Annotated in this window: 30 protein-coding genes, 1 rRNA gene and 1 pseudogene (2 of these 32 only partly in view); 20 read left to right on the top strand and 12 right to left on the bottom strand. The window is 60.6% G+C overall.

The window, feature by feature from the left end:
* Nucleotides 1-1,745: ribosomal RNA gene (locus ACVVH8_RS00650) — 23S ribosomal RNA — on the top strand; it begins 1,049 nt to the left of the window's first position.
* 151 nt (nucleotides 1,746-1,896) lie between these two features.
* Here ACVVH8_RS00650 and ACVVH8_RS00655 read toward each other — a convergent pair.
* From ACVVH8_RS00655 to ACVVH8_RS00670, 4 genes are all read right to left on the bottom strand, one after another.
* On the bottom strand, nucleotides 1,897-3,075 hold the full coding sequence (locus tag ACVVH8_RS00655) for a PepSY-associated TM helix domain-containing protein (RefSeq protein WP_103306841.1): 1,179 nt from the start codon (nucleotides 3,073-3,075) through the stop codon (nucleotides 1,897-1,899).
* Nucleotides 3,076-3,152: 77 nt separating this feature from the next.
* On the bottom strand, nucleotides 3,153-5,657 hold the full coding sequence (locus tag ACVVH8_RS00660) for a TonB-dependent siderophore receptor (RefSeq protein ID WP_475227991.1): 2,505 nt from the start codon (nucleotides 5,655-5,657) through the stop codon (nucleotides 3,153-3,155).
* Nucleotides 5,658-5,744: 87 nt separating this feature from the next.
* Nucleotides 5,745-6,746 (bottom strand): FecR domain-containing protein, encoded by a 1,002-nt coding sequence (locus ACVVH8_RS00665; RefSeq protein ID WP_475227994.1) that lies wholly within the window; start codon nucleotides 6,744-6,746, stop codon nucleotides 5,745-5,747.
* Entirely contained in the window at nucleotides 6,746-7,246 is a 501-nt protein-coding gene (locus ACVVH8_RS00670; RefSeq protein ID WP_103306844.1) for a sigma-70 family RNA polymerase sigma factor, read from the bottom strand. Before ACVVH8_RS00670 ends, ACVVH8_RS00665 begins: the two co-directional genes overlap by 1 nt.
* Before the next feature lie 329 nt (nucleotides 7,247-7,575).
* Here ACVVH8_RS00670 and ACVVH8_RS00675 point away from each other — a divergent pair.
* Together ACVVH8_RS00675 and ACVVH8_RS00680 are read left to right on the top strand one after the other, a co-directional pair.
* Nucleotides 7,576-8,601: pseudogene (locus ACVVH8_RS00675) on the top strand (HAMP domain-containing protein); the annotation flags it as partial.
* Between the two features lie 69 nt (nucleotides 8,602-8,670).
* On the top strand, nucleotides 8,671-9,456 hold the full coding sequence (locus ACVVH8_RS00680; protein WP_371857642.1) for a methyl-accepting chemotaxis protein: 786 nt from the start codon (nucleotides 8,671-8,673) through the stop codon (nucleotides 9,454-9,456).
* A 135-nt stretch (nucleotides 9,457-9,591) separates the two neighbouring features.
* On the opposite strand, the gene ACVVH8_RS00685 is transcribed toward ACVVH8_RS00680, so the two are convergent.
* From ACVVH8_RS00685 to ACVVH8_RS00705, 5 genes are all read right to left on the bottom strand, one after another.
* A complete protein-coding gene (locus tag ACVVH8_RS00685; protein WP_475227997.1) occupies nucleotides 9,592-10,059 on the bottom strand; it encodes an SRPBCC family protein in 468 nt (155 codons plus the stop codon).
* Nucleotides 10,060-10,081: 22 nt separating this feature from the next.
* Nucleotides 10,082-13,477, bottom strand: a complete 3,396-nt coding sequence (locus tag ACVVH8_RS00690; RefSeq protein ID WP_475227999.1) for an amino acid adenylation domain-containing protein — start codon at nucleotides 13,475-13,477, stop codon at nucleotides 10,082-10,084.
* 13 nt (nucleotides 13,478-13,490) lie between these two features.
* Entirely contained in the window at nucleotides 13,491-14,420 is a 930-nt protein-coding gene (locus tag ACVVH8_RS00695; protein ID WP_213027157.1) for a diiron oxygenase, read from the bottom strand.
* Nucleotides 14,417-15,193 carry a DUF3050 domain-containing protein gene (locus ACVVH8_RS00700; protein ID WP_475228002.1) on the bottom strand — a complete coding sequence of 259 codons (777 nt, stop codon included), beginning with the start codon at nucleotides 15,191-15,193 and terminating at the stop codon, nucleotides 14,417-14,419. Before ACVVH8_RS00700 ends, ACVVH8_RS00695 begins: the two co-directional genes overlap by 4 nt.
* A 770-nt stretch (nucleotides 15,194-15,963) precedes the next feature.
* Nucleotides 15,964-16,674 carry a GntR family transcriptional regulator gene (locus tag ACVVH8_RS00705; protein WP_103306850.1) on the bottom strand — a complete coding sequence of 237 codons (711 nt, stop codon included), beginning with the start codon at nucleotides 16,672-16,674 and terminating at the stop codon, nucleotides 15,964-15,966.
* A 196-nt stretch (nucleotides 16,675-16,870) separates the two neighbouring features.
* Here ACVVH8_RS00705 and lapG point away from each other — a divergent pair, with 196 nt between their 5' ends.
* Both lapG and lapD read left to right on the top strand, forming a co-directional pair.
* Nucleotides 16,871-17,563 (top strand): cysteine protease LapG, encoded by a 693-nt coding sequence (gene lapG / locus ACVVH8_RS00710; protein ID WP_103306851.1) that lies wholly within the window; start codon nucleotides 16,871-16,873, stop codon nucleotides 17,561-17,563.
* A gap of 14 nt (nucleotides 17,564-17,577) precedes the next feature.
* Nucleotides 17,578-19,524, top strand: coding sequence for a cyclic di-GMP receptor LapD (lapD, locus tag ACVVH8_RS00715; protein ID WP_103306852.1), 1,947 nt, complete (start codon nucleotides 17,578-17,580; stop codon nucleotides 19,522-19,524).
* A gap of 135 nt (nucleotides 19,525-19,659) precedes the next feature.
* Here lapD and ACVVH8_RS00720 read toward each other — a convergent pair whose 3' ends face one another.
* Together ACVVH8_RS00720 and ACVVH8_RS00725 are read right to left on the bottom strand one after the other, a co-directional pair.
* Entirely contained in the window at nucleotides 19,660-19,998 is a 339-nt protein-coding gene (locus tag ACVVH8_RS00720) for a tryptophan synthase subunit beta (protein WP_103306853.1), read from the bottom strand.
* A 147-nt stretch (nucleotides 19,999-20,145) separates the two neighbouring features.
* Entirely contained in the window at nucleotides 20,146-37,281 is a 17,136-nt protein-coding gene (locus ACVVH8_RS00725) for an immunoglobulin-like domain-containing protein (protein ID WP_475228004.1), read from the bottom strand.
* A gap of 355 nt (nucleotides 37,282-37,636) precedes the next feature.
* On the opposite strand from ACVVH8_RS00725, the gene ACVVH8_RS00730 reads away from it, so the two are divergent.
* The 11 genes from ACVVH8_RS00730 to ACVVH8_RS00780 all read left to right on the top strand — a co-directional run bounded on the left by ACVVH8_RS00730 (nucleotide 37,637) and on the right by ACVVH8_RS00780 (nucleotide 52,151).
* Nucleotides 37,637-38,989 (top strand): TolC family outer membrane protein, encoded by a 1,353-nt coding sequence (locus ACVVH8_RS00730; protein ID WP_475228007.1) that lies wholly within the window; start codon nucleotides 37,637-37,639, stop codon nucleotides 38,987-38,989.
* A gap of 34 nt (nucleotides 38,990-39,023) precedes the next feature.
* Nucleotides 39,024-41,180, top strand: a complete 2,157-nt coding sequence (locus ACVVH8_RS00735) for a type I secretion system permease/ATPase (RefSeq protein WP_475228009.1) — start codon at nucleotides 39,024-39,026, stop codon at nucleotides 41,178-41,180.
* Nucleotides 41,170-42,537: an HlyD family type I secretion periplasmic adaptor subunit gene (locus ACVVH8_RS00740; RefSeq protein ID WP_213027164.1), complete on the top strand. Its 1,368-nt coding sequence runs from the start codon at nucleotides 41,170-41,172 to the stop codon at nucleotides 42,535-42,537. The genes ACVVH8_RS00735 and ACVVH8_RS00740 overlap by 11 nt, the downstream gene beginning before the upstream one ends.
* Nucleotides 42,538-42,897: 360 nt before the next feature.
* Nucleotides 42,898-43,794, top strand: a complete 897-nt coding sequence (locus tag ACVVH8_RS00745; RefSeq protein ID WP_475228012.1) for a TauD/TfdA dioxygenase family protein — start codon at nucleotides 42,898-42,900, stop codon at nucleotides 43,792-43,794.
* 18 nt (nucleotides 43,795-43,812) lie between these two features.
* On the top strand, nucleotides 43,813-44,838 hold the full coding sequence (locus tag ACVVH8_RS00750) for an ABC transporter substrate-binding protein (protein WP_475228014.1): 1,026 nt from the start codon (nucleotides 43,813-43,815) through the stop codon (nucleotides 44,836-44,838).
* 5 nt (nucleotides 44,839-44,843) lie between these two features.
* Nucleotides 44,844-45,704 carry an ABC transporter ATP-binding protein gene (locus tag ACVVH8_RS00755; RefSeq protein WP_475228016.1) on the top strand — a complete coding sequence of 287 codons (861 nt, stop codon included), beginning with the start codon at nucleotides 44,844-44,846 and terminating at the stop codon, nucleotides 45,702-45,704.
* A gap of 20 nt (nucleotides 45,705-45,724) precedes the next feature.
* Entirely contained in the window at nucleotides 45,725-46,591 is an 867-nt protein-coding gene (locus tag ACVVH8_RS00760) for an ABC transporter permease (protein WP_103307287.1), read from the top strand.
* Nucleotides 46,592-46,791: 200 nt separating this feature from the next.
* The gene (locus tag ACVVH8_RS00765) at nucleotides 46,792-47,709 is read left to right on the top strand and encodes a LysR family transcriptional regulator (RefSeq protein ID WP_103307288.1); all 918 of its coding nucleotides are present in this window, start codon (nucleotides 46,792-46,794) and stop codon (nucleotides 47,707-47,709) included.
* Between the two features lie 225 nt (nucleotides 47,710-47,934).
* Nucleotides 47,935-49,473, top strand: a complete 1,539-nt coding sequence (locus ACVVH8_RS00770; RefSeq protein ID WP_475228019.1) for an MFS transporter — start codon at nucleotides 47,935-47,937, stop codon at nucleotides 49,471-49,473.
* Nucleotides 49,474-49,500: 27 nt separating this feature from the next.
* Nucleotides 49,501-50,571 (top strand): HlyD family secretion protein, encoded by a 1,071-nt coding sequence (locus ACVVH8_RS00775; RefSeq protein ID WP_401299416.1) that lies wholly within the window; start codon nucleotides 49,501-49,503, stop codon nucleotides 50,569-50,571.
* Nucleotides 50,568-52,151, top strand: coding sequence for an efflux transporter outer membrane subunit (locus ACVVH8_RS00780; RefSeq protein ID WP_475228024.1), 1,584 nt, complete (start codon nucleotides 50,568-50,570; stop codon nucleotides 52,149-52,151). The genes ACVVH8_RS00775 and ACVVH8_RS00780 overlap by 4 nt, the downstream gene beginning before the upstream one ends.
* Here ACVVH8_RS00780 and ACVVH8_RS00785 read toward each other — a convergent pair.
* Nucleotides 52,132-52,821 (bottom strand): NYN domain-containing protein, encoded by a 690-nt coding sequence (locus tag ACVVH8_RS00785; protein WP_475228025.1) that lies wholly within the window; start codon nucleotides 52,819-52,821, stop codon nucleotides 52,132-52,134. The two genes, ACVVH8_RS00780 and ACVVH8_RS00785, sit on opposite strands and share 20 nt — an antisense overlap.
* 487 nt (nucleotides 52,822-53,308) lie before the next feature.
* Here ACVVH8_RS00785 and ACVVH8_RS00790 point away from each other — a divergent pair, with 487 nt between their 5' ends.
* The 4 genes in view from ACVVH8_RS00790 to ACVVH8_RS00805 are tightly spaced (at most 12 nt apart) and all read left to right on the top strand, a layout consistent with a single transcriptional unit that may run on beyond the window.
* Complete coding sequence (locus ACVVH8_RS00790; protein ID WP_475228028.1) at nucleotides 53,309-54,088, top strand: efflux RND transporter periplasmic adaptor subunit; 780 nt, start codon at nucleotides 53,309-53,311, stop codon at nucleotides 54,086-54,088.
* Complete coding sequence (locus ACVVH8_RS00795; protein ID WP_475228030.1) at nucleotides 54,085-55,404, top strand: efflux RND transporter periplasmic adaptor subunit; 1,320 nt, start codon at nucleotides 54,085-54,087, stop codon at nucleotides 55,402-55,404. The genes ACVVH8_RS00790 and ACVVH8_RS00795 overlap by 4 nt, the downstream gene beginning before the upstream one ends.
* The gene (locus ACVVH8_RS00800; protein WP_475228032.1) at nucleotides 55,405-57,501 is read left to right on the top strand and encodes a site-2 protease family protein; all 2,097 of its coding nucleotides are present in this window, start codon (nucleotides 55,405-55,407) and stop codon (nucleotides 57,499-57,501) included. It begins immediately after the preceding gene.
* A 12-nt stretch (nucleotides 57,502-57,513) separates the two neighbouring features.
* A protein-coding gene (locus ACVVH8_RS00805) for a GNAT family N-acetyltransferase (RefSeq protein ID WP_475228034.1) crosses the window boundary here: on the top strand, nucleotides 57,514-57,671 show its 5' portion. Its footprint extends 337 nt past the window's final position; the window shows 158 of its 495 coding nt (coding positions 1-158); the start codon lies at nucleotides 57,514-57,516; its stop codon lies beyond the right edge, outside the window.

A 57,671-nucleotide genomic window follows, 5' to 3' on the forward strand; every position in this document is an offset into this window, starting at 1 on the left:
GTTGGCTTAGAAGCAGCCACCCTTTAAAGAAAGCGTAATAGCTCACTAGTCGAGTCGGCCTGCGCGGAAGATGTAACGGGGCTCAAACCATACACCGAAGCTACGGGTATCATCTTCGGATGATGCGGTAGAGGAGCGTTCTGTAAGCCTGTGAAGGTGAGTTGAGAAGCTTGCTGGAGGTATCAGAAGTGCGAATGCTGACATGAGTAACGACAATGGGTGTGAAAAACACCCACGCCGAAAGACCAAGGTTTCCTGCGCAACGTTAATCGACGCAGGGTTAGTCGGTCCCTAAGGCGAGGCTGAAAAGCGTAGTCGATGGAAAACAGGTTAATATTCCTGTACTTCTGGTTATTGCGATGGAGGGACGGAGAAGGCTAGGCCAGCTTGGCGTTGGTTGTCCAAGTTTAAGGTGGTAGGCTGAGATCTTAGGTAAATCCGGGATCTTAAGGCCGAGAGCTGATGACGAGTTATCTTTTAGATGACGAAGTGGTTGATGCCATGCTTCCAAGAAAAGCTTCTAAGCTTCAGGTAACCAGGAACCGTACCCCAAACCGACACAGGTGGTTGGGTAGAGAATACCAAGGCGCTTGAGAGAACTCGGGTGAAGGAACTAGGCAAAATGGCACCGTAACTTCGGGAGAAGGTGCGCCGGTGAGGGTGAAGGACTTGCTCCGTAAGCTCATGCCGGTCGAAGATACCAGGCCGCTGCGACTGTTTATTAAAAACACAGCACTCTGCAAACACGAAAGTGGACGTATAGGGTGTGACGCCTGCCCGGTGCCGGAAGGTTAATTGATGGGGTTAGCTAACGCGAAGCTCTTGATCGAAGCCCCGGTAAACGGCGGCCGTAACTATAACGGTCCTAAGGTAGCGAAATTCCTTGTCGGGTAAGTTCCGACCTGCACGAATGGCGTAACGATGGCGGCGCTGTCTCCACCCGAGACTCAGTGAAATTGAAATCGCTGTGAAGATGCAGTGTATCCGCGGCTAGACGGAAAGACCCCGTGAACCTTTACTATAGCTTTGCACTGGACTTTGAATTTGCTTGTGTAGGATAGGTGGGAGGCTTTGAAGCGTGGACGCCAGTTCGCGTGGAGCCATCCTTGAAATACCACCCTGGCAACTTTGAGGTTCTAACTCAGGTCCGTTATCCGGATCGAGGACAGTGTATGGTGGGTAGTTTGACTGGGGCGGTCTCCTCCTAAAGAGTAACGGAGGAGTACGAAGGTGCGCTCAGACCGGTCGGAAATCGGTCGTAGAGTATAAAGGCAAAAGCGCGCTTGACTGCGAGACAGACACGTCGAGCAGGTACGAAAGTAGGTCTTAGTGATCCGGTGGTTCTGTATGGAAGGGCCATCGCTCAACGGATAAAAGGTACTCCGGGGATAACAGGCTGATACCGCCCAAGAGTTCATATCGACGGCGGTGTTTGGCACCTCGATGTCGGCTCATCACATCCTGGGGCTGAAGCCGGTCCCAAGGGTATGGCTGTTCGCCATTTAAAGTGGTACGCGAGCTGGGTTTAGAACGTCGTGAGACAGTTCGGTCCCTATCTGCCGTGGACGTTTGAGATTTGAGAGGGGCTGCTCCTAGTACGAGAGGACCGGAGTGGACGAACCTCTGGTGTTCCGGTTGTCACGCCAGTGGCATTGCCGGGTAGCTATGTTCGGGAAAGATAACCGCTGAAAGCATCTAAGCGGGAAACTTGCCTCAAGATGAGATCTCACTGGAACCTTGAGTTCCCTNGAACTCAGAAGTGAAACGATGCATCGCCGATGGTAGTGTGGGGTTTCCCCATGTGAGAGTAGGTCATCGTCAAGATTGAATTCCGAGACCCCTGTCTGCTAATCCAGACAGGGGTTTTCTCGTTTCAGGGCCTATCAAATCAAACGATCAAACGGCTTTACGTGCCTTGCTGATACGCCGCGCTTGCCACTTGCGCCACCAGATGTAGACGCCCGTCACTGACAATGTCGCAATCAAGATACCTAATACCGCGATCATTACTTGCCCAGTGAAACCAATGATCCGTCCCCCATGTATCGGCAACTGCAACCGATAGAACCGCTCTCCCAACGTTCCCTGTCCCGCGATCTCCTGCCCTAACAATCGCCCGTCCGTACCATGGAAGAACAACCAGGATTTGCCATGGGCCTCGGTGTCATGTTGTCCGAACCCTGCACCGTAAAAGTTGTACTCAAAGCTGTAATACAACTCCCCGATCGCCGCTGTCAGCCCCAACCTTTTCCCCTCCTGCAATGCCCTGTCGTAAGCCTGTTGATAACTCAGTTGAGTCACTCCCAATTCCGAGGGAGGCATTCGTCCTCGAGCTTCATAGACGCTCGGTTCAACGGCTGAAAACAACGACACTGCGGGCTTGAACACCTGACTCGGCAAGTTCATGGCCACGCTGCTGATCGCGATCGGCAGCAACAACAGCCATAGCCATAGTCCCCCGGCTCGGTGCAGATCGAAGTTGAGACGATAGGCATGCCCGCCTTTCACCTTCCAGGCGGTCGACCACTTCTTCCAGAACGGCTTTCCACGCGGCAATGTCAGCCACAGCGCCACAAAACAATCGATCACCCAGGCAATGGCGACCAGCCCCATCAATAGCAATCCCCAGTTACCCGGCAACGTCAGGTTGTAGTGGAATTCGAGAATGAACGGGACAAAGTTCTCTCGCGCAAAGCAGCACTCTCCCCAGTAACGCTGCCCCTTCTGCTCGGCACTGACCGGGTCCAGATAGAACACCTGATTACGCTCATCGAACGGCTTGCCGGTCGCCGGATCATTGCGTGGAACCGCTGCCAGCAACGCCGTATGCCCGACCTCATGCGGGTACTCCATGTACCAGACCTGCAGTTTCGGATGAGCCGTTTGCACCGCATCCACCAGCGCCCCCGGTGCCAGTCGCTCACCCTCGGCAGACGCCGCATAAAACTGCGGGTTCAACCACTCATCCAGCTCATGATTGAACGCCAGAATGCTTCCCGTGATCCCGGCCAGCAGCAGAAACACTGCTGTGGCCAATCCGATATAGCGATGCAACAAAACCAGAAATGCGCGCACGAAAAATTTCCCCACAGAGAAGACAAAGCCAGCCCCTGAAGGTCAGGGGCTGGCTTTTTTATGCACAAGGCAATGGTTTAGAACTGGTAGCTGACGGTCGCGGCGACGTTGCGCTCTTCACCCATGTAACAGAAGTTCAGACTGGCGCAGGAAGCCACGTAGGACTCGTTTGTCAGATTGTTTGCGTTGAGACGTACGTCAACGCCCTTCAAGCCGACTTTGCCCAAGTCATAGCCGATCGATGCGTCGAATAAGGTGTAGGACGGCACCTTCAAGGTGTTTTCGGCATCTGCCCAGCTATAGCCGACATAACGCACACCGCCGCCTAAACGAAGGCCATCCAGCGCTGCGCTGTCGAACTTGTAGTCGGCCCACAATGAGGCCATATGACGCGGCGCTTGGGTCGGCGAATTGCCTTTGTTCTCGATCACGTCGGTCGCCGTGCTCAGGGTGCTGACCATCGACTTCGAGTATTCGATATCGGTGAAGGTGTAGCTGCCGAGTAACTTCAGGTTATCGGTCAACTGCATGTGCGCTTCCAGTTCCAGCCCCTGAGAGCGAACAGCGCCTACAGCGCGATAGAAGTTTTCCTGCGGCAGTTTGGTCGCCAGGTTTTCCTGATCGATGCGGAACAGCGACGCAGTGAACAGGTTATCGGTGCCTGGTGGCTGATACTTCAGGCCGACTTCCCACTGCGTGCCATCGGTCGGGGCCAGCGGGTTGCCCGCGCTGTCAGCATAGGAATTGGGGTTGAACGACTCGGAGTAGCTGATATACGGCGACAGGCCGTTATCGAACAGATACAGCGCGCCCGCACGCCCTGTCAGCTTGGTGCGTCGGTCGTTGATTTCGGTGCCCAGCGAACGCCCGGCTTCGGCGATGCGATTTTCGTCAGAGGTCTCGACCCAGTCCTGACGCAGACCCAGCGAGAAGCGCCACTTGTCCATCTCGATCAGGTCTTGCAGGTAAACGCCGGTCTGCTCCAGGCGACGCAGGTAGCTGGTCTCACCGTACATGTCGATCGCCGAGTTGCCATAAACCGGGTTAAACGCGTTGATCGGCGCGAGGCCGCCGCTGGTCCAGTCGACCACGGTCTTGCGTCGCTGATAATCCGCACCCATCAGTACCGTGTGCTTGGTCGCGCCGGTGAAGAATTCGGCCTGGAGCATGTTGTCGACGATAAACGCATGCAAGCGCTCGTCACCACCTGTGTAGTAGCGGTTCAGCTCGTTGCTGGTCGGCGTGGTCCAGCCATAGGCGTAGACCTGATCCATGTTTACTTTCGAGTCGAGGTAACGGAAATTCTGGCGTGCGGTGAAGACATCGTTGAAGCGGTGTTCGAACTGATAACCGAACGACTGCTGATCGCGCGAGTAGCCATCGATTCCCGGCTCGCCTTCGAAGAAGTTTGGAGAGATCCGCTGGCCATTGCGCTGATGGATCGTGCCGTCAGCCGGTACGCCACCGTGGTAGCCGCCATCCGGGTCATGTTGCAGATACGCTTGTAGTGTCAGCGAAGTGTCCTCGCTGAAATCAATGCTGAGGGTTGGCGCGAGGGCGAAGCGCTTTTCTTTGTTGTGGTCGAATTGCGTGCCGGACTGATCGGTCAAACCGGTCAGACGATAGGCGATGCGCTTGTCGTCATCGACCGGACCGCTGAAGTCGAAACCGACCCCGCGCTGGCCCTGAGTGCCGATCGTGGCTTGAACCTGATGGTAGGCCTCATACAGAGGTTTTTTGCTGGTCAGTGCCACCAGACCGCCCGGCGAACTGCGTCCATACAGCACCGACGACGGACCTTTGAGAATGTCCACGCGCTCAAGAAAATACGGATCCACCTGCATGGTGCTGTAGGTGCCGCTGTCGCCCATCGACTTGAGGCCATCGAGGTAGATGTTATCCACCGAGCCGTCGTTGAAACCGCGCATCGCCACGTAGTCATAGCGGTGCGTGGCGCCATACGGGTTGGTGAGCACGCCCGGTGTGTAGCGCATCGCTTGCGAGACGGTTTGCGAGCCCTGGTCGTCCATTTGCTCACGAGTGACCACGGACACGCTTTGCGAGGTTTCCAGCAGCGCCGTGCTGGTTTTGGTGGCGATCTGGCTGTGGGTCGCGTTGTAGCCGTCCATGCTGCCCAGCGCGTTGCCGAGGGCGAAGCCTTTGATGTCCGTGGTCGGCAGGGCCAGTGCTTCGGTTTCGGCTACCGGACGCAGTACATAACTGCTGCCATCCTGGCTGACCGCTTCCAGACCCGAACCGCCGAGCAAATGGCTCAGTGCCTGATCGGTGGAATACTCACCCTTTACGCCCGGAGATTGGCTACCCTGGGTCTGCTGCGGCGTCATCGACAAGGTGATGCCAGCCTGACGCGCAAACTGATTCAACGCTTCACCCAAAGGCCCGGAGGCGACGTTGTAGCGATGGCTGACTTCTTCGGCACTGATACCCACTGCCAGGCTAACGCTCGGCAGTATCCCAGCACCCAATGCGGTGGAAATCAGCGCAGCCCGAACGGCATGGCGCAGCAGGCCCGATTCGGCAGTGAAATACAGAGGGTTCTTACAGGTAGCGCGGACAGTCATTGTGGGTTTCCGTAGGAAGTCGCGAAGGCTGAGTTGAAGTGCTTACTGACTAAGCCGGACTTGCTGCGAAAACCCGCCAAAATAATTTCAGGCTACACGTTCCAGGGTTACCCACCAGCGAGTGCGGTAGCGCAATTGCACCGGCAGGGTCTGCGGCAGAATGGCCAGCAGCTTGTCGGTGTCTTCCAGGCGGAACACACCGGACAAGCGCAAATCGGCCACGTCCGACGCGCAGTTGAGAAAGCCCTGACGATAGCGACCGACCTCGCTCAGGAAATCCCCCAGACGCATATTGCGCGTGACGATCAAGCCATCGACCCAGGCGCCGACATCCATATCCACCGCCGGTGCCGGGCGCACTTGAAGGTGATCAATCAGATAACTCTGCCCGGCGAGCGCTTCGATCGAGCTGCCAGCGGCGTGAATGGCGACGCGCCCACTGGTGACGCTCAGTCGCGTGCAATCACTGTCCTGACGCAGGATGAACCGCGCACCCTGCGGCTCATAAACGCCATGGCGACTTTGTATGCGCAATGGCCGCTCGACCGATGCGCCTTCGTCCGCACCGCCACAGGTGACGATGATTTCGCCACGCGTCAGTTTGATCAGCCGTTGCTGCGCCGTGTAATCCAGATCTACCGCACTGGCGGTGTTGAGTTCGATCCGCGTACCGTCCGGTAACTGGAAGCCGCGCCGCTCGCCGGTCGCTGTGGCGTAATCGGCGCTCCACTGTTGCCACGCGGCGGTGTCCTTGGCCAGCCATGCCGCGGAGCCCATCAACAACGCGCCCGACAACAGCTTCAAGGCTTGCCGGCGACCCAACCCCTGCGCACTGTTTTCCAGCGTATTGAACGCCACTTGGGCGCCGGGCACTGCGCGTAGATTGTTGCTCAGTTCGGCTTGCAGCGACTGCACCCGTTGCCACGCCAATTCATGCTCATGATGTTCGGCACGCCACTGTTCGCACTGGCGGTTCAACCGCGAATTGCCGTGGTTGTTGCGCAGGCGCAGCAGCCAGTGAATGGCCTGTTTGACCACTTGCGGTTGCGGCTCGGCACGGCGCCCGAGGGAGAAATTATCCGAAGGCATCAGCTTTCGTACCGCAACACATAGCAGTGATACAGCGCATCGGCGACGTAGCGCTCCACCGAACGCAGAGACAAGCCCATGTGCTCGGCGATCTGCTTGTGGGTCAATCCTTCGCACTGCGCCAGCAGAAATGCCTGACGCACTTTCGGCTTCAGTCCTTCAAGCATGCGCGCGATGTTCTCCAGCAATTCGATGACCAGCGCCCGGGCTTCGGCACTCGGCGTTTCGGCTTCAGGCAGATGGGCGATGGTTTCCAGATAGGCGCGTTCGATTTCTTCACGGCGCCAATGGTCGATTACCAGACCCCGAGCGATGGTACGCAGGAAGGCGCGGGGTGCCTTGAGTTCGAGGCGTTCGGTACGTTGCAGCAGGCGCACGAACGTGTCCTGCGCCAGATCTGCCGCATCGGCGGCGTTGCCCAACCGAGCGCGCAACCAAGCGTTGAGCCAGCCGTGATGACTACTGTAGAGCGCCTGTACTGCAAACTCAGGTGAGGACATGAACGCGACAGCCCGAACGTCACAAATGATAATTAGTCGCATTGTCATCAAGGGTTACAGAATTTGCAACTGCTGCTCAAACATCGCTCATAAAAAACTTCTCGGCGGGCGCTCTAGCACGCCGTTCGGCGGGAATCTGCCATAAATGCCTTCGATTTCCTTCACAACCCTAAGATTTCTGCGAATGGTGCCGACAGACTGGTGAGACATGCGTGCACCAAAGTAGAGCGGCCATCAGAACGCTGCCTGCCAGCTATTGGACATTTGGAGCTACATGGAATGTTGCATCCCCGAACGCATCCCCACTTTTGCATAAGAAGTCCCATGAAATGAATCTCAAGTTCAGCCATAAAATCCTGTTGGCCGCCTCGGGCGTCGTGGTCCTGGCTTTCGCTTTGTTCACCCTCTACAACGACTATCTGCAGCGAAATACCATTCGCCAGAATCTGCAGTCGTCTGTACAGCAGGCCGGCGACCTGACCGCCAGCAGCGTGCAGAACTGGATGAGCGGGCGGATCCTGGTGCTGGAAAATCTCGCGCAAAACGTTGCCCACCAGGGTAAGGACGCCGATTTCCCGGGACTGGTTGATCAACCGGCCTTCACTTCGAACTTCCAGTTCACCTACGTCGGCCAGGCCAACGGTGTATTCACCCAGCGCCCTGATGCGAAGATGCCGGACGGTTACGACCCGCGTCAGCGTCCTTGGTACAAGCAAGCGGTCGCCGCCGACAAAACCATGCTGACGCCGCCTTACATGGCCGCCGTCGGTGGTTTGGTGGTGACCATCGCCATGCCGGTGAAAAAGAACGGCGAACTGCTCGGTGTGGTCGGCGGTGACCTGAGCCTGGAAACCCTGGTGAAGATCATCAACTCGGTGGACTTCGGTGGCCTCGGCCATGCATTCCTGGTCAGCGGCGACGGTCAGGTGATCGTCAGCCCGGACAAAGATCAGGTGATGAAGAACCTGAAGGACATCTATCCGAACGCCAACGTGCGCATCGAGAAGGGCAATCAGAACGTGGTGCTCAACGGTCAGGAGCGCATCCTGTCGTTCACCCCGGTCACCGGTCTGCCGAATGCCGAGTGGTACATCGGTCTGTCGATTGATCGCGATAAAGCCTACGCCGCACTGAGCCAGTTCCGTACCTCGGCGCTGATCGCGATGTTCGTGGCGGTAGGCGCCATTGCCGTGTTCCTGAGCCTGTTGATCACTGTGTTGATGCGTCCCCTGATCACCATGGGCCGCGCGATGCAGGACATCGCTCAGGGCGAAGGCGATCTGACTCGTCGTCTGGTCGTGGAAAGCAAAGACGAATTCGGTGAACTGGGCAGCTCCTTCAACCAGTTCGTTGAGCGGATTCATGCGTCGATTTCCGAAGTGTCGTCGGCAACCCGTCAGGTCCATGACCTGTCGCAACGCGTGATGGCCTCGTCCAACGCCTCCATCGTCGGTTCCGACGAGCAAAGTGCGCGCACCAACAGCGTCGCCGCCGCGATCAACGAACTGGGCGCCGCCACGCAGGAAATTGCCCGCAACGCCGCCGACGCATCGCAACACGCCAGTGGCGCCAGCGAGCAAGCCGATGACGGCCGTCAGGTGGTTGAGCAAACCATTCTGGCGATGACCGAGCTGTCGCAGAAGATCAGCCTGTCGTGCACCCAGATCGAAACCCTGAATGCCAGCACCGACAACATCGGCCACATCCTCGATGTGATCAAAGGCATCTCGCAGCAGACCAACCTGTTGGCGCTCAACGCGGCCATCGAAGCGGCGCGTGCCGGTGAAGCGGGTCGTGGTTTTGCGGTGGTGGCGGACGAGGTGCGTAACCTTGCTCACCGCACCCAGGAATCGGCGGAAGAGATCCACAAGATGATCACTTCGTTGCAGGTCGGTTCGCGTGAAGCGGTCAGCACCATGAACGCTAGCCAGGCGTCCAGCGAGCAGAGCGTTGAAGTGGCCAACCAGGCCGGTTTGCGTCTGGTCAGCGTGACCCAGCGCATTGGCGAAATCGACGGCATGAACCAGTCGGTCGCTGCCGCAACGGAAGAGCAGACGGCGGTGGTGGAAACCCTCAACGTCGACGTTAACCAGATCAACTTGTTGAACCAGCAGAGCGTGGCCAACCTCAACGAGACGTTGAAGGATTGTGATGCGTTGTCGCAGCAGGCCAATCGCCTGAAGCAGTTGGTCGACAGCTTCAAGATCTGACCGCGTTATCGTTCATCGCGGGCAAGCCCGCTCCCACAGGATTTCTGGCGAACACAGCATGTGTGACCGACCTGGAACCTGTGGGAGCTGGCTTGCCAGCGATAGCGGTGGTGCAATCACCGCTGAACTAAAGCTTTAAACAAACAGCTTTAAAACATTCCCCATCGCATCATCGGCAAACTCCTGCACGAAGTCCTTGAACCCCGGCAGCGCCTCCTCGCCGCCAGAAGCCGGTTCGGCAATAATCGTCCAGGTCGCCCGCGACTTCCCCGCCCCCAGCGATTCGACATTCATCGCCGCCCACAGATTGGCCACGCCCAAGGTGTTGTAGATCGTTGTCCAGGTCATGCTCCGCGCCTGCTCGTCGCGGGAGTTGAGTTGCTCGACCACCACGTTGCCATCCTTGAAAAATTTCTTGCGTAGCGAGGACACGCCCTTGCCGGTGATTTCGATGTGCGACAGCGCCGGAATGAACTGGTCGAAGCCGCCGAAGTTGCCGACCACCGCCCAGACCTGCGCCGCCTCCGCCGGCACGTCTACCGAAGAAACCACGTGGCAGCCGTGAGGGTTTTTGATCAGGGTGTCCGGTTGCAGAGTGCTCATGGTGTTGCTCCTTTTGGATGAACTAGATGAAGTTGATTTCTTTCAGGTAATCGCAGCCGCGACGCAGCAGCGCCGGGGATTTCTGCGGGTAGTGCGCGCCCATCTGCTGCACGCCGGCTTGTGCATTGGCGTGACCGATCAGGGAGATGTCGCCAATGTCTTCCTCGAAGCCGTTGAGGTAGAAACCGAGCACGCCGAACAGCGCGTTGTCGGCATCGACTCGCCCGAGCTGTTGCTGCCAGTCGGCGACGCTGACCAGCGAGAATTCGCTGCCGGTTTCGCGGAACGAGGCGACATAGGCGTCCCAGCTCAAGGGCTCGGGGTTGTGCAGGTTGAACACCGCCCGCTCGGGCGAATAACGGCTGGCATGGAAAGCGATGAAACGGGCGAGAAAGTCCACCGGCATCAGGTCGAAATTCAATGCGAAGGCCGGCACCTGACCGAGCTGGATCGAGCCTTTGAGCATCAGCATCAAACGGTTCTTGTGCGGCTGGCAGACGCCACTGAGGCTGTTGAAGCTGATGTTGCCGGGGCGATACAGGTTGACGCGCACACCACGTTCGCGCGCCCGTTCAAGGATGCGCTCGCCCACCCATTTCGACAGGTTGTAGCCGTTGCGAATGTAGATCGGTGGCGTCGTTGCAGCGGGCAATTCCAGCACGCGACCCTCGGCGTCAACGGTGCTTGAAGCCGACAGCGTCGAGACGAAATTGAAGACCTTTTTGCTGCGCCCTTCGCACAGGCGCAGCAGTTCGAAAATCGGCTCGACGTTGTCCGCTGCCAACGACTCGTAATCGAGGACGTGATTGACGTTGGCGGCGTTGTGCACCAGTGCGCCGAACTCGCGATCCAGCCGCTGATAATCGGCGTCAGTCAGCCCCAGTTGCGGGCGGCAGATGTCAGCCGCGTAAACCCGCACCCGACTCAGGTCCAGATGTTCGAGGCGGTTCTCGCGCAACGCCTGGGCGAAGCGTTGCGCCGCCGTTTGCCCGCCACCGTCGCGCACCAGACACGCCACTTCGCTGGCGCCCCAACCGAGCAGCGCCTCGACGATGTGCACGCCGACAAAGCTGTTGGCACCCGTGACAATCACCTTGTGCACATCGCCCATGCGACTGATCGGCAGCGGCTCGATATCCAGCGTGCGTTCGGCGTCGGCCATGGCCTGGGCGCTGAGCACGGCGCTGTCATCGGTACCGCGCACCAGGGTCGCGAGTTTGATGATGGTCGGCAGTTCGATGAAGCGATTGATCGAGATACTGCGGCCGAACTCTTCACGCAGGCGCAGCAACATCCGCGACAGCAGAATCGAGTGACCACCGAGATTGAAGAAACTTTCGTCGGTAGAAATGTCGCTGGTCGGCAGCTCCAGCAACTCGGCCCAGATCTGCAGCAGCAGCGCTTCGTCCTCGTTTGCCGGCAGGCATTTCGGCCCGCTGTCCTGCACGCTTACCGGCAATGCCAGCAGCGCTTTTCGGTCGACTTTGCCGTTGCTGGCGAATGGCAGGTGCGGCAATTCAGTCCACGCTACCGGCTGCATGTAGTCCGGCAAAAATTGCTGGGCGTGGGCTTTCAGCGCATCGCGGGCAGCGTCCGATTGCGGCCGGGCGAGGAACGCCAGAATCCGTCGCTGACTGTCTATCACCACGGCGATTTGCCGGTACAGCTGGCTCTCGCGCAGGCAGCGTTCGATCTCTTCCGGCTCGACCCGAAAACCGCGGATCTTCACCTGATTGTCGCGCCGCCCGCACAGCTCGATGCCGTGCTCGCCCCACTTGGCCATGTCGCCACTGCGGTAGGCGCGCAGCTGTTGGCCGTCCGGCAGATTCAACGTCAGATAGCGCTCGGCAGTCTGCTGTGGATTGTTCAGATAGCCGAGGCAGACACCGGGGCCGACGATGAACAATTCGCCGACGGTGTGCTGCGTCACCGGTTGCAGGTCGTCATCGAGAATCAGCACCTGGCTGTTGGCGATCGGCGCGCCGAGGCTGCGGTTGCTGTCGCCGGGTTTGAGCTGTCGGGCGGTGATCAGCACCGTGGCTTCCGTGGGGCCATAGAGGTTGTGCAGTTCGCCTTGTCGAGTCAGTTGCTCGATGACGAACGGTTCGCAAACATCGCCGCCGGTCATCACCTGTTGCACGCCTTGCAGTTGCTCCAGCGGCAGGATGCTCAACAGTGCCGGCGGCAAGAAGGCATGGGTTAACTGTCGGCGGCGGACCAGCGCCACCAGTTGCAGTGGATCGCGCCGCTGCGTGTCGTCGGGCACCACCAGTTCGGCGCCTGTGAGCAGGGTCGGGAAGATGTCGATCAGTGACGAATCGAAGCTCAGCGAAGAGAACTGCAACACCCGACTCTCAGCGTGCAACTGCACGTAGTCGGCGTACCACGCGGTGAAGTGCGCAAGGTTGGTCTGGCTGAGCAGCACTCCTTTTGGATGCCCGGTGGTGCCCGAGGTGTAGAGCGCCATGCACGGCGCATCGAGTTCGGGGCGCTGGCGCATCAACGGTTGCGAAAGGTCGGCATCGAGGCTGTCGATGCGGCTGAGATCCAGCCCCGGGATCGACTCGCTGAGCGGATGCGAACCGTCGTGCAGCAACAGCAACGCGCCGGCGTTTTGCAGGATGTATTGCTGGCGCTGCAACGGATGGCTCGGCTCCAGCGGCAGATATACCGCACCGCTGCCGAGGATCGCCAGAATCGAGGCGAACAGCGTCGGGCTTTTCGGCAGGCAGATGCCGACGACCCAGGGTTGCGGATGCTGATCGAGCAGGGGCTGCAAGTGCTGTTGAATCGCCCGACTGTGCGCATGCAACTGGCGATAGCTGATCGACTGCTCGGCGAGGTGCAGCGCTGGACGATCAGCATGACGGATCAGGCTCTGTTGCAGACGCTCGATCAGTGGAATCTGCGCTTGTTGCAGCAGTGGCACATTCGTCGTGTTGTTGAGGCGATGGACGTAAGCCAGGCTGTCGAGGAACAGCAGGTTTTCCATCCGTTCGAAATCCGGCGCAGTCACCGCAGCGGCTTGCTGGAAGTAGTCCGGGTCGCGGGAATAGCGGCTGACCAGCAATGACACTTCGTCCACCACTTGCGCCAGCACTCTTTGCCGCAGTGCCTGGCCGTTGCCGGACGGCTCATCGGCAATCGGCACGCGGCTGATCAGTGACGAACCCAGGAAGCACAGCAGGTCGAGTGACGGCAGACCGGCAAGGCTTTGCGCCCCGACACCCAAACGCAGATGCAGGTGGGGGATGGCGCAGAAATCGCCGGCGCCGATGAAGCCGTCGTCGATGATCAAATCCATCGTCGGTTGCGCGGCGCCGCTACGCGCCAATGAATGACCGTGTTGTTCAAGTTCATGCGCCAGGTCGGTCATGGCCTGGCTGACGCCAATCAGCAAAATGTCGAGACGTTTCATGTCGGCCTCCTCATCAAACCAGGTAATCGCGCAGGGCGTGCTGCACGCACGGTGTGTCGAGCAGCGAACTGCTGTGGAAGAACTTGACGATGTTGCCCACCAGCGGATGGTGGCGATTGATCGGGAAGGCCAGTCCGGTCATTTCCTCCTTCAGCGAATGGCGTGTGGCCTCGCTGACCGGCAGGGCATCGATCAGGCGCAGGTCGAAGGCTTTCTGGATGTCGTTGGTCAGGTAATGGCCGATGAACACCGGCAGGATCTGCGCAATGGCTTCGCGATCCGCTGTGCTTGCGGTGTGCCAATAGATGCGCACCATCCGCGCCCAGAAGCTCGAATGGCGGCCCTCATCGAGCAAGTGGTCGGCCATCAGGCCCTTGATCGACGGCTTGACCGTGTCGTCCCGGGCGAACGCCGCGACATCGCCGGTCACGGTGTTCTCGGCGATGGCCACGCAGATCAGCTCGACGGCGCTGCGCAGGTGTTCCGGTGCCAATGCAATTGCGGCGGGGATGGCCCGGCTCAGCTCGATTTCGTCGGGCAGTTCGATTGGCTCGATGCCGGTCATGGCCACCGTTTGCTGCATGAAATCCATGGCCACCAGCGCGTGGTAGTCCTCGTCGACCACCACGGTCATCGCGTCGTAACGGCAAGCGAAAGGGAACGCCACGGCGAAGCGGTTCTTGGCGATGCTGCGTGCGGTCTTGTCGACGATTTCAGTCTCGAAAATCACCACGTCATTGATGAACTTGTACAGCGTCTGCACCAGAGCGAAATCACGCTGCTGCGGGCACTCACGCAGGAAGGTGTCGCTGAGCACCAACGGTTGGCGACTGAGCGGATAGATCAGGCGTTCGTCGTTTTCCAGCATCCGCCGCGGGCGGGTACGGATGGTCGCGCGGCCTTCCCAGGCCTCGGCGAAGGATTGATAGTCGGCGGCGTTCATTGGGCCACCTCCGCCAATGGCTCGCGCATGCTTACCCGCAGGCCATCCCACAAGGCGATGCGGCTTTCCACGGCGGCGATGGCGCTGGCGTAGACCTCGGCTTCGCGCTGCGGATCGCCATCGACCAGACGCTCCAGCAGTTGCTCCGCCGCCGGACCGTGATCCTCGGAGTCGACCTCGATGTGCCGTTCCAGGTAATAGCGAAAGGTCGGAGCCTGTTCGATGCCGATGCCCCAGTCGTCGAGGATGCGCTGGAACATGGTCGGAATCACACTTTCGCGGCCATGCAGAAACGCGGCGGCAACGCTGTGCCCCGGTGCATGCAGGGCAATACGCAAGGTGTCGCGGACAAATTGCGCGGCGGCCGGGTCGACCTCGACGCTTTGCAGCGCTACGTCATAACTCACGCCTTCCTGCTGCAGCGCGACGAAGCGCTCCGCCGCCGCGGTGCTCGCACCGACTTCGCGCATCGCGTCCAGGTACAACTCGAAATGGCTGTAATGACCGTGGCTCAAGCGGTCGTCGGATTCCTCGCCGAGAACAATCTCGTTGATCAGTCGGGCTGCATGCGGATCACGCGGCGGCAGCCAAGGCAGGCGGGTGCAGGTCAGTTCCTGTTGCAAGCGCTTGGTCAGCGACATGAAATCCCACACGGCAAACACGTGGGTTTCCATGAAACGGCGCAAAACAGTCATTGAATCGATCTCGGCGAATATCGGGTGAGCGCTGAGTTCGGCTTTTTTCAGGGCGAGTTGTTGCTTTGTTGGAGACATGACGGGGCCTTTATCCTTGATATGAAATGGCTGTGTTATTTCAACTTCGCAATCAATGGAACAGCGGCTTGTTATTCTTTTTTCCAGGCGAGCGACGGCCGCATACAAATCATTGAAGTTGCATTAAATGTATGGGCGCTACGGCAGGCGGCTCAGGCACTTTACTGCCCGTTGGTACCCTGGCCGTTGGCCGGTGCTTGCCTGGGTCGTGGAGTTCAAGCTCGGCGGAGAAAAACTAATACATCGCCAAACAACTTAACAAGTGTAATTTTGATTATTTTCAGTTGTCATTTTTTCAAATATGAGAGTGTCCGACAAAACTATTTGAATAAGTTTTATTTGGGCGTAGTTGCTCCTTTCGGCTAATAAAGGCCAAAATCGAATAAACAGAGTGAATGCCTCACTCGAAGCAACTTTTTAATTAAAAGAATGAAGTTTTTTGAGGGGATGAAAGTTGGCCCGCAACGACGCCGATTCTTTCCTTTTCCCGTGACAAGGCTCCTTCCGTAGGTTCCTGTTGCGGGGACTGCGCCGGCGGTGCGGTGCGTCGCCCGTTCTTTTTTGGGTTGGCTGTTCAAGAGTGCGGGTAAATGGCCGCCACGGCTATTACCGATTTTTCATTGCAGGAGTGCAATTTCCGGGCTGATCGGCGCAGGGAGGGTAGAGCGAAGACGGGGATATGCCAGCGGATTCGTGGCTGTCGGCAGGAGGGATTTGTAAGCGGGTTATTCGCCGGGCAGACGCACTGGTCCGGGCCCGGCGTGCAGGGTTCAGCGCGCGGCTTTGCGCTGTTGTCCGGCGGGGCTTGCGAGATAGCGGGTGATAACCTCGACACCGCGATTGAGGTGTTGTTTGAGCAGTGCGACGGCGTGATCGATATCGCGCTCGATCACCGCTTGCAGCATGGCGCGGTGATCGTCCTGAGAAAGTTTGCCCAGGCCCATGGCCTCAAGGTTGAAGCGCAGGAAACGTTCTTCCTCGTTGAGTCCGTCTTCGACCAGGCGCAACAGCCGCTGGTTGGGGGCTTTGCAATACAGCGCCATGTGGAACAAGCGGTTGAGACGGCCGATTTCCGTGTAGTCGTGTTGCGTCTCGAGTTCTTCGATATAGCCGGCGGCGCGTGCATGATCGGCTGGCGTCAGCAGCGCGATGGACTGGCGCATGGCTTCGGTCTCGAGCAGGATCCGCAATTCGTAGGTTTCCGTGGCGTCACCCTGAATCAACGGCGCAACCACGGCGCCCTTGTGTGCGGTAACGCTCAGCAGTTCCTGCGCTTCGAGCTGGCGCAAGGCTTCGCGCACGGGCATGCGACTCACACCGAACAGATCGGCCAGATCCTGCTGGCGCAGGGCGGTGCCGCACGGCAAACGACCATCGAGGATGGCAGCACGCAAGGTTTCTTCGATGATCGAGCGGGCCAGGTGCGCGGGAATCGGCCCATCGACTTTGATGCTCTGTAGCGGTTTGGGCTTCTGTGTCACGACTACGCACCCTGTAGGTCGGCGGAATTTGGATCCAAAGGACACTAGTGATTGCTCTACAAGTTGTCAAACCGTGTAAAGGTTGTGTGCCTGAAAACAGTTTAGCGCGCTGGCGATGATCTCATGGTGCCATTGTTTTTTAGCGGGCTAAGCTTCACCATCAAACGCTTTCCTTCCTGCCCCCCGGAAACCTGCTGTGGCGGTACGTTTCGCGATCCCCCGGACTCTGCGCTGGCTAGGCTGCGCACTGCTGCTGGCCAGCCTCATGCTGGGCGGCCTGCATGCCGATTGGGATTTTTCCGCCATCAGCCGCAAGGCCACGGCCCTCTATGGACCGCTGGGCGCCGGCCAGCAGCGGATCGACGCTTGGCAAAATCTGTTGGCCACGCAGAAACAAGTCAGCGAAATGGAAAAGCTCAAAGTGGTGAACCTGTTTTTCAACAAACAGATGCGCTACGTCGAGGACATCGACCTGTGGCACGAGGTCGACTATTGGGAAACCCCCATCGAAGCGCTGTGGAAGGGCGCCGGCGACTGCGAAGACTATGCGATCGCCAAATATTTCAGCCTGCGCCATCTCGGGGTTTCCAGTGACAAGCTGCGCATCACCTACGTCAAGGCCCTGCGCCAGAACCGCGCGCACATGGTGCTGACGTACTATGCCACTGCCGATGCGATGCCGCTGGTGCTCGACAGCCTGATTGATCCGATCCAGCCAGCCTCCCAGCGAACCGATTTGCTGCCGGTCTACTCTTTCAATGCTGAGGGTCTGTATCTGCCGGGGGCCAAGGGCAACAAAAAGGTTGGCGACACCAAACGCCTGTCGCGCTGGCAGGATGTGTTGAAGAAAATGCAGGCCGAAGGTTTTCCGGTCGAAACGATTAACTAGGAGCACGCGCTCAGATGTCTTTGTTCAAACAGCTGTTGATCGCTATCTGTCTGTTCCTGGTGGTCGCCTTCACCGGCAGCTTCATGGTCAGTCTGGAGAGCTCGCGCACCCAGTACGTCAACCAGTTGCGCTCCCACGCCCAGGACGCCGCCACGGCGCTGGCGTTGTCGCTGACGCCGAATATCGACGACCCGGCGATGGTCGAGTTGCTGGTCAGTTCGATCTTCGACAGCGGTTATTACGCGAGCATCCGTGTGGTCGATCTGAAGACTGACCAGACGATTGTCGAGCGCAACGGCATCCCCGCCGTCAGCAATGTGCCGGACTGGTTCGTCAAACTGATCGGTCTCGAACCTGCCGGTGGCGACGCGCTGGTCAGCCGTGGCTGGGAGCAGGCGGCGCGGGTCGAGGTGGTCAGCCATCCGATGTTCGCCGTGGCTAAACTGTGGCAGAGCGCGTTGGGCAGCCTTGGCTGGCTGCTGATCTGCGGCGCGGTAAGTGCGGTGCTCGGTGCGTTGTTGCTGCGCCGGCAATTGAAGCCGCTGGATTACATGGTCAAACAGTCCCACGCCATCGCCCGCCGCGAATTCCTCAGCCTGCCGGAATTGCCGCGCACCCCTGAGTTGCGTCGCGTGGTGCAAGCGATGAATCAGATGGTCGAGAAGCTCAAGGCGCTGTTCCAGGAGCAGGCCGAGCGCAGTGAAAAACTGCGCACCGAGTCCTATCAGGACAACCTTACCGGTCTGGCTAACCGGCGCTATTTCGAGATGCAGTTGAACAATCGGGTGAGCAACCCGGAGCAGGCCAGTTCTGGTTATCTGCTGCTGTTGCGGGTCAAGGATCTGGCCGGACTGAACCAGCGTCTCGGTGGTCAGCGCACCGACGAATTATTGAAAGCGGTCGGCGAGCAACTGTCGCGCGAATGCGCCAAATACCCGGAAACGCAAAACCTCGTCACCCGTATTCGCGGCGGTGAATTCGCCGTGCTGGCGCCGGGGCTGGTGCGCGAAGAAGCGCTGCAACTGGCGCAGAACCTCGACAGCGCGCTGGGCAGCTTGCACGCGACGGGCGCGACGGATGTGCCGGCGGTCGCCTCCATCGGCCTCGCGCCGTTCGCCCATGGCGACTCGCCGCAAGCCGTGCTGACCCTTGGCGATCAGGCGCTGGCGCAGGCCGAGGGGCAGGGCGAGCAGAACTGGGCGTGCATCGATCAGAGCCTGACGGCGGATGTCGGTGACGATCACCATGCCTGGCATCGCCTGCTGGATCAGGCGTTGAGTCAGCAACGTTTCGAGCTGTATTTCCAACCGGTGGTGGCCGCGCAGGACACGCAACTGGTGCTGCATTACAAAGTGCTTTCGCGCTTGCTCGATGAGCAGGGCCAGACCATTCCGGCCGGGCGTTTCCTGCCATGGCTGGAGCGTTTCGGCTGGACCGCACGCCTGGATCGCCTGATGCTCGAACGTGTACTGGAGCAGATGAAAGCGCATGAGGATTCGCTGGCGCTGAATCTGTCCTCGGCGACCCTGGCCGATTCGCAAGCGCTGAACAAAGTCTTCGAGATCCTGCGCGCGCATTCCAACCTTGGCCCACGCCTGACCCTGGAAATCGGCGAAGAGCAATTGCCGGAGCAAGCGGTGCTGGAGCAGTTGACCCGACGTCTGCGTGAGCTGGGTTTCTCGCTGAGCCTGCAACGCTTTGGCGGACGCTTCAGCATGATCGGCAACCTGGCGCGGTTGGGCCTGGCTTACCTGAAGATCGACGGCAGCTACATTCGCGCGATTGATCAGGAGAGCGACAAGCGTCTGTTCATCGAAGCGATCCAGCGCGCGGCCCACAGCATTGACCTGCCGCTGATTGCCGAGCGGGTCGAGACGGAAGGGGAATTGTCGGTGATTCGCGAGATGGGCTTGTATGGGGTTCAGGGGCAGTTGTTCGGTGAGCCCAAGCCTTGGAACTGATCGTTCCCACGCTCCGCGTGGAAATGCAGCCCGTGACGCTCTGCGTCACAAAGGTAGTTGAGCGGTGCGGCCGGAACGCAGAGCGTCCCTTGATGCATTCCCACGCGGAGCGTGGGAACGATCAGCCCTGGAACATCAGATCAACCCGGTCTCTTCATCATCAATCAACTGACTCAACCCGCCCAACGCTTCCCGCGCCTGGGTACGGTCCATCAGCTTGGCCTGCGCTGCCGGCGGCAGGTCGGTGACGCGGATCACGCCTTTCTGGGTCAGCACCTGAATCAGGTCGTCGAGTACCCGAATCATTTCAAAGTCGCTCTGCTTGAGCTGTTTGAGGCTGTTTTCCACGGCTTCGTTGGCGTACCACGCCTGGATTTCGTGGTGATCGGCCGGCAGCGTTTCCGTGGCCTCGGCGTACGCCGCAGCTTCCACGCGAATCAACTGGCCTTGCGCATCGCGTTGCACGTAAAACATTGAGCATCCCTCGGAAATGAACCAGCGTCATGCTGTCAGCAGCATAGCCAACTGCGCGCAAGTATGCGGTGCGGTGACGCAATCGTCACCGGTGCGCTGGCGCTGAATGTGACGACCGCCCCAGAGGGGCGGCCGTTTTTTCACGGATCAGCTGTTGTTGTGGTCAACCTTGATGGTCGGATCGCTGCCGGCGATCAGGTTGTGGATGTTGGCGCTCGACCAGTTATTGCCTTCCAGTTTGATCGTCACGTCCGGCGTGGCAGCTGCTGCGTCGCCGGAGTTGAACTTGCCGCCCGAACTGACTTGCAGCGACGACACGCCGTCGACCGTGGTGATCTTCAGGAAATTGTCGATGGTGCTGCCGGTCTCGCCCTGCAACAGATCACGCAGGTCGATGCGATCACCCTGGCTGGCATTGAAGTCCTTGATCACGTCGTTGCCGGTGTCGCCCGATTTCCAGACGAAGGTGTCGGCACCCGAGCCGCCAATCAGGATGTCGTTGCCCTGACCGCCGATCAGCGTGTCGTTGCCGGTGCCGCCGAGCAGGATGTCATTGCCTTTGCCGCCATCGAGCAAGTCATTGCCGCCGGAGCCGAACAGGATGTCATTGCCCGCTCCGCCCAACAGCGTGTCGTTGCCGTCATGTGCGCCGGACACATCGAACGCCTGATAGTGCTCGGTGATGTACTGGTGCACGTTGCTGGTGGTGACTTTGCTGACGTCGACGCCGGTTTGCTGGGCAACGAATGCCTGCATCGCCTGGTAACCCTCGCCGGCAATACCGTTGAAGCTCACCAGATCGCCGAACAGGATGTCGTTGCCGTCGCCACCGCTGACGATATCGTTGCCCGGCATCGTCGCTTCGGTGTGGCCGATGATCGAGTTGGCCAGATCCTTCGGATCGATGTTGGTCTGCGGCGTCTTGTCCGAGTCGTACGGCTTCAGGTCGTTGAGGCTGACGCCGCTGTTGAGGCCGATGGCTTCCACGTTCGACAGACCGCTGAGCAATGCGAAGCTGCTGTTGGCGTTGGTGGTGGTGTAGTAATCGGTGCTGCTACCGCTGCCCGCCAGGCCAGAGAACTCGTAGGTACCGTCGCCCTGGGCGTGCAGCGTGCCGAAGTTCTGGTACGTCCAGTTACCGCCCGATTTGGTCCAGACCGTCACCGAGCCGTTCGCGCTGATATCGATCTGGTGCGAGCTGTCCGGATACAGGCTGACGGCTGTCCCCAACTTGTAGTTGGTGGTGGTGATCAGGCTATCGAGGGTTTTGTTGCCGTACAGGTACGGGTTGGTCGACTCGCCGGTCTGATAGTAGGTCGGCTGGCCGTCGGTGATGAAGTACGTGAGGTTCTTCGCACCGGTGTTGGCCACCGCTTCAGCGCTCTGGAAGAAGTTGGCGGTGGTTTTGAACACGTCCTCGTAGTTGGTGCCGCCCCCGGACGTCATGGAGTCCAGCACAGCCTTGAGCTTGGTCAGCGCGTTCGGGTCGTTGAGGTTCACCGACACCGACTGTTTGACTTGAGTATCGAAGTCCACCAGGAAGATGTTCACCGTGCCCGAGTTGCTGCCGCCCAGACTCTGCTTGAGGGTGTTGAACACCGAGGTCAGCGAGTCTTTCGCGGCGTTCAGCGACGAAGTGCTCATACTGCCCGAGCTGTCGACCATGAACGCGATGTTGTAGTTGGTGCCCGGCACCACGGTCAGACCGCCAATGTCGGCGACCATGATGTCGTTGCCATCGGTGCCGTTGAAGGTGTCATCGCCGGAAGTGGCGACCGAAGCGGTATAGACCGCCGGCACCACGGTGACCGGAATGGTCGCGGTGCTGCTGGCCGAACCGCCCACGTATTCGGTGGAGGTCGAGGTCACGGTCAGGTTGAACTGGCCGTTGTAGTAGGTCGGCGGGGTCACGGTCAGGCTGCCGAGGTTCCAGCCAGTGACGTTGGCTTCGCCATTGCTCGTGGTGACGGTGAACGTGTGGCCTGCGCCGTCGCTCAGCACCGAGCCGACCGGCGCGCCGCTGATCTTCACGCTCAGGGTTTCCGAGCCGTCGGTGTCGGTCAGCGCGGTGCTGATCGCCGACAGTTTCACCGTGGTGCCTTCGGCGCCGGTGTTGAGTTTGTAGCCGTCGTAATAGCCTTCGCCATTAGTGCCGTGCAGATCGGAGACAGTCACGCCGGAGTTCACCAGATCTTGCACGCCGGTGTAGATCGGCACGCCGGCGCTGCTCAGGTCGATCGGCGTGCTGCCGTTGACCGACAGGTTGACGTCGTAGCTGCCCGGGCCGCTCTGGTTGTGGTGGTAGATGTCCAGGGTGTAGTAGCCGCTGGTGGTCGGAGTGAACGATCCATTGATTGCGCCGCCCGCGCCCCAGGTGCCCGACGCCACGTTTTTACCGCCGATGGTGATCAGCAGACTGTCATCGGCGACGCCGCTGAAGGTGTAGGTCTTGCCGGCTTCCAGATAGATCAGGCCGGACGTCTTCGACGCCGTACCTGCCGCCACGCTGCCGTCGGATTGCACGTTGGTCACGCTACCGCTGGAGTTCGGCGTACCGGCACCGTCGATCACGTTTTTCAACGTGGTCGAATCTGCGCCATTGCCGTTGGTGCCCAGACCCGACAGACCGGTCCAGACTTCCTTGATCAGCCCGGTGGACTTCACGCTGTTGTCGGCCACGCTCACGGTCGGGGCATCCGCGACTGGCGTGATGTCGATCTTCACCGTGCCGGTGTTGCCCAGCAGTTGGCCGTCGGTTGGCTGGAATTTGATCTGCGCGTAGTCGGCCTGGTTGTTGCCCATGCCAGTGCCGCCGTAACCGTTGACACCCGACTCGTTGGCATCCGGCATGAAGCGCAGTTTGCCAGCGTCGATATCAGCCTTGCTGAAGGTCTGATTGTTGGCGACGTCTTTCCAGGTCGAACCGTCGAGGTACTGCAGTTTGCCTTCGCCCGGCAGCTGGGTGATTTTGATGCCCAGGTTGCTGGCCGGGCTGTCGACGTCGGTCACACCGAAGGTCGACCAGCCGAGTACCAGCGGGGTGTCTTCGGTGCCGGTGACGTTGCTCGGTGCGGCGACCGGTGCGTCGTTGACTGCCACCACGTTGACCGTGGTGGTCGCGGTGTTGGAGTAGTTGCCGCCATCGGTCACGGTCACGGTGATGATCCGCGGCACGGTGCTCGGGTTTTCACTGCCGTTGGTGAAGCTGATGTTCTTGATGGCCTGCATGTAGTCGGCCAGCGTCGCATTGCCCGACAGGGTCAGCGTCACAGTGCCGTTGGTGCTGTTGGCATTGATGGTGATGCCGTTGACGCTGTTGCCCAGGTTCAACGCATCGCCGTCCTGACGGTTGGTCAGCACCACGGTGGCGCCGGTCAGCATGGTGCTGTCCGGGTCAGTGATGCTGATGTCGGTGTCAGCAATCGACACGCCGGCGCCCGGGGTGTTTTCGGTGAAGGTCACCTTGTAGTCGGCACCGGTCGCGCCGCTGGAATTGTTGGCATCCAGATCGATGACCGGCGGCGCATCGTTGTCGATGATCGAGGTGCTGACGCTGCCGTTGGTGCTGCTGACCGCGAGGTTTTCGAAGTTGCCGCCCGTGGCCGAGTCGATCTTGACCACGAAGTTCTCGGTGCCTTCGGTGATCTTGTCATCGATGGTGGCGACGTTGAACTGCGCGCTGCTCGCACCTGCCGGGATCTTCACGGTGTACACACCGGTGAAGTCGGAACCGTCGGCGGCAGTACCGCTGTAGACGATTTTCAGGGTCACTTCGGTTTGCGCCGGGTGGTTCAGGCTGACGGTGTAGCTGGCGGTCTGGCCTTCGGTCACCGAGGTGCTGCCGGTGATGCTGACGGTGGTGGTATCGATGGTGTCAGTGACGCTGGTCACGGCTGGTGTGTTGTTGGTCACCAGGTTCTCGAAGCTGCCGCCGCTGGTGCCAGTGATGGTCGCCTGCACGGTGCCGGCGTCTTTGTAGACGTCGTCAGCCGGTGCCGGAACGGTCACGGTGCCAGTGGTTTTGCCGGCTTCGATGGTGATCACCGAGCCGTTCGACAGCGTTACGGTGACTGGCGAACCAGCGGCGTTGGTCAGGGTCGCGGTGTAGGTGATCTGGCCACCTTCGGCCACGGTGCCGGTCGCGGACAGCGACAGGTTGGTGGTGTCGACGGTATCGGTCACGGTGGTGCTGACCGGGGTTTTGTCGGCCACGAGGTTTTCGTAGTTGCCGCCGGTGACGTTGGTGATCGAGTTGGTCAGCGGAGCATGGCCAGTCAGCGCATCGTTCGGTGCGGTGGTGGTCACGGTGCCGGTGGTTTTGCCGATGTCGATGGTGATCTGCTGACCGTTGGCCAGGGTCACGACGACAGGTGCGCCGGTGACTGGCGCGCCCACAGTGGCGGTGTAGACGACGGTGCCACCCTCGGCCGCTGTACCGGTTGCGGTCAGTTTGACTGTGGTGGTGTCGATGGTGTCGGTCACGCTGGTCACGGCCGGAGTCGTGCTTGGTACCAGGTTTTCGAAGTTGCCACCGGTGGCGTTGCTGATCGTCGCCTGCACGGTACCGGCGTCTTTGTAGACGTCGTCGGCTGGCGCTGGAACGGTGACGGTGCCGGTGGTTTTGCCGGCTTCGATGGTGATGACTGCACCGTTCGACAGGGTCACGGTCACTGGTGAGCCAGCGGCATTGGTCAGCGTGGCGGTGTAAACAATCGAGCCACCTTCGGCCACGGTGCCGGTCGCGCTGAGCGACAGGTTAGTGGTGTCGACGGTATCGGTCACGGTGGTGCTGACCGGAGTCTTGTCCGCAACGAGGTTTTCGTAGTTGCCGCCGGTGACGTTGGTGATCGAGTTGGTCAGCGGAGCATGGCCGGTCAGCGCATCGTTCGGTGCGGTGGTGGTCACGGTGCCGGTGGTTTTGCCGATGTCGATGGTGATCTGCTGACCGTTGGCCAGGGTCACGACGACAGGCGAGCCGGTCACAGGTGCGCCGACAGTTGCGGTGTAGACGACGTTGCCGCCTTCTGCCGCTGTGCCGGTTGCGGTCAGTTTGACTGTGGTGGTGTCGATGGTGTCGGTCACGCTGGTCACGGCCGGAGTCGTGCTTGGTACCAGGTTTTCGAAGTTGCCACCGGTGGCGTTGCTGATCGTCGCCTGCACGGTACCGGCGTCTTTGTAGACGTCGTCGGCTGGCGCTGGAACGGTGACGGTGCCGGTGGTTTTGCCGGCTTCGATGGTGATGACTGCACCGTTCGACAGGGTCACGGTGACTGGCGAGCCAGCAGCGTTGGTCAGCGTGGCGGTGTAAACGATCGAACCGCCCTCGGCGACCGAGTTGGTGGCACTCAGGGACAGGTTGGTGGTGTCGACGGTGTCGGTGACCGTGGTCGAAACCGGCGTTTTGTCGGCAACCAGATTCTCGTAGTTGCCGCCAGTTACGCCGGTGATCGAATTGGTCAGCGGTGCGTGGCCGGTCAACACGTCGTTCGGCGCGGTGGTGGTCACGGTGCCAGTGGTTTTGCCCACTTCGATGGTGATGTTCTGACCGTTGGCCAGGGTCACGGTGACCGGCGAGCCGGTGACTGGCGCACCGACCGTGGCGGTATAGGTGACGGTACCGCCCTCAGCCGCCGACTCGGTCGCGGTCAGTTTCACCGTGGTGGTGTCGATGGTGTCGGTGACGCTGGTGACCGCCGGGGTGTTGCTGGTCACCAGTTTCTCGAAGCTGCCGCCGGTGGCGTTGCTGATAGTGGCCTGCACGGTGCCGGCGTCTTTGTAGACGTCGTCAGCCGGAGCCGGGACGGTCACGGTGCCGGTGGTTTTGCCGGCTTCGATGGTGATCACCGAGCCGTTCGACAGAGTAACGGTCACTGGCGAGCCAGCGGCGTTGGTCAGGCTCGCGGTGTAGGTGATCTGGCCACCTTCGGCCACGGTGCCGGTTGCGGACAGCGACAGATTGGTGGTGTCGACGGTGTCAGTGACCGTGGTCGAAACCGGGGTCTTGTCGGCAACCAGATTCTCGTAGTTACCGCCGCTGACGTTGGTGATCGCATTGGTCAACGGCGCGTGGCCGGTCAACACGTCGTTCGGCGCGGTGGTGGTCACGGTGCCAGTGGTTTTGCCCACTTCGATGGTGATGTTCTGACCGTTGGCCAGTGTCACGACAACCGGTGAACCGGTGACAGGAGCACCAACCGTCGCGGTGTAGGTAACGGTGCCACCCTCAGCCGCCGACTCGGTCGCGGTCAGTTTGACCGTGGTGGTGTCGATGGTGTCGGTGACGCTGGTGACTGCCGGCACAGTGCTCGGCACCAGGTTCTCGAAGTTGCCACCGGTGGCGTTGCTGATGGTTGCCTGCACGGTGCCGGCGTCTTTGTAGACGTCGTCCGCTGGTGCAGGAACGGTCACGGTGCCGGTGGTTTTACCCGCGTCGATGGTGATAACGGCGCCGTTCGACAGGGTCACGGTGACTGGCGAGCCAGCGGCGTTGGTCAGCGTGGCGGTGTAGACAATCGAACCGCCTTCAGCGACCGATGGTGTAGCGCTGAGCGACAGATTGGTGGTGTCTACGGTGTCGGTTACGGTGGTGCTGACCGGTGTTTTGTCGGCTACAAGATTTTCGTAGTTGCCGCCGGTTACGCCAGTAATGGCGTTGGTCAGAGGTGCGTGGCCAGTCAGCGCATCGTTCGGTGCGGTGGTGGTGACAGTGCCGGTGGTTTTGCCGATGTCGATAGTGATCTGCTGACCATTGGCCAGAGTCACGACAACCGGCGAACCGGTCACTGGCGCGCCGACCGTGGCGGTGTAGACGACATTGCCGCCTTCAGCCGCTGTATCGGTCGCCGTCAGTTTGACGGTGGTGGTGTCGATAGTGTCGCTGACGTTGGTCACGGCAGGCACAGTGTTTGGCACCAGGTTCTCGAAGTTGCCACCGGTGGCGTTGCTGATGGTTGCCTGCACGGTGCCGGCGTCTTTGTAAACGTCATCGGCTGGCGCTGGAACGGTTACGGTACCGGTGGTTTTGCCTGCCTCGATGGTGATGACCGAGCCGTTGCTCAGGGTCACGGTCACTGGCGAGCCAGCGGCGTTGGTCAGGGTCGCGGTGTAAACAATCGAGCCACCTTCAACGACTGATGGGGTAGCGCTCAACGACAGGTTGGTGGTGTCGACGGTGTCGGTGACCGTGGTCGAGACCGGCGTTTTGTCGGCAACCAGATTCTCGTAATTGCCGCCGCTCACGTCGGTGATCGAGTTGGTAATCGGCGCGTGGCCCGTCAAAGCATCGTTCGGCGCGGTGGTGGTCACGGTGCCAGTGGTTTTACCCACTTCGATGGTGATGTTCTGACCGTTGGCCAGTGTCACGACAACCGGTGAACCGGTGACAGGAGCACCAACCGTCGCGGTGTAGGTAACGGTGCCACCCTCAGCAGCCGACTCGGTCGCGGTCAGTTTGACGGTGGTGGTGTCGATGGTGTCGGTCACGCTGGTGACGGCCGGTGTCGTGCTTGGCACCAGGTTTTCGAAGTTGCCACCAGTGGCGGTGCTGATGGTTGCCTGCACGGTGCCGGCGTCTTTGTAGACGTCGTCAGCCGGCGCTGGAACGGTCACGGTGCCGGTAGTTTTGCCGGCTTCGATGGTGATCACCGAGCCATTCGACAGAGTAACGGTCACTGGCGAACCAGCGGCGTTGGTCAGGGTCGCGGTGTAGGTGATCTGACCACCTTCGGCCACGGTGCCAGTCGCCGACAGCGACAGGTTGGTGGTGTCGACGGTGTCGGTGACCGTGGTCGAAACCGGCGTTTTGTCGGCAACCAGATTCTCGTAATTGCCGCCGCTCACGTCGGTGATCGAGTTGGTAATCGGCGCATGGCCGGTCAACGCATCGTTCGGTGCGGTGGTGGCCACGGTGCCGGTGGTTTTACCCACTTCGATGGTGATGTTCTGACCGTTGGACAGGGTCACGACCACAGGCGAGCCAGTCACTGGCGCGCCAACAGTAGCGGTGTAAGTGACAGTGCCGCCTTCAGCCACGGACGTATCGGCAGTCAGTTTGACGGTCGAGGTGTCGATGGTGTCGGTCACTTCGGTCACGGCCGGAACAGTGCTCGGCACCAGGTTTTCGAAGTTGCCACCGGTAGCAGTCGAAATGGTCGCTTCGACCTTGCCTGCGTCTTTGTAAACGTCATCAGCCGGGGCTGGAACAGTCACGGTGCCAGTGGTTTTGCCGGCTTCGATGGTGATCACGGCGCCGTTCGACAAGGTCACGGTCACTGGCGAGCCAGCGGCGTTGGTCAGAGTCGCGGTGTAAACGATCGAGCCACCTTCGGCGACCGAGTTGGTAGCGCTCAGCGACAGATTGGTGGTGTCGACGGTATCGGTCACGGTGGTGCTGACCGGGGTCTTGTCGGCAACGAGGTTCTCGTAGTTGCCGCCGTCTACGTTGGTGATCGAGTTGGTCAGCGGCGCATGGCCGGTCAATGCATCGTTCGGCGCAGTGGTGGTCACGGTGCCAGTGGTTTTGCCGACCTCAATGGTGATCTGCTGACCGTTGGCCAATGTCACCACGACCGGAGAACCGGTCACGGGAGCGCCAACAGTGGCGGTGTAAGTGACAGTGCCGCCTTCAGCCACGGACGTATCGGCAGTCAGTTTCACCGTCGAAGTGTCGATGGTGTCGGTTACTTCGGTCACGGCCGGAACAGTGCTCGGCACCAGATTTTCGAAGTTGCCACCGGTGGCGGTTGAAATGGTTACCTCGACCTTGCCTGCATCTTTGTAGACGTCATCCGCCGGTGCCGGAACGGTCACAGTGCCAGTGGTTTTACCCGCCTCGATGGTGATCACTGCGCCGTTCGACAGAGTCACGGTCACTGGCGAGCCTGCAGCGTTGGTCAGCGTGGCGGTGTAAACGATCGAACCGCCCTCGGCGACCGAGTTGGTGGCACTCAGGGACAGGTTGGTGGTGTCGACGGTGTCGGTCACGGTGGTGCTGACCGGTGTTTTGTCGGCTACGAGATTCTCGTAGTTGCCGCCGGTTACGCCGGTGATCGAATTGGTCAGCGGTGCGTGGCCGGTCAACACGTCGTTCGGTGCCGTGAAGGTCACGGTGCCAGTGGTTTTACCCACTTCGATGGTGATGTTCTGACCATTGGCCAGTGTCACCACAACTGGAGAGCCAGTGACTGGCGCACCCACGGTCGCGGTGTAAACAACCGCGCCACCTTCAGCGGCGGTCTCGGTCGCCGTGAGTTTCACGGTCGAAGTGTCGATGGTGTCAGTCACTTCGGTAACGGCCGGAACAGTGCTTGGCACCAGGTTCTCGAAGTTGCCGCCCGTCGCGGTGGAAATGGTCGCTTCGACTTTGCCGGCGTCTTTGTAAACGTCGTCAGCCGGAGCTGGAACGGTCACGGTGCCAGTCGTTTTGCCCGCCTCGATGGTGATCACGGCGCCGTTCGACAAGGTCACGGTCACTGGCGAGCCAGCAGCGTTGGTCAGGGTCGCGGTGTAGATGATCTGGCCACCTTCGGCCACGGTGCCGGTCGCACTCAGCGACAGGTTGGTGGTGTCGACGGTATCGGTAACTGTGGTCGAAACCGGCGTCTTGTCGGCGACCAGGTTCTCGTAATTGCCGCCGCTCACGTCGGTGATCGCGTTGGTCAGCGGCGCGTGGCCGGTCAACGCATCGTTCGGCGCAGTGAAGGTCACGGTGCCGGTGGTTTTACCCACTTCGATGGTGATGTTCTGACCATTGGCCAAGGTCACGGTGACCGGCGAACCGGTCACAGGAGCACCGACAGTTGCGGTGTAAGTAACGGTGCCACCCTCAGCCGCCGACTCGGTCGCGGTCAGTTTGACGGTGGTGGTGTCGATGGTGTCGGTGACGTTGGTCACGGCCGGAACAGTGCTCGGCACCAGGTTTTCGAAGTTGCCGCCGGTGGCAGTCGAAATGGTCGCTTCAACTTTGCCCGCGTCTTTGTAAACGTCATCAGCCGGAGCCGGGACAGTGACGGTGCCAGTGGTTTTACCCGCGTCGATGGTGATTACGGCGCCGTTTGACAGGGTCACAGTCACCGGTGTGCCGGCCGGGTTGGTCAGCGTTGCGGTGTAAACGATCGAACCGCCCTCAGCCACCGAATCGGTCGCGGTCAGGTTCAGATTAGTGGTGTCGGTAGTGTCCGAAACCGTGGTGTCGGCCGACTTGCCGTCGGTCACCAGTTTTTCGTAGTTGCCGCCAGTCGCGCCGTCGATGGTCACGCTCAACGAGCTGCCGCCCGCCAATGGGCTGTTCGGCGCAACGAAATTCACGGTGCCGCTGGTTTCACCGACAGCGATGGTGATGGTCTGGCCGTTGGACAGGGTCACGACAACCGGCGAGCCGGTCACGGGCGCAGTGACGGTCGCGGTGTAGACCACGGTTTCGCCTTCGGCGACGTTGGCCGTGGCGGTCAGCGACACGGTGGACGTGTCGATGGTGTCGTTGACGGTGGTGACCGCCGGAGTCGTATTGGTGACGAGGTTTTCGAAGTCGCCACCGGTCGCGCCCTTGATGGTCGCTTCAACAGTGCCGGCGTCTTTGTAGACGTCGTCCTTCGGTGCGTCGACGGTCACGGTGCCGGTGGTTTTACCGGCCTCGATGGTGATGGTCGCGCCATTGCTCAAAGTTACGGTGACCGGGCTGCCGGCCGCGTTGGTCAAGGTGGCGGTGTAGGTGATCTGGCCACCTTCGTTCACCGTGCCAGTGGCGCTGAGCGACAGGTTGGTGGTGTCGACGGTGTCGGTCACGGTGGTGCTGACTGGGGTTTTGTCGGCCACGAGGTTTTCGTAGTTGCCGCCGGTGACGTCAGTGATCGAGTTGGTCAGCGGCGCGTGACCGGTCAACGCGTCGTTTGGCGCGGTGGTGGTGACGGTACCGGTGGTTTTACCCACTTCGATGGTGATGTTCTGGCCGTTGGCCAACGTTACGACAACCGGCGAGCCAGTGACTGGCGCGCCAACGGTGGCGGTGTAGGTGACAGTGCCACCCTCGGCTGCCGACTCGGTGGCCGTCAGTTTGACGGTCGAGGTGTCGATGGTGTCAGTGACGTCAGTCACCGCTGGCGTGGTGCTCGGAACGAGGTTCTCGAAGTTGCCGCCGGTTGCCTCCTTGATCGTCACTTCGACTTTGCCGGCGTCTTTGTAGACGTCATCGGCAGGTGCCGGAACGGTCACGGTGCCCGTTGTTTTGCCTGCCTCGATGGTGATTACCGAACCATTCGAAAGCGTTACGGTGACCGGCGAACCTGCCGCGTTGGTCAGCGTCGCGGTGTAAACAATCGAGCCGCCTTCAGCCACAGTACCGGTCGCCGTCAGCGACAGGTTGGTGGTGTCGACAGTGTCGGTGACGTTGGTCGAAACCGGGGTCTTGTCGGCAACCAGATTTTCGTAATTGCCGCCGCTCACGTCTGTGATCGCGTTGGTCAGCGGCGCGTGGCCGGTCAACGCGTCGTTCGGTGCGGTGGTGGTCACGGTGCCAGTGGTTTTGCCGACTTCGATGGTGATGTTCTGACCATTGGCCAGGGTCACAACCACAGGCGAACCGGTCACCGGCGCGCCAACGGTCGCGGTGTAAGTAACGGTGCCACCTTCAGATGCCGATTCGGTGGCGGTCAGTTTGACGGTGGTGGTGTCGATGGTATCGGTGACTTCGGTGACAGCCGGAACGGTGCTCGGCACCAGGTTCTCGAAATTGCCGCCCGTGGCAGTCGAAATGGTCGCTTCGACGTTGCCTGCGTCTTTGTAAACGTCATCAGCCGGGGCTGGAACGGTCACGGTGCCGGTGGTTTTGCCAGCTTCGATGGTGATCACGGCGCCGTTCGACAGGGTTACGGTCACTGGCGAGCCAGCGGTGTTGGTCAGTGTCGCGGTGTACGTGATCGAACCGCCCTCGGCGACCGAGTTGGTGGCGCTGAGCGACAGGTTGGTGGTGTCGGTGGTGTCCGTCACGCTGGTGCTGACCGGGGTTTTGTCTGCTACGAGATTTTCGTAGTTGCCGCCCGTCACACCGGTGATCGAGTTGCTCAGTGGTGCCTGGCCAACCAAAGCGTCGTTTGGCGCGGTGGTGGTAACGGTGCCAGTGGTTTTGCCGACTTCAATGGTGATCTGCTGACCGTTGGCCAACGTCACCACGACAGGCGAACCGGTGACTGGCGCACCAACGGTAGCGGTGTAAGTGACAGTGCCACCTTCAGCCACGGTGGTGTCGGCGGTCAGTTTGACGGTCGAGGTGTCGATGGTGTCAGTGACATCGGTCACGGCTGGCGTGGTGCTCGGAACCAGGTTCTCGAAGTTGCCGCCCGTGGCGTCCTGGATGGTCACTTCGACTTTGCCGGCGTCTTTGTAGACGTCATCGGCAGGCGCCGGAACGGTGACGGTGCCGGTGGTTTTACCCGCTTCGATGGTGATCACCGAGCCATTGCTCAGGGTCACGGTCACTGGCGTGCCGGCCGGATTGGTCAGGGTCGCGGTGTAAACGATCGAGCCGCCCTCAGCCACAGTCCCGGTCGCACTCAGCGTCAGATTGGTGGTGTCGGTGGTGTCGGTCACGCTGGTGCTGACCGGGGTTTTGTCGGCGACGAGGTTTTCGTAGTTGCCGCCGGTAACGCCAGTAATCGAGTTGCTCAGTGGTGCCTGGCCGACCAGTGCGTCGTTCGGCGCAGTGGTGGTTACGGTGCCGGTGGTTTGGCCGACTTCGATGGTGATGCTCTGGCCGTTGGCCAGGGTCACGACAACCGGCGAACCGGTGACTGGCGCGCCAACAGTCGCGGTGTAAGTAACGGTGCCGCCTTCAGCCACTGTGGTGTCGGCGGTCAGCTTCACGGTCGAGGTGTCGATGGTATCGGTGACTTCGGTAACGGCCGGAACGGTGCTCGGCACCAGGTTCTCGAAATTGCCGCCAGTGGCAGTGGAAATGGTCGCTTCGACCTTGCCCGCGTCTTTGTAAACGTCATCCGCCGGCGCCGGAACGGTCACGGTGCCGCTGGTTTTGCCAGCCTCGATGGTGATGACTGCGCCGTTGCTCAGGGTCACGGTGACCGGCGAGCCAGCCGCATTGGTCAGGGTCGCGGTGTAAACGATCGAACCGCCTTCAGCCACGGAACCGGTCGCGCTCAGCGACAGGTTGGTGGTGTCGACGGTGTCGGTCACGGTGGTGCTGACCGGGGTTTTGTCGGCAACGAGATTCTCGTAATTGCCGCCGCTCACGTCGGTGATCGAATTGCTCAGCGGCGCGTGGCCGGTCAGCGCATCGTTCGGCGCAGTAGTGGTCACGGTGCCGGTGGTTTTACCCACTTCGATAGTGATCTGCTGGCCGTTGGCCAAGGTCACTACGACAGGCGAGCCAGTGACTGGCGCGCCAACGGTAGCGGTGTAGGTGACGGTGCCGCCCTCAGCCACTGTGGTGTCGGCGGTCAGTTTGACGGTCGAAGTGTCGATGGTGTCGGTGACTTCGGTGACGGCCGGAGTGGTGCTCGGCACCAGATTCTCGAAATTGCCACCGGTGGCGTCCTTGATCGTCACTTCGACTTTGCCGGCGTCTTTGTAGACGTCATCGGCTGGCGCTGGAACCGTTACGGTGCCAGTGGTTTTACCCGCTTCGATGGTGATCACCGAGCCGTTGCTCAGGGTCACAGTGACGGGCGAGCCTGCTGCGTTGGTCAGCGTGGCGGTGTAAGTGATCTGGCCGCCTTCAGCCACGGAACCGGTCGCGCTCAGCGACAGATTGGTGGTGTCAGTGGTGTCGGTCACGCTGGTGCTGACCGGGGTTTTGTCGGCCACGAGGTTTTCGTAGTTGCCGCCGGTGACGCCAGTAATCGAGTTGCTCAGTGGTGCCTGGCCCACCAGTGCGTCGTTCGGCGCGGTAGTGGTGACGGTGCCAGTGGTTTTACCCACTTCGATGGTGATGCTTTGGCCGTTGGCCAGGGTCACGACAACCGGCGAACCAGTGACTGGCGCGCCAACAGTCGCGGTGTAAGTGACGGTGCCACCTTCAGCTACGGTGGTGTCGGCCGTCAGTTTCACGGTCGAAGTGTCGATGGTATCGGTCACGTCAGTGACGGCTGGGACGGTGCTCGGAACGAGGTTCTCGAAATTGCCGCCCGTAGCGTCCTTGATGGTGACTTCGACTTTGCCGGCGTCTTTGTAAACGTCATCGGCAGGTGCTGGAACGGTCACGGTGCCGGTGGTTTTACCGGCGTCGATGGTAATCACCGAACCGTTCGACAGGGTCACAGTGACGGGCGAGCCTGCTGCGTTGGTCAGCGTGGCGGTGTAAGTGATCTGGCCGCCTTCGGCCACGGTCCCCGTCGCGCTCAGCGTCAGGTCTGTGGTGTCAGTCGTGTCAGTGACCGTGGTGCTGACCGGGGTTTTATCGGCGACGAGGTCTTCGTAATTGCCGCCGCTCACGTCAGTGATCGCGTTGGTGATCGGCGCGTGGCCGGTCAAGGCGTCATTTGGCGCGGTGGCTGTTACGGAACCGGTGGTTTTGCCGATGTCGATGGTGATGGTCTGGCCGTTGGCCAAAGTCACCACAACCGGCGAACCGGTCACCGGCGCGCCAACGGTGGCGGTGTAAGTGACGGTGCCACCTTCAGCCACGGTGGTGTCGGCGGTCAGTTTCACGGTCGAGGTGTCGATGGTGTCAGTGACTTCGGTGACGGCCGGAACGGTGCTCGGCACCAGATTCTCGAAGTTGCCGCCCGTGGCGTCCTTGATGGTCACCTCGACTTTGCCGGCGTCCTTGTAGACGTCATCGGCAGGGGCCGGAACAGTCGCGGTACCGGTGGTTTTGCCCGCCTCGATGGTGATCACCGAGCCATTGCTCAGGGTCACGGTCACCGGCGTGCCAGCCGGATTGGTCAGGGTCGCGGTGTAAACAATCGAACCGCCCTCAGCCACGGAACCGGTCGCGCTCAGTGTCAGGTCGGTAGTGTCGGTGACGTCAGTGACAGTGGTCGAAACCGGGGTTTTGTCGGCCACCAGGTCTTCGTAATTACCGCCAGAAACACCGGTGATCGAGTTGGTCAGCGGCGCATTGCCGGCCAACGCGTCGTTAGGCGCGGTGGTGGTCACAGTGCCGGTGGTTTTGCCGATGTCGATGGTGATCTGCTGACCGTTGGCCAGGGTCACGACGACAGGCGAACCGGTCACTGGCGCACCGACAGTGGCGGTGTAAGTGACGGTGCCACCTTCAGCCACGGTGGTGTCGGCGGTCAGTTTTACGGTCGAGGTGTCGATGGTGTCAGTGACTTCGGTAACGGCCGGAACGGTGCTCGGCACCAGATTCTCGAAATTGCCGCCGGTAGCGTCCGTGATCGTCACTTCGACTTTGCCGGCATCTTTATAGACATCATCGGCAGGCGCTGGAACGGTCACGGTGCCGGTGGTCTTGCCCGCTTCGATGGTGATCACCGAACCGTTGCTCAGGGTCACGGTCACCGGAGTTTGCGCGGCATTGGTCAGGGTCGCGGTGTAAACGATCGAGCCACCCTCGGCCACCGAACCAGTGGCGCTGAGGCTCAGGCCGGTGTTGTCGATCGAATCGGTAATGGTGGTGGTCGCTGGCGTCGTGTTCGGCACCAGGTTCTCGAAGTTGCCACCGGATGTTCCGGTAATGGTGGTGCTGACGGTGCCGCCATTGTTGTAGACGTCGTTCGGCGCGGTTGGCACGTTGACGCTGCCGCTGGTCTTGCCGGCTTCAATGGTGATGATCGAACCGTTCGACAGGGTAATGGTGACCGGTGTCTGCGCAGCGTTGGTCAGGGTCGCGGTGTAGGTGATCTCGCCACCTTCGACGACGGTGCCGGTGGCGGTGAGGCTCACGCTGGTGGTGTCGATCGAGTCGGTCACGGTGGTGGTCGCTGGCGTCGTGTTCGGCACCAGGTTCTCGAAGTTGCCGCCGGTTGCACCGGTAATGGTGGTGCTGACGGTGCCGCCATTGTTGTAGACGTCGTTCGGTGCGGTCGGCACGTTGACGGTGCCGGTGGTCTGGCCGGCTTCAATGGTGATGGTCGAACCGTTCGACAGAGTGACGGTGACCGGCGTCTGCGCCGGGTTGGTCAGGGTCGCGGTGTAGGTGATCTGGCCACCTTCGACCACGGTGCCGGTGGCGGTCAGGGTCAGGCCGGTGTCATCGATCGAATCGGTGATGGTGGTCACCGCCGGAGTCGGGTTCGGCACCAGGTTTTCGAAGTTGCCGCCGGTGGCACCGGTGATGGTCGTGGTGACCGTGCTGCCGTTGTTATAGACGTCGTTGGCCGGCGTCGGCACGTTGACGGTGCCAGTGGTCTGGCCGGCGCCGATGGTGATGGTCGAGCCGTTCGACAGGGTGACGGTCACCGGGGTTTGCGCCGGGTTGGTCAGGGTCGCGGTGTAGGTGATCTGGCCGCCTTCGGTGACGCTCGGGCCCGCCGTCAGGGTGACGGTGGTGGTGTCGATGGTGTCGGTGACCTGAGTCGTGGCCGGAGTGGTCGGCGGGGTCACGGTGATGCCGTTGCCGCCGGTGGTACCGGTGACGGTCACGTCGATCTGGGTCGGGTCGTTATAAACGGTGTCGTTCGGTGCCAGCGGCACGTTGACGGTGCCGGTGGTGGAACCGGCCGGAATCACGATCACCGCGCCGTTGGACAGGGTGATGGTCAGGTCGGTCAGCGGCGCCTGGGTCAGGGTCGCGGTGTACACCAGCACGCCGCCGGCCTCGGTGATGGTCGGCGTAGCACTGAGGCTCAGGGTCGACTCACGCAGGGCGTTGGTGTTGGTGTCGGTGGTCTGGCCACCGGTGATGTTTTGCGCCGCTTGCGCGCCGGAGTTGATCCCCTCCGTCGGGAAGCCAATGGTCGGATCAACGCGACCCGCAGTGGCATCGAGCATCACGAAGCTGTGGCCGCCGCCAGCCGCACCGCCAGTACCCGCAGCTGAAGGGCCGGCAGCGGTGGCTTCAAGAGCAGTAGTCGGGTCGACACCCGCGGCAATCGCTTGCTGCAGTTCTGCTACCGACGGCGCAGCCTGCGCGGTGGCTTCGGCCAGGTCAGTGCTGGAGTCGGGCGCGTTGGCGCTCCACTGAGTTTCGCGACCCAGATCCAGAGTGCGGCCATCAGCCAGTTCCAGCGACACGGCGCCGGAGAGGCCGGTGTCGATCTGGTCGCCGACGAACAGACGATCGCCTTCAACGAGCACGCGGCGTACACCCTCAGGGGAGACCACGAATACCTGACCGACAATGCTTTTGACGATGGCAACAACACTGCTCATTGAAGACTCTCCGGGTGTTACGTTCAGTTGACTTCCATTGCCTGATGGCTCGGCGCCGATTCAGTCTGGACGTACTTTAAAAATTTGCGAATCAAGTTTGACGCGTCTCTTCGTCAATAATTTGGCTAGATTCTTTCGCTATTAACTTTATGCCAAACTATTGACCTTCTGGGTGCCATCCTAAACAATCGCCCCACTAATGTCACATTGATATTTCCGCGGCGACCTGTCCTTCAGCGTGTGATCCAGTTCCTGTTTTGAACTTTCCGACATACGGTCATTCCGGTTGCCATCATCCGCCGCAGCACCACGTTTTGCTGTGATTCAAGACAAGTAGTTCTGGGAAATCGTTACCATGCGTTCGTATTTGTTCAAGGCTCTACCTTTCGCTCTCGCCGCTTCATTCGCACAAGCACAATCCTTACCAGAAGCCATGCAACAGGCCTTGAATGTCCATCCGGAAATCCAGGCAGGAGTCAACAGTCGTTTGGCCGCGGATTATCAGTTAAAGGCTGCAAAAGGTGGATACCTGCCCAAGGTCGATCTGCTCGGCGGTTACGGCCGTGAAGGCACCGACAGCGTGACCACCCGCGCCAATGGCGGCGGCAATCACTGGGAAACCCTGAACCGCAGCGAGTCAAGTTTACGTCTCTCGCAAATGGTCTTTGACGGTTTTGCGACGTCCAGCGAGGTCGGGCGTCAACAAGCCACCGTTAATTCCCGCGCCTACTCGCTGCTCGGCACTTCCGAGCGCACTGCGCTGACCGTCGCCCAGGTGTATCTGGACGTGCTGACCCGCCGTGAATTCGTGCGTCTGGCCGAAGAAAACCTCAAGAGCCACCAGCGCATCTACGACCAGATCCAGTTGCGCACCCAGCGCGGCGTCGGCAGCGGTGCCGACCTCGATCAGGCCGAAGCGCGGATGGCCCAGGCCCGCAACAATCTGATCACCGAACAGACCAATCTGGCCGACTCGGAAACCAACTTCCTCAGCGCTGTTGGCCAGATGCCTGACCAGCTCGAGCGTCCGGCGCCGTTCATGGCGATGATGCCGGCCAACCTCAATGAGGCGCGCCAGCAGATGCTGGAAAACAGCCCGATCTTGCGTTCGGCCGAGTCCGACATCGCCGCTGCCGAAAAGCAGTACGAAACCGCCAAGTCGACCTTCTACCCGCGTTTCGATGCTGAATTGGGCCGCACCGCCGATAACGATCTCGACGGCCAGAACGGTCACAACAACGAATGGCAGGCCATGCTGCGCATGCGCTTCAACCTGTATTCGGGCGGCAGCAACAAGGCCGATCTGGAATCCAAGTCGTACCTGTCGAACCAGGCGCTGGACATCCGCAACAACGCCCTGCGTCAGTTGAACGAAGAACTGGGCCTGGCCTGGAACGCCTTGAACAACGCCAACGCGCAAGTGCCGATCGCGCAGCAGTACGTCGATCACAGCACCTCGGTGCGTACCGCGTACCAGCGCCAGTTCAGCCTCGGCGAGCGAACCCTGCTCGATTTGCTCGACAGCGAAAACGAGTTGTTCACCGCTTCGCGGCGTCTGGCGGAAATCAAAAACATTCAGTTATTTACTCAGTATCGAATCAAGGCGACCATGGGCGAGTTGCTCAGAAGCCAGGGAGTGGTCGCACCGTTGGCATCCGTTGTGCAAAACGACGTGAAGCCCAAGGTCCAGCTGCCTGGGATGAATTGAGTTATCCCTTTTCAACTGTCAAAGAGTGTCGAGCGTGGAATCAGAAGTCAGTCGAGTTCAACTCAGTCATGATCCACGCGCGTTGCACGACGATCCGTTACTGGACGGTCTGCTCGCCCTTTGCATGCTGCACCAGAAGCCCGCCAGCGCGGCGATGCTGACCACCGGCCTGCCGCTGCCCAAACAACGTTTGAGTGTCGAGTTGCTGCCCCGCGCGGCGGCTCGCGCCGGCCTGCAAGGTCGGGTACTGCAGCGCAAGCTGGAAGAGATTCCGCCGATTGCGATGCCGGCGCTGTTGCTGCTCAAGGACGGTCGTAGTGCCGTCCTGTTGGGCTGGCAAGGTGAAAACGAAGCGCGGGTGCTACTCAGCGAAAGCGATGGTGGCGAGTCCGTGGTCAGCCGCGAACTGCTGGCCGACGATTACACCGGCAAAGTCTTCTTCGCCCAGCCGCAACACAAATTCGACGTCAACCACGGCACGCTGATTCCGCGTGCACGCTCGTGGTTCCGCGACACTCTCAAGCGTTCGCGCTGGCTGTACGCCGACGCCATCGCCGCCAGTTTCCTGATCAACATCATCGCCATGGCCGCGCCGCTGTTCGTGATGAACGTCTACGACCGCGTGGTGCCGAACCAGGCTGAGGCGACCCTGTGGGTACTCGCCCTGGGCATCACGGGTGCGTACATCTTCGACCTGATCCTCAAAAGCCTGCGCAGCCTGTGCCTGGATCTGGCCGGGAAGAAAACCGACCTGATCATCTCGGCGACGCTGTTCGAGCGCATCGTCGGCATGGCGATGAAATACCGCCCGGCGCGGGTCGGCAGCTTTGCGCAGAACATCCATGAGTTCCAGAGCCTGCGCGACTTCCTTGCGTCGCTGACCCTGACCAGCCTGATTGATCTGCCGTTCACCATCCTCATCTTTATTGTCATCGCCATTCTCGGCGGGCATCTGGTGTGGATTCCGGTGCTGGCGTTCCCGATTGCGCTGCTGATCGGCTACGCGTTGCAGAAGCCGCTGGTGGCCACCATGGAACGCACCATGGCCCTCGGTGCCGAGCGTCAGTCGAGCCTGATCGAAACCCTCGCCGGTCTCGACGCGGTCAAGGTCAACAACGCCGAAAGCGAACGCCAATACCAGTGGGAACAGACCATCGGCACCCTCAGCCGCCTCGAACTGCGGGTGAAAATGCTCTCCGGTCTGGCGATGAACATTACCCTGCTGATCCAGCAACTGGCCGGGGTGATCATGATCGTCTTCGGCGTGTACCAGATCATCGATGGCCACTTGAGCATGGGCGGCCTGATTGCCTGCTACATGCTCAGCGGTCGTGCACTGAGTCCGCTGGCGTCGCTGTCCGGTCTGCTGACCCGTTACCAACAAGCCCGCGTGACCATGACCTCGGTCGACCAGATGATGGAGCTGCCGCAGGAGCGCAACTTCGAAGAGCGCCCGCTGAGCCGCAAGGTGCTGCAAGGCGCCATCGAATGCCGCCAGCTCAACTTCACTTATCCGGAACAACAGAATCCGGCGCTGAAGAACATCAACCTGGTGATCCGTCCCGGCGAGAAGATCGGCATCATCGGCCGCAGCGGTTCGGGCAAAAGCTCGCTGGCCAAGCTGCTGGTCGGCCTATATCAGCCGGACGACGGCGCGTTGCTGGTCGACGGTGTGGATATCCGCCAGATCGACGTCAGCGAACTGCGCTACAACATCGGTTACGTGCCGCAGGACATCCAGCTGCTGGCCGGCACCCTGCGCGACAACCTCGTCTCCGGTGCGCGCTATGTAGAAGACGAGCTGGTCCTGCAAGCCGCCGAACTGGCCGGTGTCCATGAATTCGCCCGTCTGCACCCGCAAGGTTATGAGCTGCAGGTGGGTGAGCGCGGGCAGAACCTCTCCGGCGGTCAACGGCAGAACGTCGCACTGGCCCGGGCGCTGCTGCTCAATCCGCCGATCCTGCTGATGGACGAGCCGACCAGCGCCATGGACAACACCGGTGAAGAACGCCTCAAGCAACGCCTCGCCGCCGTGATCGAAAACAAGACCGTGGTGCTGGTGACGCACCGGGCATCTCTGTTGTCGCTGGTGGATCGCCTGCTGGTGATCGACCGTGGACAAATTCTCGCCGATGGCCCGAAAGCCGCCGTGATGGAAGCGTTGAAGAAGGGGCAGATCAGTGTTGCTTAAGTCGGGTTTCAAGGATTCGATCCGTCGCTACTTCAAAGGCTCTGCATCCTTGCAGGGTCAGCCGCTGCCGGAGGTCAACAAAGCGCTGATCGAAGACGCCCCGCGCGTCGTGCGCTTGACGATCTGGGCGATCATCGGCTTCTTCGTGTTTCTGCTGCTCTGGGCCAACTTCGCCGTGATCGACGAAGTGACCAAGGGCGATGGCAAGGCGATTCCTTCGTCGAAGATCCAGAAAATCCAGAACCTTGAGGGCGGGATCGTTTCCGAACTGTTCGTCAAGGAAGGTCAGATCGTCGAAGCCGGCGCACCGCTGATTCGTCTGGATGACACGCGATTCGCTTCCAACGTCGGCGAAACCGAGGCCGATCGGCTGTCGATGTTGCTGCGCGTCGAGCGGCTGAGCGCCGAGGTCGATGACCGTCCGCTGGCGTTCCCCGAGGACGTGCTCAAAGCCGTGCCGGGTCAGGCGAAAAGCGAAGAATCCCTCTACATCAGCCGCCGCCAGCAACTGCACGACGAGATTGGCGGCTTGCAGGAGCAGTTGATCCAGCGTCAGCAAGAGCTGCGCGAGTTCACCTCCAAACAGGCGCAATACCGCCAGCAACTCGGCCTGCAACGTCAGGAAATCAACATGTCCGAGCCGTTGGTGGCGCAGGGCGCGGTGTCCCCGGTGGAGGTGCTGCGCCTCAAGCGTGCCGAAGTGGAAACCCGTGGTCAGCTCGACGCTACTACGCTGGCGATTCCCCGCGCCGAATCGGCGATCAAGGAAGTGCAGCGCAAGATCGACGAAACCCGTGGCAAATTCCGCAGTGAAGCGCTGACACAACTCAATGAAGCCCGCACCGACCTGAACAAGGCCCAGGCCACCGGCAAGGCATTGGAAGACCGTGTCAGCCGTACGCTGGTCACCTCGCCAGTGCGCGGCATCGTCAACAAGTTGCTGGTCAACACCATCGGCGGCGTGATCCAGCCGGGTAGCGACATGGTGGAAATCGTCCCGCTGGATGACACCTTGCTCGTCGAAGCGAAGATTCGTCCGCAAGACATCGCGTTCCTGCATCCGGGGCAGGAAGCCATCGTCAAATTCACTGCCTATGACTACACCATTTACGGCGGGCTGAAGGCCCAACTGGAGCAGATCGGCGCTGACACCATCACCGACGAAGACAAGAAAACCACCTACTACATGATCAAGGTGCGCACCGAGCGCAGCCACTTGGGCACCGATGAGAAGCCGTTGCTGATCATTCCGGGCATGGTCGCGTCGGTGGATATCATCACTGGCAAGAAGTCGGTGTTGAGTTATCTGCTCAAACCGATTATCCGCGCGCGGGCTGAAGCACTGCACGAGCGTTGATTTTATAGCGGATTCGCTGGCCTCATCGCGAGCAGGCTCACTCCTACAGGGATCGCATTCCATCTGGAGAAATGCGGTTATTGTAGGAGTGAGCCTGCTCGCGATAGCGTGAGCCGAAACAACACATCCCTGTCAGTAAGTGACAAAAACCGTCACTCACCATCCAGTCCATTCCTCATTATTCGCCATATCGTTATTCGTTAACGGTATTTAATTTCCAATTCTTATAGCTATAAAGTCACTCCCCTGCGTACCTGCCGACCAATCGGCGCGCCGCACGACCTGAACCAACACGCAATCCGCGTGAGTGTCTGATCGACGAGCGCGCCCTTGAGCGTGCCGTGCGTGGGAGATTGAAAGATGTCCGCAGCTACTGCCACCCCAAGCGCCGCGACCGCCGCGCCGCAAACCTTTGAAATTCGTCCGTTCAGCGGTGCCGTCGGTGCCGAAATCGTCGGCCTCGATTTGACCCGTCCGGTCAACGATGAGGATTTCGCCCGGATCCATCGTGCGCACCTGGATCATCACGTTGTGGTGTTCCGTGACCAACGCATCACCCCGCAACAGCAGATCGATTTCAGCCGCCGCTTCGGCGTGTTGCAGATCCACGTGCTCAAGCAGTTCCTGCTGGCCAACCACCCGGAAATCCTCATCGTTTCCAACATCGTCGAGAACGGCCAGAACATTGGCCTCGGCGATGCCGGCAAGTTCTGGCACTCCGACCTCTCCTATAAAGAGCTGCCAAGCCTCGGCTCGATGCTCCACGCGCAGGAGCTGCCCTCGGAGGGTGGCGACACCTTGTTCGCCGACATGCACAAAGCTTGGGACAACCTGCCTGAAGCGCTGCGCAAAGCCGTTGAAGGGCGCTCGGCCGCGCATTCCTACACCGCGCGTTACAGCGAAACCAAATTCGAAGGCAACTGGCGCCCGACCCTGACTCCGGAGCAATTGGCCCAGGTCGCCGAAGTGGTGCACCCGATCGTCCGTACCCACCCGGAAAACGGCCGCAAGGCTTTGTTCGTCAGTGAAGGCTTCACCACGCGCATCGTCGGCCTGCCGGCAGACGAAAGCCAACAACTGCTCGCCGAGCTCTACGCCCACAGCGTGCTGCCGCAAAACATCTACCGCCATCAGTGGCAGCCCCACGACATGGTGTTCTGGGACAACCGTTCGCTGATCCACCTCGCCGCCGGCTGCCCCGCGCACCTGCGCCGCAAGCTGTATCGCACGACCATTCAGGGCGACGCGCCTTTCTGATTTGCCGGAGATTCGATCATGTCCAAACGTCTTCCATTTGCACCGCTGGCCGCCGCCATTGGCCTCGGTTTCAGTCTGATCGCCGGCAGCCTGGTGGCGCCGACCGTGGCCCACGCCGAAGGTGAAATCCGTATCGCCGAACAGTTCGGCATTGTCTATTTATTGCTCAACGTGGTGCGTGATCAGGGCCTGATCGAGAAGTACGGCAAGCAGGAAGGCCTCGACATCAAGGTCGACTGGACGCAGCTCTCGGGCGGCGCGGCGGTCAACGACGCGCTGCTCTCCGGCTCGATTGACATTGCCGGCGCCGGTGTCGGCCCGTTGCTGACTATCTGGGATCGCACCCATGGCAAGCAGAACGTCAAAGCCGTGGCCTCGCTGGGCAACTTCCCTTACTACCTGGTGAGTAACAATCCCAAGGTCAAAACCATCGCCGATTTCACCGAGAAGGATCGCATTGCTGTGCCGGCGGTGGGGGTGTCGGTGCAGTCGCGCTTCCTGCAATACGCGGCGGCCAAGCAATGGGGCGACAAGGAATTCAATCGCCTCGACAAGTACACCATCGCCGTTCCGCACCCGGACGCGACGGCGGCGCTAATCGCCGGCGGTACCGAGCTGACCGGACATTTCTCCAATCCGCCGTTCCAGGATCAGGCACTGCAGAACCCGAATGTGCATGTGGTGCTCAACTCCTACGACGTGCTCGGCCCGAACTCGCCAACCGTGCTGTTCGCCACCGAGAAATTCCGCAACGACAACCCGAAGACCTACAAGGCCTTCGTCGAGGCCCTGACCGAAGCGGCGGAATTTGCGCAGAACGATAAAGGCGCGGCGGCGGACACGTACATCCGCGTGACCAAAGCCAAGATCGATCGTGCCGAGCTGCTGAAAATCATCGACAACCCGCAGTTCGAATTCAGCGTCACGCCGAAAAATACCTATCCGCTGGCCGAATTCCTCTACCGCGTCGGCGCGATCAAGAACAAACCTGAATCGTGGAAGGACTACTTCTTCCAGGACGCCAAACCGCTGCAAGGGAGCTGACCGACATGAACGCCCCTTTGCCAGGCCACGCGGTCAGCAACCCGGTCGCCAGCACGCAAGCGTTGCTGGCGGTCGATCAAGTCAGTCTCGAATACCGCACGCCGCAACGGGTGGTGCGGGCGACTCACCAGGTCAGTTTTGAAGTCGATCAGCAGGATCGCTTCGTGCTGCTCGGCCCGTCCGGCTGCGGTAAATCCACTTTGCTCAAAGCCGTCGCCGGGTTCATCCAGCCCTGCGACGGCGAGATCCGTCTGCAAGGCCAGCGCGTCGACGCGCCGGGGCCGGACCGGATTGTGGTGTTTCAGGAATTCGATCAACTGCCACCGTGGAAAACCGTCAAACAGAACGTGATGTTCCCGCTGCTGGCCTCAAAAACCCTGAAGAAAAAAGAGGCCGAAGAACGCGCGCTGCACTATCTGGAAAAGGTCGGTCTGGCGGCGTTCGCCGATGCTTATCCGCATACCTTGTCCGGCGGCATGAAGGCGCGGGTGGCGATTGCCCGGGCGTTGGCGATGCAGCCGAAAATCCTCCTGATGGACGAGCCGTTCGCCGCACTGGATGCGCTGACCCGGCGCAAGATGCAGGAGGAGTTGCTGCTGCTCTGGGAAGAAGTGCGCTTCACCTTGCTGTTCGTCACCCACTCGATTGAGGAGGCGCTGGTGATCGGCAATCGCATCCTGCTGTTGTCGCCGCATCCGGGGCGGGTGAGGGCCGAAGTGCACAGCCATCAATACAACCTGCAAAGTCTTGGCGGTGTAGCGTTTCAAGAGTCGGCGCGGCGCATTCATCGGCTGTTGTTCGATGAAGGGCAGTCGCCGGAAACCGAACTGGACCACGACTTCAACGACATTCGCATCGCTTATTGAGCGGCCTGGAGGATAGCCCGATGAGCCATTCATCATCTGTACGTGAAGAATTCGAAACCGTGCTCGAGCCGCTGACCAGCGTGCCGGTCGAGCGCGAATTACCGCTGAGCCAGCGGCTGTGGCAACAGGGCTGGCTGCGCAAAAGCCTGATTCTGATTTTGCTCGCGGTCATTTGGGAAATCGTCGCCCGGGTGCAGAACAACGATTTGCTGCTGCCAAGCTTTGTGCAGACCAGCCATGCGCTGTACGACGGTCTGCTCAGCGGCGAGTTGCTGGGCAAGGTGTGGATATCCTTGGTGGTGCTGCTCAAGGGCTATCTGATCGGTATCGTGCTGGCGTTTGCCCTGACCACCCTGGCGGTGTCGACTCAGTTTGGACGGGATCTGCTGAGCACGCTGACTTCGATGTTCAATCCGCTGCCGGCGATTGCCTTGCTGCCGCTGGCTCTGCTGTGGTTTGGGTTGGGGCAGAACAGTCTGATTTTCGTGCTGGTGCATTCGGTGCTGTGGGCGCTGGCGCTGAACACCTACGCCGGGTTTCTCGGCGTGTCGGAAACCCTGCGCATGGCCGGGCGCAACTACGGGCTGAAGGGCATGCGTTTTGTGCTGTTCATCCTGATTCCGGCGGCTTTGCCGTCGATTCTCGCCGGGCTGAAAATCGGCTGGGCGTTTGCCTGGCGTACGTTGATCGCGGCTGAGTTGGTGTTCGGTGCAACCAGCGGCAAGGGCGGTTTGGGTTGGTACATCTTCCAGAACCGCAATGAGCTGTACACCGACAAGGTGTTTGCCGGGCTGGCCGTGGTGATCCTGATCGGCTTGCTGGTGGAGAATCTGGTGTTCGACACGCTGGAGCGGGTCACGGTGAAGCGCTGGGGCATGCAGCGCTGAGCCATGTAGTGCCTGAACTGGCCTCATCGCTGTAAAGCCAGCTCCCACAGTTTTCAAGGTGAACATAAACTGTGTAAACACCTGCAATCCCTGTGGGAGCTGGCTTGCCAGCGATGGCGTCCGATAACCCAACGCAGAGTTTGAAGGATGTTTGCTAGCATTGCGTGCAGATCAATCCAGATCAGCCACGAGTGCTCAGCATGCAACTCCCGGACATGAACCTTCTGGTCGCCCTCGACGCCCTGCTCGACGAGGGCAGCGTTGTCGGCGCTGCACGGCGGATGAACCTCAGTCCGGCGGCGATGAGCCGCACCCTGACGCGCATCCGCGAAGCCATCGGCGATCCGATTCTGGTGCGCGCCGGCCGGGGGCTGGTGCCAACGCCCAAGGCCCTGGAGCTGCGTGAACAGGTGCGCGATGTGGTCGAGCAGGCGGCGCTGCTGTTTCGCTCGGCGGACGACGTCGATCTGAGCACTTTGCGCCGCCGTTTCAGCATCCGCGCCAACGACTTTTTTATCGGCGTGTATGGCGGCAAGCTGTTCGACACCCTCGACCAGCAGGCCCCGCACTGCGAATTGCGCTTCGTCCCGGAGGGCGACGGTGACGACGAAGCGCTACGCGAAGGGCGTATCGATCTGAGTGTCAGCAACACCCGCCCAGTTACTCCAGAAGTCAAAGTGCAGAACCTGTTTTCCACGCATTTCGTCGGTCTGGTGCGTGAAGATCATCCGCTGCTCGACGGCGAAATCACCGCCGAGCGCTATGCCGGGTTTTCCCATATCAGCATGTCGCGGCGGGGTATTGCCCGCGGCCCGATTGATACCGCGCTGAATGCCTTGGGCCTGGAGCGGCGGGTGGCGGTGATCGCGCCGAGTTTTCACGCGGCGATGTTTGCCTTGCCCGACTCCGACCTGATTTTGCCGGTACCCAAGGAAGCGCTACTCAGCGTGCGACGGTTGGGATTGAAGCTGCGCTCGTTCAACCTGCCGATCCCGTTGCCGACCATGATGCTGACCCAGGCCTGGCACCCGCGCTTCGACAAGGACCCGGCGCACCGCTGGCTGCGCGAAACCCTGAAGACTTGCTGCGACGAAACCTGGCTGGCCGCCCAACCTTAGGTAGTTGTGAGCGCCACGAAACCCTGTGGGAGCGGGCTTGCCCGCGATGAGGCCGGCAGCCGAAACATCTGCAGAGGCTGTTCAACCGCCATCGCGGGCAAGCCCGCTCCCACAGGGATCGTAATTGCTGCGCCAAACGCACTTATAAGCTGCCAATAAGTCAATTTTCGTCAGTACAAAGCCCGACTAAGATGCTCCGGTATTTTCCCCCGGAGTAGTTATTTCATGACATCCCTGACGGTCACGGCGCCCATCGCCGCGGCCAGCCCGGCCACGGCGGCTACGCCACCGGCGTTCGGGGCGCGGATCATTATCGGGCTGGTTGGCGTGCTGCTGGCGGTGCTGGTGTCGGGCCTCAACGAGATGGTGACCAAGGTCGCCCTGGCCGATATTCGCGGCGCGCTGAACATCGGCTACGACGAAGGCACCTGGCTGGTCGCCAGTTACACCGCCACCTCGGTGGCGGCCATGGCGTTTGCGCCGTGGTGTTCGGTGACGTTCTCGTTGCGCCGTTTCACCCTCTGCGCGATCAGCCTGTTCACGCTGCTCGGCGTGCTCTGTCCGTTCGCCCCGAACTACGAAAGCCTGCTGCTGATGCGCATTCTGCAAGGCCTGGCCGGTGGTGCGTTGCCGCCGATGCTGATGACCGTCGCCCTGCGCTTTCTGCCGCCCAACTTCAAACTCTATGGCCTGGCCGGTTACGCGCTCACCGCAACCTTTGGTCCGGGGCTGGGCACGCCGCTGGCCGGGTTGTGGACCGAATATGTCGGTTGGCAATGGACGTTCTGGCAAATCATCGTGCCGTGTCTGATCGCCATGGTCATGGTCGCTTACGGCATCCCGCAGGATCCGCTGCGCCTTGAGCGCCTCAAGGCGTTCAACTGGAAAGGCCTGCTGCTGGGGTTTCCGGCGATCTGCATGCTGGTGATCGGCCTGTTGCAAGGCAATCGGCTGGACTGGTTCGAGTCGAACCTGATCTGCGCGCTGCTCGGTTCGGGATCGCTGCTGCTGGTGGCGTTTCTGATCAACGAATGGTCGCAGCCGATTCCTTTTTTCAAGTTGCAGATGCTCGGTATCCGCAACCTGTCGTTCGCGCTGATGACTCTGGCCGGGGTGTTGGTGGTGTTGCAGGCGGTGGTGTTGATTCCGTCGAGCTATCTGGCGCAAGTACAGGGTTATCGCCCGGTGCAGACCGCGCCGATCATGCTGATTGCGGCGCTGCCGCAGTTGATCGCGCTGCCGCTGGTGGCGGCGCTGTGCAACCTGCGTTGGGTCGATTGTCGCTGGGTGCTGGGGATCGGTTTGAGCATGCTGACGCTGTCCTGCCTCGGTGGGTCGCTGCTGACCTCGGAGTGGATTCGCGACAATTTCTACGTTCTGCAATGGCTGCAGATCTTCGGCCAGCCGATGTCGGTGCTACCGCTGTTGATGCTCTCGACCGGCAGCATCCAGCCAATGGATGGACCGTTCGCCTCGGCGTGGTTCAACAGCGTGAAAGGCCTCGCGGCGGTGGTGGCAACCGGGGTGATCGAGGCGCTGACCACGGCCCGTCTGCATTTTCACTCGACCATGTTGGTCGACAGCCTCGGCAACTCGCCACTGGCCGATCACAGCGATCCGGGCCTTGCCCATCGCCTGCATGAACAGGCCGTGGTGCTGACTTCTTCCGATCTTTATCTGTGCATGGCTGGCGTCGCAGTGGCGCTGATCCTGCTGATTTTCTGGCTGCCGACGCGGATCTTTCCGCCGCGCGCGCCGACCTGATTGCGGTACTGAACAATGAAGGTTTTTATGACAACTCAAGCAAAGCAAAAACTCGCGGTCGCCGTGGCGGCTGCACTGGCGGTAGGTGTGCTGCTGTATCTGGCAGTGCCGGGCCTGTTTGGCAAACGTACTCAGCAAAACACCAATGATGCGTTCGTTTCCGCTGATTTCACTTTGGTGGTGCCGCGTGTGGCCGGATTCATCAAGGAAGTGCTGGTGGAGGATAACCAGCAAGTGAAGGCCGGGCAGTTGCTGGCGCTGATCGATGATCGAGATCTACGTGCCGCCGCTGAAGCCGCCGATGCACAAACGCTGGTCGCGAGGGCACAACTGCAAAATGCCAAGGCGACGCTGGAGCGCCAGACCTCGGTGATCGCGCAGGCGCAGGCTTCGGTGGTGTCGGCCAAGGCCGAAATGGCCTTCGCCCAACAGGAGCTGAACCGCTACAACCATCTCGCCGGCGTGGGTGCCGGTACCGTGCAGAACGCGCAACAGGCGCGCACGCGTATCGATCAGGCCACGGCACGTCTCGACACGGCCACGGCGAAACTGGCGGCCGAGCGCAAGCAGGTCGACATTCTCACTGCCCAGCGTGATGCCGCTGAAGGCACGTTGAAACACGCCCAGGCCGCGCTGGAAATCGCCAGTTTCGAACTCTCTTACACGCGCATCACTGCGCCGCAGGACGGTATGGTCGGCGAGCGTGCGGTGCGGGTCGGTGCGTATGTGACGCCGGGCAGCAAGCTGCTGGCGGTGGTGCCATTGAAGCAGGCCTACGTGGTCGGCAATTTTCAGGAAACCCAACTGACGGACGTGCAGCCAGGGCAGCAAGTGCAAGTGCGCGTCGACAGCCTCGGCGGCGAGGCCCTGAACGGTCGCGTCGAAAGTATTGCTCCGGCGACTGGAGTGACCTTTGCGGCGGTGAAGCCGGATAACGCCACCGGCAACTTCACCAAGGTGGTGCAGCGGATTCCGGTGAAGATTGTGCTGACGCCGGGTCAGCCGCTGGCCGAGCGTTTGCGGGTGGGGATGTCGGTGGAGGCGAGTATCGATACCCGCAGTTCGGCGACGTCGGTGCGTGAGGTGACTCAGCGATGAACAGTGTTGAATCGACTGACGCCATCGCTGGCAAGCCAGCTCCCACAAGGTCCACCGTTGGGACGAAACAATTCGGTCAACCTGCGCAATCCCTGTGGGAGCTGGCTTGCCAGCGATTAGGCCATTTGCAGCCACTCACCTTGAGTGCCTTGCTCATGGCAAGCCTCACCGCCTGTACCGTCGGCCCCGACTTCCAGAAACCCGAAGCCACACAAATAGCCGACTGGCCCAAACCGAGCAAATCCGCCCCAAGCCAAGCCGTCAGCGAACCCCTGAATGAACGCTGGTGGGAAGTCTTCAACGACCCGCAACTTTCGGCCCTGACTCAACGCGCCGTGCGCAGCAACCTCGACCTGCAACTGGCCAGCAGCCGCTTGCAACAAAGTCGCGCTGCACGCCAGGTGATCAGCGCCGACCGCTACCCGAGCACCGCCGCTACCGGCAGCTACGCCCGCGAACGCAACAGCGGCAAAGGCCTGAACGACCCCTCCGGGCACAATGGCGATTCCGCGTTCAACCTGTGGGACGGCGGTTTCTCTGCGTCCTGGGAGCTGGATTTCTGGGGCCGTGTGCGCCGCGAAACCGAAGCCGCCGACGCTAACCTCGAAGTCGCCGAAAACGACCGTCGCGGTGTGCTGCTGGCAGTGCTTGCCGACACCGCGCAAAACTACATTCAGTTGCGTGGCGTGCAGAACACCCGCGCCGTCACCGAGCAAAACCTCGACGTGGCGCGGCACAGCCTGAAACTCTCGCAATTGCGTCTGAACGACGGCGTGGCGACCGATCTCGACGTCGCCGAAGCCGCCGCGCAAGTCGCCGCCATCGAGTCGCGATTGCCTGCGCTGGAACAACGGCAAGCACAGCTGATCAACGCGATCAGCCTGTTGATGGGCGAGCCACCGCAGGCCTTGGCCAAACAGTTATCCACAGACGCCGCAGTGCCGCAGTCGCCGCTGCAAGTTGCTATCGGCCTGCCGTCGCAACTGGCGGAACGGCGTCCGGACATCCGCCAGGCTGAGGCGCGCCTGCACGCGGCGACCGCCAACATCGGCGTGGCCAAGGGGGATTTCTATCCGCGCATCACCCTGTCCGGCAACCTCAGTTCGCAAGCCATGCAACTCAGTGATTTCGGCTCGTGGGGGGCGCGTGCTTTCGGCATCGGCCCGCAATTCAGCTTGCCGCTGTTCGACGGCGGCCGCCTGCGCGGCATGCTGCAACTGCGTGAAGCCCAGCAACAGGAAGCCGCCATCGGCTACCAGCAAACCGTGCTGCGCGCCTGGCATGAAATCGACGATCAACTGACCGCCTACAACGCCAGCCAGCGCCGCGCAGGCAGCCTCGCCGAAGCCGTACGCCAGAACCAGATCGCCCTGCGCACCGCGCAACAGCAATACGTCGAAGGCGTGGTCGATTTCGTCAACGTCCTCACCGTGCAAGGCGCGTTGCTGGCGACGCAGGAACAGTGGGTGGAGAGTTCGACCGGGGTTTCGCTGGCGATGGTTGGCTTGTACCGGGCGTTGGGTGGGGGTTGGGAGTCTGTTTATCCAATCGATAAAATGGTTACCAAGAATCCGGTTTGATCACTGGTTTTTTGTGCGTAGCCACACGGTTTGGAAATTGATGAAGTCGCAGTTCTTCATTGGAAATAACGCGTCTCAACCAGTGCGAGTTATCTTTCAAAGAACCTGGAGGAGGGCGAACAGAACCCGTCCGATAAGGAAGGATCACTCCAATGATCAGGGCGGGAAAATCTGTTCGAAGCGCCTTCAGTGCAGGGGTCATATCGGTATCACTGGAAACCAGAATGATCTGATCAATACTCTCGGCACATTCGAGCATTGTTTGTCGGCTCGCAGTGCGATACATGCTGATTGCTATATGAACATCGGTTTCTTTTTCTTCCAGCTTCCAGATATCGACTTTGTCCTGACGTGACGCATGGGTGTTTTTATCTACAAACCTTGGCGCTTTGGCTGGCTCTAATTGATGTCTTCCGAAATGCACGGCGACCTTGCTGGCACGCAAAGCCCTCACGTATGCATCCTGAGCCTCTTTGGAAACGCGGCCACGGGTTGCCAACTGGGGTTTGATTGGAGAAGTGAAATAGTCAATCGATACGATTGAGCTTTGAGGGTTTTCGATGAAGGCTATGTGCGTCAGCAGGCTGTGCAGGTTCAGCCATTTATAGGGTGTACCAGCGAGCAAGCCGTAAAACAGGTTGTAGCCATCAACGAAAAATGCGGTACGCACAAAAAATCCTCAGAAACGAAAAAACCGGCCTAGGCCGGTTTTTTCATCCCCAACTGCCAGCGAACTGAATCGCTACGTACGGGGTTGAGTAAGGCAATCCTAGATTGAGCGCGTCATGCAGGTCAACCACCAAATAATTGCAGGCTCACTCCGCTGGTTTACCTCCAGCACCGGCTCGCCAGTTTTGGTTGCTAATACCAACCGGGGTCAAGCCATTTAAGGGCTTCTGTATTAGAGGTTGTTGCAGAGAAAGGTACATTTGGCCTGCGTTTATTCTCGTAGGTAGCTTGTCTATCACCATTTTCGTAATGAGCAATTGGTAGTGTCCTCAACTCATGTAGGAAGTCGGAGGTTTGCCTACCTTTTTTAAACAACTATGGAGCAGCCCTCTCTTTTGAAACATTACATTTCCATGGAGTGATGGCCTTTCGCTTGACGCTAACCCCCGCTGTCGTAGACTCCGCACATCCGTCAGGGAGTAGCGGTTATGTCGCGTTGTCGTGGTTGGGTTATCGGATTGACCTTCTTAACGTGCACAGTTCAGGCGCAAACGCCCGGGCCAGACGATCCGCTGCTGGATAGCGCAGCGACTGGCGCAGTTGCCGCGAGCAGTGAGGCCCGGGGTGTGTTGCGCGCTCGCGATCAGGCGACGCTGGCCAGTGAGTTGTCGGGGCGGATTGTCGAGTTGCCGTTCAGCGAGGGCGAGTCGTTCAAGAAGGGCGACACCCTGGCGCGATTCGATTGCTCGGCCTATCAGGCCCAGCTCAATGCCGCGCAGGCCGCCAATCGTGGTGCCGGTGAAGAGCTGGCGCACAACAAGCAACTGGCCGCGCTCAATTCTGTTGGCCGCTTCGAAGTGGCGCGGGCCGAGGCCAAGGTCAGCGAGACCCAGGCGCAATCTCAGGTTTATCAGGTGCAGGTCAAACGCTGCAGCGTGATCGCGCCGTTCGATGGGCAAGTGGTGGAGCGCAAGGTTCAGCGCTACGAAAGCGTACCGGCCGGCGCGCCGCTGCTCGATGTCGTCGATAACCGCACCCTGGAAATTCATCTGCTGGTGCCGTCGCGCTGGATGGCTCGGCTCAAGCCCGGCCAGATCTTCAGCTTCGTCCCTGATGAAACCGGCCAGCCGATCGATGCTACGGTTAAACGCCTGGGCGCGCGAATCGATGAGGGCAGTCAGACACTGTTGCTAGTCGCAACACTTCCCGAAGCCAAAGGCTTGCTGGCCGGCATGAGCGGCACGGCGCGTTTCCCGGAGCTTAAGTGAACGCGCCGGTGAGCGGCACCGCCGAGCAGGTGTTCGCGCGGTTTCTCGACCTCGAACGCCAGACCCGCGCCGCCCGTGATGCTTCGCAACTGGCCTACAGCCTGGTCAATGACGGCCAGTCGCTGTTCGGTTTTCGCCATGCGGCGCTGTTGATCGCCGGCAAGGTGCAAGCGGTGACGGGCGTCAGTGCAGTAGAGCCGAATGCGCCGTTCGTGGCGTTTGTCGAGCAAGCCGTGGCACAGCTGTTCAAGCAGGACGTGTTGAAACAGGCACGGGTGATTACGCCAGAAATGGTCAGCGACTCGATCCAGACCGATTGGCGCAGCCTGTCTGCCGCGCAGGTGTTCTGGCTGCCGTTGATTGATCGCGACGGTCAGGTCTTCGGCGGTTTATGGCTGGCCCGCGATGTGCCGTGGAATCCCTCCGAACAAGTGCTGTTATCGCAATTGGGCGATACCTACAGCCATGCCTGGCTGGCGCTGCAACCACGCAAACCGTGGCGACTGCGCTGGACACGCAAACGGCAGGTGGCGCTGGTCGCCGTCGTATTGCTCGGACTGCTGATCCCGGTGCGCCAATCGGTGCTGGCGCCGGCCGAAGTGGTGCCGCTGGGCGGGCGCGTGGTGGCAGCGCCGCTGGACGGGGTGATCGCCGAATTTCTGGTCAAACCCAATCAGACGGTAAAAACCGGCGACGTCTTGCTGCGGTTTGAAAACACCACGCTCAGGGCCCAGGCCGATGTCGCTGAACGCGCATTGGGCGTGGCCGAGGCGGAACTGAAATCCAATTCCCAGCGCTCGTTTGCCGATGCCGAATCGAGCTCGCGGGTCGATTTGCTCGCCGCCCGCGCCGAGCAGAAACGCGCCGAACGCGACTACGCCCGCGAGTTGCTCAAGCGCAGTGAAGTGCGTGCCGAACGCGACGGCATCGCAGTGTTTGCCGATGCCGAGCGCTTGACCGGCAAACCGGTGCAGACCGGCGAGCGGTTGATGGAAATCGCCGATCCGAACCAGGCTGAACTGCGCATCGAACTGGCGGTGGGCGATGCGATCGCGCTGGACCCTGGCGCCGAAGTCTCGCTGTTTCTCGACAGTGATCCGCTGAAGCGCCACCTCGCCACGCTGGAGCGCTCGGCCTACGAGGCGCAACCGACCGCCGGCGGGCAACTTGCGTACCGCTTGGACGCCAATTTCGCCGATGCCCCACCGCGCATCGGCCTGCGCGGTACCGCGAAAATCTTCGGCGATCGCGCACCGTTGGCGTTGTACCTGCTGCGTCGGCCACTGGCCGGCCTGCGCCAGAGCGTGGGCCTGTAAATGCATCTGCCGAGCCTGCGTGCCGACCTGCAATTGTCGCCCGCAGCGCCGGCATTGGACGGCTCGCCGCGCTGGACGCTGGCCGATCCGGTGCGGGGTCGCTATTTCAAACTCGGTGCGGCAGCGATGCGCCTGTTGCGTCACTGGTCGCTGGGCGATGCCGAACAAGTCTTGCGCGCTGCCAATCGCGAACCGGGTCTGCCGCTTGCGGACGGCGAGCTTGAGCAGTTGCTGGAGTTTCTGCGCGGTCACGATTTGATCAGCGCCATGGATGATCAGCAACGCGCCAGTTATCGGCTCAAGGCCTTGGCGCAGAAACAGAGCCTGTGGCAAATCCTGCTGCATCAATATCTGTTTTTCCGCATTCCACTATGGCGCCCGGACGCGTTTCTCAATCGCGCCTGGCCGTGGCTGGAACGCTTCGGTCCGCGCCTGCTGCGCTACGGTTTGCCGGCAACGTTGGCGCTGGGGGTGTTTCTGGTCTCGCGGGACTGGCAACGGTTTGTTGGCACCTTCCCGCACCTGTTCAGCCTCGGCGGCGCCCTGGCGTTCGGCGTGGCGTTGTTCTTTGCCAAGCTGTGTCACGAGTTTGGTCATGCGTTTATGGCCAAACGCGCCGGTTGCCGGGTGCAGAGTATGGGCGTGGCGTTCATGGTGCTGCTGCCGATGTTCTACACCGATGTCAGTGATGCCTGGCGGGTCAATGATCGTCGCGCCCGGTTGCTGATCGGGGCGGGCGGCGTGCTGGCCGAGCTGCTGCTGGCGTGTGTCGCCTTGCTGGTATGGTCGCTGATGCCCGATGGCCCGGGGCGTACGGCGGCGTTCATGCTCGCCAGCGCAACATGGATCACCACGCTGGTGGTCAATCTCAATCCGTTCATGCGCTTTGACGGTTATTTTCTGATCAGTGATTTCTGGGAAGTCGACAACCTTCAGGGCCGCGCGTTTGCCTTGTGTCGCTGGCGCTTGCGCGAGTTCTTGTTCGGCTATGGCGCACCCGCGCCGGAGCCTTGGTCGCCGAAGATGCAACGGCGTTTGCTGATCTGGGGGTATGGCTCGTGGTTGTGGCGTGCGGCGTTGTTTTTCGGGATCGCGCTGGCGGTCTATCACCTGTTCTTTAAGGTGTTGGGGATTTTCCTGATGCTGGTGGAACTGGTGTGGTTCATCTTTTTGCCGATCATGCGTGAGTGGCGCCAGTGGTGGACCCGCCGCGAGCAGGCGCATGGTCCGCAGGTGTTGCTCAGCAGTCTGGCGGTACTCGCGCTGTTGCTGGTGCTGATCGTGCCGTGGCGCAGCTCGGTGGAATTGCCGACGATGCTTGAGGCCGGGCGCGCCAGCGCCTTGCATGCGCCGACCGCGGCGCGGGTCAAAGCGGTGAAAGTGCAGGACGGTGCAAAAGTCGCGCAGGGCGATGTACTGATCGAACTTGAATCGCCGGACCTTGAGTCGCGACTGGCAATTGTCCGCCGCGAGATCCAGATCCAGCAGTTGCTGATGCGGCGTCAGGCCGGTCGCAGTGAAACCGCCGCCGATGCCGGCATCGTCGAGCAACGGCTGGCCGAAGCCGTCGCCGAGTATCGAGGCCTGACGGCCCAGCGCGAGCGCTTGCTGCTACGCGCACCGCATGCCGGCAGCGTGCGGGATTTACTGCCGAACCTCACGGTTGGCCGCTGGCTGTCGACCAAGGACGCATTGGCCCGGGTCGTCGAGGATGGCGCACGCCTGCGCGGCTATCTGGCCGAAGCCGAGTTGTGGCGGGTCAAGCCCGGCGCCAGTGGCCGCTTCATCGCTGATGACCCGATGCACTCCGCGCTCGCCGTGCAACTGAATGAAATCGACACCAACGGCGTGGCTTACGTCGATCAGGAGGCATTGACCTCCGATCACCACGGGCCGATTGCCGTGCGCCGCGATCAACAGCAACGCGCGGAACCCGTGCAGGCGCAATACGGCGTGCGATTGAGTGCGCTCGATACAGCAGCGACACCGCTGCAACCGTTGCGCGGTGTGGTGGTTTTACAGGGCAGCGGCGAGTCATTGTTGGGCGTCGCGTGGCGGCGGATGGCGGCGCTGGGGGTCAGGGAAAGCGGTTTCTAACGGAGAGTGGCGATGACGGATAACGCAGCAGTGGCAGCTGAGGGATTGGTGGTGCGGCCTTCGCGGGCAACCGACGGGCCGTTTCTGCAAAGCCTGTATCAGACGGCGCGGCCGGATCTGCAATGGATCGACGGCGAGCAGGAGCGGGTGCAACAAGTGGTCGCCCAGCA

The sequence above is a fragment of the Pseudomonas trutticola BRTCR10 genome (assembly GCF_056155105.1).

What these genes read in the sequence shown, in the direction of transcription:
- ACVVH8_RS00660 (WP_475227991.1), bottom strand. Translation starts at nt 5,657, where the DNA reads ATGACTGTCCGCGCTACCTGTAAGAACCCTCTGTATTTCACTGCCGAA.
- ACVVH8_RS00665 (WP_475227994.1), bottom strand. Translation starts at nt 6,746, where the DNA reads ATGCCTTCGGATAATTTCTCCCTCGGGCGCCGTGCCGAGCCGCAACCG.
- ACVVH8_RS00670 (WP_103306844.1), bottom strand. Translation starts at nt 7,246, where the DNA reads ATGTCCTCACCTGAGTTTGCAGTACAGGCGCTCTACAGTAGTCATCAC.
- ACVVH8_RS00680 (WP_371857642.1), top strand. Translation starts at nt 8,671, where the DNA reads ATGGCCTCGTCCAACGCCTCCATCGTCGGTTCCGACGAGCAAAGTGCG.
- ACVVH8_RS00685 (WP_475227997.1), bottom strand. Translation starts at nt 10,059, where the DNA reads ATGAGCACTCTGCAACCGGACACCCTGATCAAAAACCCTCACGGCTGC.
- ACVVH8_RS00690 (WP_475227999.1), bottom strand. Translation starts at nt 13,477, where the DNA reads ATGAAACGTCTCGACATTTTGCTGATTGGCGTCAGCCAGGCCATGACC.
- ACVVH8_RS00695 (WP_213027157.1), bottom strand. Translation starts at nt 14,420, where the DNA reads ATGAACGCCGCCGACTATCAATCCTTCGCCGAGGCCTGGGAAGGCCGC.
- ACVVH8_RS00700 (WP_475228002.1), bottom strand. Translation starts at nt 15,193, where the DNA reads ATGTCTCCAACAAAGCAACAACTCGCCCTGAAAAAAGCCGAACTCAGC.
- lapD (WP_103306852.1), top strand. Translation starts at nt 17,578, where the DNA reads ATGTCTTTGTTCAAACAGCTGTTGATCGCTATCTGTCTGTTCCTGGTG.
- ACVVH8_RS00720 (WP_103306853.1), bottom strand. Translation starts at nt 19,998, where the DNA reads ATGTTTTACGTGCAACGCGATGCGCAAGGCCAGTTGATTCGCGTGGAA.
- ACVVH8_RS00725 (WP_475228004.1), bottom strand. Translation starts at nt 37,281, where the DNA reads ATGAGCAGTGTTGTTGCCATCGTCAAAAGCATTGTCGGTCAGGTATTC.
- ACVVH8_RS00730 (WP_475228007.1), top strand. Translation starts at nt 37,637, where the DNA reads ATGCGTTCGTATTTGTTCAAGGCTCTACCTTTCGCTCTCGCCGCTTCA.
- ACVVH8_RS00745 (WP_475228012.1), top strand. Translation starts at nt 42,898, where the DNA reads ATGTCCGCAGCTACTGCCACCCCAAGCGCCGCGACCGCCGCGCCGCAA.
- ACVVH8_RS00750 (WP_475228014.1), top strand. Translation starts at nt 43,813, where the DNA reads ATGTCCAAACGTCTTCCATTTGCACCGCTGGCCGCCGCCATTGGCCTC.
- ACVVH8_RS00755 (WP_475228016.1), top strand. Translation starts at nt 44,844, where the DNA reads ATGAACGCCCCTTTGCCAGGCCACGCGGTCAGCAACCCGGTCGCCAGC.
- ACVVH8_RS00760 (WP_103307287.1), top strand. Translation starts at nt 45,725, where the DNA reads ATGAGCCATTCATCATCTGTACGTGAAGAATTCGAAACCGTGCTCGAG.
- ACVVH8_RS00765 (WP_103307288.1), top strand. Translation starts at nt 46,792, where the DNA reads ATGCAACTCCCGGACATGAACCTTCTGGTCGCCCTCGACGCCCTGCTC.
- ACVVH8_RS00770 (WP_475228019.1), top strand. Translation starts at nt 47,935, where the DNA reads ATGACATCCCTGACGGTCACGGCGCCCATCGCCGCGGCCAGCCCGGCC.
- ACVVH8_RS00775 (WP_401299416.1), top strand. Translation starts at nt 49,501, where the DNA reads ATGACAACTCAAGCAAAGCAAAAACTCGCGGTCGCCGTGGCGGCTGCA.
- ACVVH8_RS00780 (WP_475228024.1), top strand. Translation starts at nt 50,568, where the DNA reads ATGAACAGTGTTGAATCGACTGACGCCATCGCTGGCAAGCCAGCTCCC.
- ACVVH8_RS00790 (WP_475228028.1), top strand. Translation starts at nt 53,309, where the DNA reads ATGTCGCGTTGTCGTGGTTGGGTTATCGGATTGACCTTCTTAACGTGC.
- ACVVH8_RS00800 (WP_475228032.1), top strand. Translation starts at nt 55,405, where the DNA reads ATGCATCTGCCGAGCCTGCGTGCCGACCTGCAATTGTCGCCCGCAGCG.